We start from the raw sequence: 41,846 nt of genomic DNA, 5'->3' as shown, positions 1-41,846 counted from the left end.
CGCCGGCAAGGGAAAGAACACAACGGGGGCCCCCTCGACGGGGATCTTGCCGGCTCCGCGCCGTCCCGCCAGGGCGCCCCCCCCTTCTTCTGCGCGCGGCCGCCGGTTCCTCCCGGGAAACAACCGGGCCCGGGGGGATCCGCCCCCGGGCCCGCATCGTGCGCCCCCGCCTTGCCGCGGGGGGAAGGAAGCCGCTTGTCCCTCCCCCGGCCCGGAATCAAAGCAGCGGGTTCTTGTGCATCTCCTTGAGGCGCACCCAGCGCCGGTCGACCTCGGCCTGGAAGGAGTCGAGCACCGGCTTGCACTCCGTCCGGAGCAGGTGCTTGGTCTTCCCCATCGTCTTGAGCCATTCGCCGACCGGGACCTTCTTCCCCTTCTCCTCCGGGTCGTAGTTGATCGTGGTGATCCCCCGCTCGATCTCGTAGAGCGGGAAGAAGCAGCAGTCCACCGACGCCTGGAGGATCGGCCAGGCCAGCTGGTCTTCGCACCGCCATGCCAGCGGACAGAAGGAGATGAGCTTGCCGAACACCAGCCCCTCCTCGGCATACTTCTGCGCCTTGACCGCCTTCCGGATCAGGTCCCTCGGGTTGCTCTCCGACGCCGTGAAGACGTAGGGGATGTGGGCGGCGTTGAAGATCTGCGCCGTGTCCTTGTGGTGCGTGCTCTTCCCGTGCTGGAACGGCCCGAAGTGCGACGTGGAGGTCGAGTGCCCCAGCGGCACGGTGAAGGAGAGTTGAGAGCCGGTGTTCTGGTACCCCTGGTTGTCGTACTCGATCAGGATGAACCGGTTGCCCCGCGCCGCCGCCCCCAGCGAGGGCCCGATCCCGATGTCGTGGCCGCCGTCGCCGGTTACCATGATGAAGGTGATCTTCTCGTCCTTCGGGATCTCGCCGCGCTTTTTACGCTCCTCGAACATCTCGGTGATCCCGGACATCGTCGCCGCGCCGTTCTGGAAGAGGTTGTGGACGTAGGTGATCTTGTGGGCGGTGTAGGGGTAGCCGGTGGTCACCACCATCCCGCAGCCGGTGTGGAAGAGGACCGTCACATGCCCCTCGATCCCCTTCAGGAAGGTGTCGAGGTTCGTGAAGATCCCGCAGCCGGGGCAGGCGCCGTGCCCTGGGCCGATCCGCTTCTCCTTCCCGGTCAGCGCCCGGACGTTGATCCCCCGGGGTTTCATCTTGCCGTCCTCGCCCGTCTCCACGCGGGTGAACCCGGAAACCGCGGCTTCGGAGACCGGGGCGTAGGCCATCGGAGGCACATACTTGCTCTCCCCGGCGGTGACCCCCAGGTAGTCGTAGGAGACCTTCACCTTGCCGGTCTTGGCGATCTCGAGCGCCTCGAGGAGCAGCGTCTCGGCATCCTCGACGAAGAACTCCTTCCCTCCGACCCCGTAGATCCGGCTGGCGACCTGCGTCCTGTTCCCCTTCACCCCCTGGAGGGCCGCCTTCACCTCGAGCGTCATCGCCCCGCCGTAGGCGCCGTAGTTGTCCTGCCGGTCGGCCACCACGAGCCCCTTGACCTTCGCGAGCGCCTCGCGGATCTCCTCGACCGGGAAGGGACGGATGACGTTCGGGCGGATCAGCCCGACCTTCTTCCCCTGCTTCCGGAGCGCATCCACCGCCTCCTTCGCGGTCTCCGCCGCGGAGTTGACGAGGAACAGGGCCGCCTCGGCGTCCGCCATCCGGTAGAGGTCGAGGATGCCGTATTTCCTTCCGGAGAGGGCCGCATACTCGGCGAAGATCTTCTTGATGACCTTGTGGGACCGGATCATCGCCTCGGACTGCTGCTTCTTGTTGTTGATGAGATCGGGGTCGTTCATGTACGGCCCGATGGTGACCGGCTTCCGCGGGTCGACCGAGGAGATGGTGGGCACAAAGGGGCCCAGAAAGTCCAGGATCGCCTCCGGGCTCTCGAAGACCTCGATCCGGCGCTTCTGGTGGGAGGTGAAGAACCCGTCGAAGGCCACCATCACCGGAAGCCGGACCGACATCTCCTCGCCGATCCGGGGGGCCATGATGTTCATGTCGTAGACCGCCTGGGCCTCCGAGGCCATCAGGACGATCCACCCGGTGTTCAACACCAGCATGATGTCGCTGTGGTCGCCCCGGATGTCGAGCGGCCCCGACACGGAGCGGGTGACGATGTTGAACACCATCGGCAGGCGGGTCCCGGACTGGACGGGGAGCTGCTCGAAGGCGAACAACAGCCCGTTCGCCGAGGTGGCGTTGAAGACCCGCCCCCCCGCGGTCGTGGCGCCGAAGCAGATCCCCGCCGCCCCGTGCTCGCCGTCCCCCGGGATCATCCGGATGGAGTGCTCCCCTTCCGCCTTCATCGCGTCGAGCGTCTCCGCGATCTCGGTGGAGGGGGTGATCGGGTAGTACCCCATGATGTGGTAGTTCACATGCTTGGCCGCCGTCGCCGCGACCTCGTTTCCGGTCTGGACGACAACGGTCTGCACCGGCCTCGCAGCCGCCTTCTTCACCGCTTGTGGCATCGTGTTCTCCCCTTGTCCCGCCGTTATGTCTTCGCTTTCACCATGCCCGGAAGCGGCACGGTGATCTTCTCCACGTCGTGGTCGGCCTCCTTGGCCGCCACCAGGGCGCCGAACTTGCAGACCTCGACGCACCGCATGCACCCCTTGCAGTACTGGTAGTCGATCCCCAGGAGCATCATCCCCTCCTTCTTGGTCTTGGGATCGGTGCCCTTCTCCCAGACGAAGCAGTAGTCCGGGCAGGAGAGGTCGCACTCGCCGCAGCGGGTGCACTTGTCCACGACGAAGAGCGGGATGATTCCCGTGCGGCTGGTGGAGAGGTCCTTGAAGCGCATGTTCCCCACGGAGTAGATCGCTCCGCCGATCGGGGCGTTCGCGTACCCGAGCTTCGGCGCCTCCCGCCGGAACGGGGTGGCCGGGTACTTCCGGTCCACCGGGATCTCCTCGAACCGGACCTCGTCGTGTCCGCGGCGCAGCGCCTCCAGGTTTCCCTTCATCAGGGCGGCGTACTTCTTCCCGAACGCCTCCACGACGGCCGCCTCGATGACCTTCATGTCGAGGAACCCGCTCGCCCGGGCGACCGCCCCGATCATCACCATGTTCACCCGGGACTGGGTGGCCAGGGCGATCTCCATCGCGTCCACCACGCCCACCTTGCCCCCCTCGAGCTTCAGGAAGTCACGCGCCTCGGAGGGGGTCCTGCGGGTGTTCAGAATCACGGTGGTCTTGCCAGGCACCGCCCCCGACGTCACCGGCACCGACTTGGCCAGCGCCTCGTGGAAGATCGCCAGCACGTGCGGCTCCTCGACCGGGCTGTTCACCCGGACCTGGTCGTTCGCCTCGCAGAGGCGGATGAACGCCTTGACCGGCGTCCCCTTCTTCTCCGACCCGTAGGAGGCGAATCCGGCGCCGTTCAGTCCCATCCCCAGGATGGCCGCTTCCGTCAAAATCTTCCCCGCGACGTTCGCCCCCAGCCCGCCGATGCTCTCCATCCGGATCTCGAAGAACCCGAGAGCGTTCTTCACCGGCAGCTTCACCGCCGTTTTCACATTGGCCATGGATTCCTACCTCTCTCCCGTGGGGTTTCCAATAAAGAATCCCTGCATGAATACCCTTCAGGGAAAAATACCGGGGTTCGTACCATACCGCCTTGATGCCGGTCAAGTCGTACGCACGGGGTCCGGACGTCTCACAGCATGTCCCTACGCCCCTTGATCGCCCTGCCCACGGTGATCTCGTCGGAATATTCGAGGTCCGACCCGACGGGCATGCCGTATGCAATGCGGGAAACGCGAACGTTGCGCGGCTTGATGACCGAGGCGAGGTAGGACGCGGTCGCCTCCCCCTCCGCCGTCAGGTTCGTGGCGAGGATGACTTCCCCGATCCCCCCCGCGGAAATCCTCTCCAGAAGCTCCCGGACCCGGAGATCCTCCGGCATCACCCCGTCGATCGGGGAAATGGCCCCCCCCAGGACGTGGTACCTGCCCCTGTATTCCCCGCTCTTCTCGATCGGGACCAGGCCCGTGGGATTCTCGACCACGCACAGGACGTCCTTGCGGCGCTCCGGGTCGGAGCAGATCGCGCAGGGGTCCTGGTCCGCGATGTTATGACACGTGGTGCATCGTAGCACAGCGTCCGAGATCCCGGCAATAGTCTCCCCCATCTCCCGGACCGCCTCCTTGGGCATCCGGAGCATGTGCAGGGCGATGCGGGTCGCGCTCTTCTCCCCGATCCCTGGGAGCCGGGTGAGCTGGGCGATCAGCCTGCGCAGCGGCTTGGGATAGGACATGGCGGGTCAGAACAGCCCCGGCAGGTTCATCCCGCCGGTGATCTTCGACATCTCCTCCGCGACCATCCGCTTCGACCGGGAGAGCGCCTCGTTCATCGCCCCGCGCACCAGGTCCTGGAGCAGCTCCAGCTCCTCCGGGGAGGCCACCTCCTTCTCGATCCGCACCGACACGACCTCCTGCCGGCCGTTCACGACCACGGACACCATCCCGCCTCCCGCCGAGGCCTCGACGGTTCTTCCGGCCAGCTCCTCCTGGAGCTTCGCGAGCCGTTCCTGCACCTGCTGCGCCTGCCGGAGGATCTCCTCCATCCCCTTCATTCCTCTTCCGCCTCCGTCTCTTCCGCCGCCGGCTCCTCCTCCCGCTCCGGCTCCTCCTCCCGCTCCGGCTCCTCCTCCTCCCGGACGGCGGGGTGCGGCCGCCGTTTGGGCGCCGCCCTGACCTCGAGCACCGTCGCCCCCTCGAACTCCCGGAGGACCTCCGCCAGCATCGGGTCCGAAAAGGCCTTTTTCTGCGGGTGCGGCGCCTCCGCTACCGGGTCAGCTTCCGGGCTTTTTTTTTCCCCGGAAACAACCAGCCGTATCGGGAGCTTTTTCCCCGCCTCCTCCTCCACCGCCTGGAGAAGAACCGCCCACTTGTCCTCCTCCCGGAGCCGGTCGAGCTGCATCTGGTGGGGGCAGGCGATCACCAGATCCCCCCCTTCGACCGTCCCCTGCATCTGGTTCAGCAGGGCGACGACGAGCGGCTTCTTCTTCGCCTCGAGGTTCTTCCGGATCGCCTGCCAGAGGTCCCCTCCCGGCCCGGGAGCGTCCTCCTTCGCCCTTCGGGCTTCGGAGGACGGATCCGGCCGCACGGGCCGCTTCTCGAAGGTCGGGCGCGCCCCTACCGCCTGCGCAGGGAGCACCGGACGGGATGCGGGAGCGGCCTCCGGAGAGGAAGGGGCCGCCGCCTCCCCCCCTTCCAGCCCTTCCACGGCCAGCAGCCCGGGGGCATTTACCAGGCGCAGCAGCAGCAGCTCGAACCCCAGGCGGGGGAATTCGGACCCGAGCACATCCTTCTCGGACCGGAAGGCGATGTCGAGCAGGAACATCCACTCCTCCCGGGAGCGAAGGGCGACCAGCTCCCGCATTCGGGCCAGCGACGAGGGGGAATGGCGATAGAGCAGTTCCTCCTTCCCGGTGAAGGAGAGGACCGCGGCGTCCCGGAGCATGTCCACCAGCGACAGGAAGAGGAATTTCAGGTCCGCGCCGCGGGTGAACAGCTCCCGGAATTTCCGGATCGCCTCCCCGGCGCCGTCCCGGACGACTGCGGATGCGAGGTCGATCGCCGCTTCGGGCCCGACGAGTCCGAGCATCTCCTCCACGAGGGATGCCGAGACGGCTCCGTCCCCCAGCACCGCAGCCTGCTCGAGGATCGACTGGCCGTCCCGCATCGATCCGAAGGCGTACCGCGCCATCAGTTGAAGCGCCTCTTCCTCGCAGTCGAGCGTTTCGGCGGCCGCCATCTCCCGGAGCCGTTCGGAGATCTCCTCCTCGGAGAGCATCCGGAAGTCGAACCGCTGGACCCGCGACAGGATCGTCTCGGGAATCCGGTTGGGCTCGGTGGTGGCGAAGACGAAGACGACGTGGGGCGGCGGCTCCTCCAGGAGCTTGAGCAGCCCGTTGAAGGCGGCTTTGGAAAGCATGTGGACTTCGTCGATGATGTAGATCTTGTACCGCATTCGCGCCGGCGCGTAGGCCGCGCCTTCCCGGAGCCTGCGGACGTCGTCGATCCCCGTGTGGGAGGCCCCGTCGATCTCCTGCACGTCGACCGCCGAGCCGGCGAGGAGCTCGATGCAGGAGGGGCAGGAGAGGCAGGGCGATGGCGTAGGCCCCTTCTCGCAGTTCAGGGCGCGGGCGAGGATCCTGGCGAAGGTCGTCTTCCCCACCCCGCGGGTGCCGGTGAACAGGTAGGCGTGGTGGATCCGGTCGAGGGAAATGGCGTTCGCCAGGGCGCGGGTGACATGCCCCTGCCCGACGACTTCCTGAAAGCTCTTCGGGCGCCACTTCCTCGCGAGCGCCTGGTATGCCATGTCCGCTCGTTTCCTCCCCCGCGGGGCCTCTCCCGGGGGTGGGCCGGCAGCCAGGGGTGCCTCCGGCACACGGAGTGTTGCGGCTACCGCTGCTTCCTTCCGGACCTGACGGGGTTCGCCGCCTTCCGTTGCGGAGGGCCTGGCTGCCGGCGCACCCCCGACAGGGGGACCGGTACATTTCTGGCGGAGGGGGTGGGATTCGAACCCACGTGGCGGCTCGCACCGCCAAGTCGATTTCGAGTCGACCCCGTTACGGCCACTTCGGTACCCCTCCGCGCGTAAGGGAGGTATTATAACGAAAACCCCGCGGGGCAGGAAGAAGAAACCCCGGCCATTCCTCCCCGTGACGGGGCCCGGCGCATGCGGGACGCACCGCCGCAACAGCCTGGAGGAAGGTGGGCGTCGCCGGCGCCGATCACCTCTTCGGAAGGGACCCATGTACGACGGTTGGCGGATCGCCGCGCTCGTCCTCTCGTCCCTGGGGTACCTCTTCGCCTTCCTCCTGATCCCCCGGATCATCATGGAGCGGCGTCAGCCCGCCGCGACGGTCGCCTGGGTCCTTTCCATCGCGCTCCTCCCGGTCGTGGGGGTTCCCCTCTACTATCTGGTCGGGGGGCGCCGGATCCGGAGACATATCCGGGCAAAGATCGACGCGGTAGGCTCCGGGGAGAGCTCCGTGGAAAATCGTGTCCGCCCGGAGAACCTCCCCCGCCAAGTCGCGACGACCTGCGGGCGGGTCCTTCTCGCGACGGGGGCGCCGCCGCCGGTGGACGGAAACCGGGTCGTCTTCGTCACCGGCGGGGAACAGGCCTACAGAACCCTCCTCGAGCAGATCGAGGAGGCGCGCGACCATATTCACGCGCAGTTCTTCATCCTCGATGTGGACGCGATCGGAAAGCGGTTCCTCCACGCCCTCGCGGCCCGCGCGCGAGCAGGGGTTCATGTCCGTCTTCTCCTCGACGCCGTGGGATCCTGGCGGGCCCTTCGGCGCCTCGTCCGACCGCTGCGGGAGGCCGGGGGGGAGGTGGCGGAGTTCCTCCCCGCCCTCCCGCTGCACCGGAAATGGTCCGCCCACCTCCGTAACCACCGGAAGCTGCTGATCGTCGACGGAAGGAGCGCCTTCGCCGGCGGGATGAACATCGGGAAGCGGTACATGGGCCCCCGGCCCGACCCGAAGCGGTGGCGGGACAGCGCGGTCATGATCCGGGGGGCCGCCGTGCGGGACCTGCAGGCCCTCTTCCTGGACGACTGGGCCTTCGCCACGGAGGAGACCGGACCGGCGGGACACCTCTTCCCATCCCTTCCCACCACCCCGGGAAACGCCGGACGGTCGGCCCCGATGCAGGTGGTCGCCTCGGGACCGGACCGCACCCTGCGCCCCATCTACCAGGGGCTGTTCACCGCCTTCGCCTCCGCGCGGGAGCGGATCTGGGTGGAGACCCCCTACTTCGTTCCGGACGACGCGATCGGGACCTCCCTGGAAAACGCGGCCCTGCGGGGGGTAGACGTGCGGCTCATCGTCCCGGAGCGGTCCGACCTGAAGATGGTCTGGCTCGCCGGGAGGTCCTATTACGACGACCTGATGCGGTCCGGCGTGAAGATCTACCTCTACACCCCGACGACCCTCCATGCGAAAGTGCTGGTCGTCGACGACGCGGTCGGCATGGTGGGGTCGTCGAACGTGGACATCCGGAGTTTTTTCCTGAACTTCGAGCTGGGGATTTTTCTCTACGGCCGCGAGGAGGTCGCGGCGCTGGCCGGTCAGTTCGAGCAGGATCTCGCGCAGTCGAGGCGGATCAATCCGGCCCGGTTCGCCAGGAGAAGCCGCCCGATCCGCCTGCTGGAGGACAGCTGCCGGATCTTCTCGCCGCTACTTTGAGTCCAGCACGCGGCGGACCGCCTGCAGCAGCTCCTTCGCCCGGAACGGCTTCCCGAGGAACCCGTTTCCCCCCATCTGGAGGATCTCGGAGGCGGCCCCCTCGATCCCGTGGCCGGTCGCGACCAGGACGGGGAGCCCCGGCCGCATTCCCCGCATCGTCAGGAACGCCTGCTTCCCCCCCATCCCCGGCATCTCGATGTCGAGCAGGACCAGCCCCACCTTCTTCCCCAGGTCGCGGAGGATCTCGCAGGCCTCTTCTCCGTTCCGCGCCGCAAGCACCCGGTACCCCGCGGAGAAAAGGACCGCCTCGGCGAGATCCCGCAACGCCGGCTCGTCGTCGACCACCAGGACCGTTTCCTTCACCCCGCGGACCGGCTTCTCCGGCGCGGGGGAATCCCCCTGCCGGATCCGCCAGCTGACCGGCAGGTAGAGGTTCATGGTCGTCCCGCGCCCCGGCTCGCTGTGCACCTCGATAAACCCCCCGTGGTTCTTCACGGCACCGTACACCATCGCGAGCCCCATTCCGGCGCCGGTGCCGGATCCCGGCTTCTTCGTGGTGAAGAAGGGCTCGAACAGCCTCATCCGGGTCTCGGGGGTCATCCCGACCCCCGTGTCCGAAACGGTGAGCCGGACGAACTCTCCCGTTCTGGCCCAGGGGTGGAGCGCCACGAACCCCTCCCCGATCCTCGCCGGGGCCGTCTCGATGACCAGGCTCCCCCCCTCGGGCATCGCGTCGCGGGCGTTCAGGCACAGGTTCAGCAGGGAGTGCTCGAGCTGCCCCAAGTCCCCCTCGGTGGTGGGGAGAGACTCCGCGAGCCGGGTCTCGATCACGATCGCCCGGTCGAAGGTCCTCTGGATGATCGGGAGGACCCGGGTCACCACGTCGTTCAGGGAGACCGGCTCGGCCCGGTACTTGCCGCCGCGCGCGAACCCGAGCAGCTTGCGGGTCAGGTCGGCCGCCCGTTCTGCGGACCGCTCGATCGTGGCCACGTGCCCGTAGAAGGGATGGTTCTCCTTCATCATGTTCTTCAAAAGCGAGGTGTACCCGATGATCGCCCCGAGCGTGTTGTTGAAGTCGTGGGCGATCCCCCCCGCGAGCGTCCCGATCGCCTGCATCTTCTGCGCCTGGTGCAGCTGCTCCAGGAGGATGCGGTTGGACTCCTCCTGTTCGCGGAATTCCTGCGCTATCCGGGAGACCCTCTCCTCCGCCCGCGCCAGCTTCGCGAGCGCCTCCTTCAGTTCCGCCCGGAGATCTTCCGGCGGCTCCGCCTTTCTGCCCGTTCGGGTCGTTCGATTCAGGGAAATTTCCTCCGGGTACGTTCGCCGAAGGGAAAATTGTACTACGGACGGGACGAACTTCGGGAAGAAAACGGCAAGGAGCGAACGAAGCCGCTTCCGGCTATCTCCTGGAGCGGAAGAACTCGGTGAGAAGCGCCGCGCATTCCTTCGCGAGAACGCCCGGGATCACGACGGCCCGATGGTTCAGCCGCTCGTCCGTCGGGATCCGGAACAGGGTCAGGACGGCCCCCGCCTTCGGGTCCACGGCGCCGAAGAGGATCTCCTTCACCCTCGCGTGGACGGCCGCCCCCGCGCACATCGGGCAGGGCTCGAGCGTCACCACCAGCCGGCAGCCGGACAGGCGATGGTTCCCGATCTTCTTCCCCGCCTTCCGAAGGGCGAGGATCTCGGCGTGGGCGGTGGGGTCGTTGGCGGAAATCGTCCGGTTGTGGTCCTTCGCGAGGATCTCGCCGGAGGGGCCGATCACCACGGCTCCCACCGGAACCTCCCCCGCCGCGGCCGCCTTCTCCGCCTCGAGCAGCGCCACGCGCATCCACCGTTCCCGGTCATTCATGGGGGGCCTCCTGGGACCCGCCGGGGACGCCGGCGGGGGGCTCTGAATAGAGGAACCGGTTCACGACGTTGCGCTCCCCGGGCGACAGCCTCGCGTAGAACGGCCAGTCCATCAGACGCCCGTCCCGTTCGGAGGGGGTGAGGTCCCTCAGTTCGGCGATCTTCCGGCGCAGCAGATGGCGCCTGGCGGGAGGCATCTCCTTCCAGCGCCGGACGAACCTCTCGATGACCCGCTTCTCCTCCGGCCGGGCCTGCCGGTAGATCTCCCTGCGCTCGTGCAGGAAGCGGCGCTCCCGGTCCGGGAGCTGCCGCAGGAGACGGCGCCGCTCGAGGATCCGCTCCCTCCGCTCGGGGGGGAGGCGCTTCCACCGCTGGTACCGCTCCCGGATCTTCTCCCGGTCCTCCGGCGGCATCGACCGCCAGCGCTCCAGCTTCTCCGGGGTGATCTCGCCCGCCCGGGCGTAGAGGAGCCCGCCCTGCCGGGACCGCTCGGGACGATCCCGCACGGTTCCGGCCGGATCCGCGGCGGCCGGGACCGCCGCCGCCGGCAGCAGGAGCGCGGCCAGGAACGGCACGATCCATCGGAGGCGGGAACGGCTCATCCGCTCACCCCTGCTTTTTCCCGTCGGGGAGGAACATCTCCATCTCGTCGATCCCGCCGGGCTCCTCGAAGGAGGCGGGGTCCTCGAGGATCTCGAGGTATGCCACGATCTCCCGCTCCTCCGCGGCCAGTTCCTCCCGTCCGGCGACCGCGGTTCCCTCCGGGGCCCGCGTTTCCCGGGCTGCCCGGGCCGGCGATTCCGGCTGGATTACCGCGACCTGGGGGGCCGAGCCCGGGGCCGCAGGCCCCCGGGGCGCCTCCCGCGACATCAGGAAAAACAGCCCCAGCGCGGCGGCCGCCAGCGGAAGCGCGGCCCACCGGAAGGAAAAGGCGAACAGGCTCCGCCGTTTCGGGAGGAGCTCCTCGGCTTCCATCCGGGAAAAGAGACGTTCCCGGAAATCGGGAGAGACATCGGTCCCGGTCCTTGCGATCGCCACGTCGAGGGCCCGCATCCGGCGCTCGCCCGCCTTGCACCCCGCGCATCCGGCAAGGTGCTCCTCGACCCGCCGGGAATCCCCGGCGGAGGCCTCCCCGTCCAGGCAGGCGCTCAGGAGCTCCTTCGCATCCCCGCAATCCATCGCATCTTCTCCCTCCCCCGGTGAAACCCGATTTTTTCCGGATCGTTTCACCCAAGGAGCGCGGAAATCTCCCCCAGGAGCATCTCCTTGGCCCGGAAGATCCTGCTTTTCACCGCCTGCACCGTAATCCCAAGAACGGTCGCCACTTCCTCGTACGACAGGCCGTCCCCCCGGTTGAGGACAAAGGCGGTCCGGTAGGTCTCCGGCAGCCTCTGGAGCGCCTCGATGAATTTTTCCCCGAGCTGCGCGCTCCAGGCCATCCGCTCCGGGTCCAGCTCCGCTGGCCCCTCGACCTGCAGCGACCCGGGAGTATCCTCCCCCCCCGGGCCGTCCAGGAGCGGCACCTTCTCCCCCGTCTCCTTCTCGTCCCGCAGAAAATTCAGCGTCGTCCGGCGGGCGATCGTGAACATCCAGGTCGTGAACTTCGCCGTCGCCCGGTAGGTGAAGGCCGCGCGGGCGATCCGGAGAAAGACCTCCTGGGCCGCCTCCTCCGCCCTCGCCCGGTCCCCGGTCATCCGGTAGCAGAACTGGATCACCCTCCGGTGATGCCGGGAGAACAGCTCCTCGAAGGCGTCCCGGCTCCCCTCCCGGTAGAGCTCCATCAGCTCCTCGTCCGTCCTCATCCGGCGGCCGGGGCCAGGGCCTCCCTCCTCAGAACGGCCAGAACCGCGCCTCCTCCCAGTACATCTGCCGCAACTGGTCGAACTGGCGCGTCAGCAGCTCCAGATGCTCCCGCTCCCAGGCGATCAGCCCGTCGAAGAGCTTCTCCGCCGCGGGATCCCCCTTCACCTTCTTCCTCAGCGAGGCGAACTGCGCGATCGACCGCTTTTCCAGCGTCATCCCGATGGAAAGCGCCGCCCCTTCTCCCTCGGCCCGTTTCCCCCGCGCCACGAAATCGGGGGTGAAGAGGGGACTGGTGAATTTCCGGATCGCCTTCTTCCCTGCGGCGGGGCGGACAAGCCGGGGAGACTTCCCCTCGGCCATCCTCCCCGCCTGCTCGAGGATCAGCTCGTAGTGGCGCTCCTCCTCCTGCCTGAGGAACTCGAACATCTGGCGGACCCCGTCGGTCCCGGCGCTTTTCGCCGCCATCCGGTAGAACTCCCGTCCGTCCACCTCGTTCTGCAGCGCCTGCTTCAGCCCTTCCGCGACGGCCCTGGACGGACCGCCCACCCGACCCTTTTTCATTCCGGAGATCCCTCCTCGTGCGATATGATACGTCCATTATGCAGGATCTGATCCGGAACCTTCTCGGAAAGATCGGGGAAGATCCCGAACGGGAGGGGCTCCGCCGGACCCCCGAGCGGTTCGAGCAGGCGATGAAATTCCTTACCTCGGGCTACCGGCAGGACCCGCGGGAGGTCCTCCTGCGGGCCATCTTCGACGAGACGTACGACGAGATGGTCACCGTCAAGGACATCGACCTCTTCTCGCTCTGCGAGCACCATCTCCTCCCCTTCTTCGGGAAGTGCCACGTGGCCTACATTCCAAGGAAGAAGATCGTCGGCCTCTCGAAGATCGCCCGGGTGGTCGAGCTCTACTCCCGCCGCCTCCAGCTCCAGGAGCGGCTCACCCAGGAGATCGCGACGGCGATCATGGACACCCTCCAGCCTCACGGCGTGGCGGTCGTGGTCGAGGCGTTCCACCTCTGCATGATGATGCGGGGGGTGGAGAAGCAGAACTCCAAGGCGGTGACCTCCGCGATGCTCGGCGTCTTCCGGACCCGGCAGTCGACACGGATGGAATTCATGGAGCTGATCAAGCCCGGCCTGACCATCCTCCGCTGACCCCTGCATCGCGCCGCATCACCCGTGCGGCGTCTCCCGGGCCTTTTTCTCCACGACGCAGTAAATCCCTCCTTCCGTCAACCCGGGCAGGAAGCAGCCGTTGCAGGAAATGCAGGTCGCTCTGCCGGTGTCCCCGGACCCCCACCGGCCCACGAGCCCCGGCTCCCGGATGAACGGCCTCGACATGGAGAGGAAGTCGGCATCCCCGGAGCGGAGGATCTCCTCGAGAAGCTTCGGGGAGCGCAAGCCCCCCACCAGCCCGACCGGGACCCCGGCCCGCTTCCGGATGGCGCGGGCAAACTCCCGGTGGTAGGCCTCCTTTCCGACGGTATCGATTTGGGTCCGCGCGGCCGATCTCTCCCCGGATCCGGGAGTCCCGCCGGACACCTCGATCGCGTCGATCCCCGCATCCGCGAGAATCCCCGCCGCCTCCACCGCCTCCCGGAGGGTGATCCCCCCGTCGAGAAAGTCGTCGCCGTTCTGCTTGATCCAGACCGGGTATTCTTTCCCGGTTGCCTCCCTCACGTCCCGGGTGACCTCGACGGCGAACCGGGTCCGGTTCGCGAGCGTTCCTCCGTATTCGTCCCCCCTCCGGTTCGTGAGCGGCGACAGGAACTGCCCGACGAGATATCCGTGGGCCCCGTGGAGCTGGACCCCGTCGAACCCCGCCTCCTTCGCGCGGGCCGCCGCGCGGGCGAACCCCGTCACGACCCGTGCGATCCCCTCCTTCGACAGCGCCTGCGGCTCCTCCTGGTAGTGCGGAAGCGCCACCGCGGAAGGAGCCACCGGGGGATGTCCGGACCAGCGGCGGGACGCCTGCCCGCCGGCGTGAACCAGCTGGGCGGCGATCCTTCCACCCCTGGCGTGCACCCGGGCGGTCAGCGCCTTCAGGGACGGCAGGAGCGAGTCGTCGTGCATCCCCATCTTTCCGGGGTTCTGCTTCCCCTCGGGGAGGACGAAGGCGTACCCGGTGAGAATCAGGCCGACCCCTCCCTCCGCGAGCGTTTCGTACAGGGAGACCAGCCGCTCCGTCGGAGCGCCGGTCTCGTCGCACATCCCTTCCCATGTGGCCGAGCGGACGATCCGGTTCCGCACCGGGATCCTTCCGACCGTGGCCTGTTCGAGCAATGACGGCATCGAAAATCTCCCCTCTGGAACTTCGTACCATCGTGTGCCATTCCGTGTCCGACCGTCAACAGCAACGCCCCCGGGATCTCTCCCGGGGGCGCTCGATGCCACCCGATCGGCGACGAGGAACCGGCTACTTCGCCGCCTCGTTCATGATCTCCCCGATGACCGTCTCCACCTCTTTCGCGATCACATCGAGGGAAGGCTCGCGGAACATCTTGAGGAGCACCGTGGGACGGAGGGTCTCCAGGACGATCTCCCTCCCCTCCTCGTAGATCGACACCCGGCAGGGAAGGGCGGCGGAGATCCGGATGTTGGTGTCCAGCACCTTTTTCGCCGCGTCGGGATTGCACACCTCGTAGATGTAGAGCCGGCGGTCGAACGCGAGCCCCTTGGAGTTCAGCGTCGCCTTCACGTTATGGATCCCCTGCACGCCGAACTTCCGCTCGGCGGCCGCCTCCTCGAACCGCTGGCGGACATCCCCCATCGATTTGCGGCTGCGCACGGTCATGAACATGCGGCACCTCCTCCTCTATCGCTCCGGGACCCCGACTTTTTTCAGGATCGTTTCCATGAGGCACCAGTTCGTCCACCCGGACTGGAACAGGTTGAGCCCTACGAACGCGGTGAACAGAAACCAGTACCGGCTCACATAGAGCCCCAGGAGCAGGCTCGCCAGGACGAAGGTTCCCGCGATCACCCGGATCCATCGTTCCACATTCATCGATTACCTCCCGCATGCGTTTCCCGCGGGAACCCGGAAATCCATTGTAGCCGAAAACCGGGGACCGGGAAAACCTTGGTCTCTGGTGTCTGCTCAGCTCTTCCGCAGCGCCTGGTCCAGGTCCTCCAGGATGTCGTCGATATGCTCCAGCCCCACCGACAGCCGGACGAAGTCTTCGGTCACCCCCGTCTCCAGCCGCTCCGCGGAGGTCAGCTGCGAGTGGGTGGTCGAGGCCGGGTGGATCACCAGGCTCTTCGCGTCGCCGATGTTCGCCAGATGGGAGAAGAGCTTCACCTGTTCGATGAACTTCTTCCCGGCCTCCATCCCCCCCTTGATGCCGAATCCCAGGATCGCTCCGTAGAGGCCCCGGTGGTGGTACTTCTTCGCGAGCCCGTGCTGCGGGTGGGAGGGAAGCCCGGGGTAGTTCACCCAGGTCACGTTCGGGTGCTTCAACAGGAACACCGCGACCGCCTGCGCGTTGGCGCTGTGCCGCTCCATCCGCAGGTGCAGCGTCTCCAGCCCCTGGAGGAAGAGGAAGGCGTTGAAGGGGGACATGGCGGGGCCCAGGTCGCGCAGCAGCTGCACCCGCGCCTTGAGGATGAAGGCGACGTTGCCCAGCCCCGGGAAGTTCCCGAAGACCTCCCAGTACTTCAGCCCGTGGTAGGAGGGATCCGGCTCCGTGAAGTGCGGGAAGTTCCCGTTCCCCCAGTCGAACTTCCCGGAGTCGACGAGGACCCCGCCGATCGAGGTGCCGTGCCCCCCGATGAACTTCGTCGTGGAGTGGATGATGACATCGGCCCCGTGGTCGAAGGGCCGGAACAGGAAGGGGGAGGGCATCGTGTTGTCTATCACAAGCGGGATCCCGGCCCCGTGGGCGATATCGGCGACCGCCCGCATGTCGAGAGTGTCCAGCTTGGGGTTTCCGATCGACTCCGCGAAGATCGCCTTCGTCTTCTTCGTGATCGCCTTCCGGAAATTCTCCGGGTTGGAGGGGTCGACGAACTTCACCCCGATCCCGAGCTTCGGGAAGGTGTAGTGGAAGAGGTTATAGGTTCCCCCGTACAGGGAGGCCGAGGAGAGGATCTCGTCCCCGGAGTGGGCGATGTTCAACAGCGCCACCGTCTCCGCCGCCTGGCCGGAGGCGACCGCCAGGGCGCCGCTTCCCCCCTCCAGCTGCGCGACCCTCTGCTCGAGCACGTCGGAGGTCGGGTTCATGATCCGGGTGTAGATGTTCCCGAACTCCGCGAGCCCGAAGAGGCGCGCCGCATGCGCCGTGTCGTTGAAGACGTAGGACGTGGTCTGATAGATCGGGACCGCCCGCGCGTTCGTCGTCGGGTCCGGCCTCTGCCCCCCGTGCAGGGCGATCGTTTCCGGCCTGTAGTTTCCCCCCATCGCCTGACTCCTTTCCCCCCTGGATTGGATCATTTAGCCTGCCCCGGAAAGGTCCCCCCATGCAACCGGTAATTTCCGGATCTTCCCCAAAAAAATGACGATAGATCTTATGGAGATTATAGTCTATCGAAAAACCTGTCAACCGGTTTGTCCCCGAAAAAATATATTCCCATCCAAACTTTTGCTTGACAGGAAACCGGGCGGGCCGTATCATCGTGTATACAGTATGCAGGAGGGAGTCCCCCTCTCCCTTCTGCAACCATCTCCTTCCTTCCCCTTCGCCTCAAGGCTTCGCCGTCCGGCCCCCCCGGCGGCGAAGCCGCGTCCGGATGCGCCTCGACACGAGCGAACCCGGAGACGGCTCCGCATCCTCGGAGCGGGCGCGACGCGGGCGGGCGAAGCGAAGCCCCCCTCCGAGGCGGCGGAGCCTATCCGAGCGCGCCCCGAAGAGGGAAACGCTACGGCCGCCCGAAGAGGCCGGCGGCGCCCATCCCGCCGCCGATGCACATCGTGACCAGCCCAAGCGCAGCGTCGCGCCGCTTCATCTCATGCAGGAGGGTGGCGGTGAGCTTCGCGCCGGTGCACCCCAGAGGGTGCCCCAGGGCGATCGCCCCCCCGTTCACGTTCACCCGGTCGGGATCCAGCCCCAGCTCCCGGATGACCGGAAGGGACTGCGCGGCGAAGGCCTCGTTCAGCTCGACCAGGTCGATCCGCGAGAGCTTGATCCGCAGGCGCTTCAGCAGCTTCGGCACCGCCTCGACCGGACCGATCCCCATGATCTCGGGGGGAACCCCGGCCACGGCGAACCCGAGGAAGCGGGCCATCGGTTCGACCCCCAGCCGCTTCAGGGCCCTCTCCGACACGACCACCGCGGCGGCCGCCCCGTCGCTCATCTGGGAGGAGTTCCCGGCGGTGACGGTCCCCTTCGGGTCGAAGGCCGGCTTGAGCTTCGCAAGCGCCTCGATCGTGGTGTCGGCCCGCGGCCCATCGTCCACCTGGAAGACGATCTCCCTCGGGACCGGCTTCTCGCCGTCCCGCGCGGAAAACACGGTCGTGGGGACCGGGACGATCTCCTCCTGGAACTTCCCCGCCCGGATCGCCGCCAGCGCCTTCATGTGGCTGTTGAAGGCGAACAGGTCCTGGTCCTCCCGGGTCACCTGGTACTTGACGGCCACCTGCTCGGCGGTGAGCCCCATCGGCATGAATACCTCGGGGCGATTCTCGACGATCTCGGGATTCAGGGAGGGCTTGTTCCCCCCCATCGGGACCATCGTCATCGACTCGGTCCCCCCCGCCACGATGATGTCGGCGAATCCGGCCATGATCCGCTCGGCCGCCATCGCGATCGCCTGGAGGCCCGAGGAGCAGAACCGGTTGATGGTCAGGGCCGGGACCGAGTCGGGAAATCCGGCCTTCAGCGCGCAGATCCGGGCGACGTTCATCCCCTGCTCCCCCTCGGGCATCGCGCACCCGAGGATGACGTCGTCCACCTGCCCCGGATCGAGGTTCTTGACCCGCTCGACCGCCGCGCGGACAGCGATCGTCCCCAGGTCGTCGGGACGGGTGTCCTTCAGGCTCCCCCGGTACGCCCTGCCGACGGCAGTCCGGACCGCGGAGACAATGTACGCTTTCGCCATCGGATTCCTCCTCGAAGGGAATCTCCCCTCCGTTCGACCGGCGCTTCCTAGTTCCGGAGGGGCTTCCCCTTCATCAGCATATATTGGATGCGGGCCTGGGTCTTTTCCTCTCCGCAGAGCGAGAGAAAGGCCTCCCGCTCCAGGTCGAGCAGATCCTGCTCGGAGAGACGCGTCCCCCGGGGCACGTCCCCTCCCGTCATCACGAAGGCGATCTTCCGGCCGATCCGTTCGTCGTACTCGCTGATATGCCCCGCCACTCGCATCGTGTAGAGCCCGTAAGCGAAATTCGCGTACTCGGCCCGCCCCGGAAGGGCGATGTCGGTCCGCGGCCGGGGCTGCTCGTACCCCTCCCGGTTCATGGCGAGCACCATGTTCTTCGCCTCCTGGATCAGGAAGTCGCGCTGTAGCGTGATCCGGTCCCCAGGGCGCAGGAATCCAAACTCCCGCGCCTCCTTCGCGGAGGTGGCCACCTTGGCCATTCCGACCGTCTCGAAGGCTTTCCGCAGGAAGGGAAAGGGGTCGGCGGCGACGCCGTCCGGAATCCCCTCGAGATGCCGGATCACCATCTCCTTGGTCCCCCCCCCGGCGGGGAGAAGCCCGACCCCCACCTCGACGAGCCCGATGTAGGTTTCCGCGGCGGCGCGCACCCGGTCGGCCCCCAGGCAGATCTCGCACCCTCCTCCCAGCGTCATCCCCGCCGGGGCGGCCACGACCGGCTTCCCGGAGTACCGGAGCCGCATGCAGGCGTTCTGGAACTCCCGGACCATCGTCTCGATGTTGTCGAAATTCCTGTTCTGCGCCTCGAGGAAGACGAGCATCAGGTTCGCCCCGACGCAGAAGTTCTCGGCATGGTTCGCGATCACCATCCCGGCGAACTCCTTCTCCGCGAGCGCCACCCCCTCGTTCATCATCGACACGATGTCGCCGTCGATCGCGTTCATCTTCGTGTGGAACTCCAGGCCGAGCACTCCCTCGCCGAGGTCGTAGAGGGTGGCCCCCGCGTTCCGTTTCACCACCCGGTTCCGGTCCCGGAGGGCCGGCAGGAAAAGGAGATCGGGCGAGACCGGGGCCGGGACGTAGGCGCCCTTCGCGAAATCGTACAACTCGAGGACCCCCTTCCGGCGACGGTAGAAGGAGCGGTTCCCCCCGGCCAGCATCTTCTCGACGTTTCCGGGAATTTTCTTCCCCTCCTGCTTCATCCGGGCCACCGACTCGGGAACGCCGATCGCGTCCCAGGTCTCGAAGGGGCCCAGCGTCCAGTTGAACCCCCATTTCATGGCGTTGTCGATGTTCATCACATCGTCGGAAATCTCCGGAATCCGGCTCGCGGAGTAGAGCAGGGTCTCCGAGAGGACCTTCCAGGCGTAGGCGGCCGCCTTGTCGTCGCCGTCGATCACTTTCCGGATCCGCGGCCCGACCTCCTCCTCCCCCTTGGCGGCGTCGAGCGACGGGAAGGAGATCTTCGCGGCCGGCCGGTAGTCGAGGGCCTTGTAGTCGAGGACGAACTTCTTTTTCGTCTCCCCCTTCCCCTCCATCTTGAAGAAGCCGCTTTTCGCCTTCCGTCCCAGCCAGCCCTTCTTCACCATCTCGGTCACGAAGGGGGGAGGGAGAAACCGCTCCCGCTGCGGGTCGTCCGGGAGATTCCGGTGGACGTTGTCGGCGACATGGAGCAGCGTGTCGATCCCGACCAGGTCCCCCGTGCCGAATGCGGCGGACTTGGGGCGACCCATCGCGGGCCCCAGGATCCGGTCCACCTCCTCGATGGTCAGGCCGTCCTCCACCATCGCGTGCATCGCGTACATCAGCCCGAAGATGCCGATCCGGTTCCCGATGAAGTTCGGCGTATCCTTCGCGTGGACGATCCCCTTCCCGAGCCTGCGCTCCCCGAACTCCGCGACGGCCTGCAGGATCTCCGGGTCCGTCTCCTCGCCGGGAACGATTTCGAGCAGCTTCATGTACCGGACCGGATTGAAGAAATGGGTCACCAGGAAGTGCCGCCGGAAGTCGTCGGAGCGACCCTGCGTCATCCGGGAAATGGCGATCCCGGAGGTGTTCGAGGTCACGATCGTTCCGGGCTTCCGGACCGCCTCGAGCCGCGTGTACAGGTCTCGTTTGATCTTCAGGTTCTCCGTGACCGCCTCGACGATCCAGTCGCACTCGGCCACCCGGGGAAGGTCGTCCTCCAGGTTCCCGATCGAGACGAGCCGGATGTCCTTCTGCGAATACAGGAGCGCGGGACGGCTCTTCCGGATCCCCTCGAGTCCCCCCGCGGCGAACCGGTTCCGGAACGCGGGATCCTTTTCCGTCACCCCCTTCTTCCTCTCCTCGTCGGAAAGGGTCGGCGGAACGATATCCAGCATCAGGCAGGGAATCCCGGCGTTCGCGAAGTGCGCGGCGATTCCCGAGCCCATGATGCCTGCTCCGAGCACGGCAACCCGACGGATATTCAGGACCATGACCCCCACCTCCCGGAAGAAAATGCGGTCGGAGCGAAAAAACTGAATAGCGATTCAGTATAGTACGAATATCGCAAAGGCGCCCCGCGTGTCAAGGGGGGCGGCTCTCCGGACCCGACCGGTCCTTCCCCCCGACCGCTCCTTCCCTTGCAGGCCCGTTCCCTTCTGGTGGACAATGTATGGATGAGGGGAATCTACGTGCACATCCCGTTCTGCGTGCGGAAATGCTCCTACTGCGACTTCTACTCGGTCCCGGCCTCCCCCCCGTGGCGGAGGGAATACCCGGGTCTTCTCGCGAGGGAGATGGATCTGCTCCTGGCGCGGTTCCCCGAAGAGGCGGCCGCCGTGTCCGACACCGTCTATTTCGGGGGCGGGACCCCCACGGTGCTCGGTCCGGAGGTTCTGTGCGGACTCCTGTCGGCCGTGCGGGAGCGCTTTTCGATCGCGGCCGGTGCGGAGGTGACGACGGAAGCGAACCCGGGCAGCGTATTTTCGGGGGACCTGAAGGCGCTGCGGGAGGGGGGGTTCAATCGGATCAGCATCGGCGCCCAGTCGTTCGCCCCCGCCACGCTCCGGACGCTCGGGCGGATCCACGGGGAGGAGGATGTCCGCCGGACATTTAGGAACGCCCGTTCCGCCGGTTTTCCGGCGGTCGGGATCGACCTCATCTTCGGGATCCCCGGCCAGACGGCCGCCTCCTGGCGGGAGGACCTGGAGCGGACGATTACGCTCTCACCCTCCCACGTCTCCGCCTACGCCCTCGCCCCCGAGCCGGGGACGCCGATCCACACGGCGATCGGGAGAGGGGAGCTCCGGATGCCTTCCGACGACGAGGCGGCGGAACTCTACGAGGCGGCGGGGACGCTCCTTTCCTCGGAGGGCCTCACCCGGTACGAGATCTCGAACTTCGCCCTTCCCGGGCAGGAATGCCGGCACAATCTCAAGTACTGGCGCCGCGACGGGTATCTCGGGTTCGGTCCTTCCGCGCACGGGCTGCTCTTTCCGCAGGACGAGGCCCCGTATGGCCTGCGGACGGCGAACCCGTCTTCCCTGGCCGAGTATGAGCCCCCCGTCCGGGAAGGACGCCCGGCCTGGTCGGAAACCGGCACCTGCACCCCCGAGGACGCCTGGAAGGAATCGCTGATCTTCGGGCTCCGGATGGCGGACGGGATCGACATCCGGCAGATCGAAAAAAGACTCGGCGCCCTGCCGGAGGCTCTGGGGGGCGCCGTGGAAGTGCTGGTCGCCTCGGGGATGCTGGAATCGGAGGGGGATCGATTGCGCCTGCCGGAGCGCCTCTTCTTCGTGTCGAACGAGGTCTTCGCGCGGCTGGCCTGAGTCCGGAAACCTCGTCCGAGCGCTCGAGCCAGGGTCCCGTGGAGGGCTGCGCCGCGTCGCGAGGGCGCCCGGAGACGGCTGCGCCGCCTCGGAGGGGGGCTTCACTCCGCCCGCCCTTCGCCCCCGGTTCATTCTTTTGATCTCCGCTCATCCCCCCGTCCTTCGGCTGGCTCCGCTCCTGTTTGCGCCCCGACGCGAGAGCGCCTGTGACCGCAGCACCCGCCGGCCGGGAACCCGCAGCGATGCGGTGGGGGGGCGCCCTATTTGCGTCCCTTTCCTCCTCGTTCCCGGCGCTCCTCCTTCCTCTCCCGCTTCTCCTCCTTCCACTCCTTCCATTCGCCCCGGCGCTCCCGCCGCTCCAGCACCCGCATCTCCCGGTGCTTCTTCAGCTGCCCGTAGGGGATCCTCTTGTGGGAGACATACACCCGCCGGTAGTCCCGGGGAAGCCGCACGATCTCGACCGGGACATACCGCTGCTCGACGATCACCCACGGGCCCTTGTATCCCTTCGCCCGGAACCATCTCCCCTCCTTCGGGGTCCACCAGAACCCCGCATGGAAGAGAAGGTCGCCCTCGATGTCGGGAGCGAAGTAGACCATGGTGTGCGGAACCACGATCATCTCGGGAGGCACCGCGACGACCACCGCCGGAAGCCCGATCCGGATGTTCACGTTCACCTCGGCGACCGCCGGAGCCGCGCAACACAGCGCCGTCAGCAGCACCGACAGACCCACCGCCGCATGCATTCCTTTCCGTATCCCGTTCATCCCGTTCCTCCCTGGTTTTCCGCGGCCTTGCCGCAATCTCCTGCAATCGTTTCCCGCCCGCCCCCCTTGGACGACCTTCGGGGAACTCTATTCATGCTCCGGACCGGACCCCCGACGCGCGGGGAGCCCATGTAGGCCATATCGCTTGAAACGAGAGATTCCTTTAGCTGGAGATTTCCCCCCTCCCACGAGAGGAAACCGAAAGACTGCAGTATCCGCGGCAGGCGAAACCTACTATAATAAACAACTTATGATGAAATCGTCCGATCCATCCCGGGACCCGGCAACTCAGGGTCGCCTGAAAGCAGGAATCCGGCTCAAGCTGGTCGGGTTTCTCCTGCCGGCCGCCTTCCTGCTCGTCATCGCCATGGCATGGGCGGTGACCCGGGTCTCCGAGGAGACGATCCGGTCGGACATGCTTCAGCGGGGGGTGTCCGTCTCCCGGGTCGTCGCGCTCTCGGCCGGGTACTCGATCCTCTCGGGAGACCGGCTCGCCATGGACAGCCTGGCCGCGGAGACCAAGAACAGCGCGCAGGACATCGAGTACGTGGCTATCCGGGACATGTCCGACTCCATCCTGGCGCACAACATCATCGTGGAGCGGGGAAAGCCCTTCTCTCCTCCCCTCCATGTCCAACGGATGGGAACGCTGCTGGAAACGCAGGTCGACGACGTCATCCGGTGGGGGCGAGACATGATCGAGTTCACCACCCCCATCTTCTTCGCCGGAAAGCGCATTGGGACCGTGTCGATGGCGATCTCCAAGGCGAGCCTGGTCGCCGCGCAGCGGGACATCCGGAAATCGGTCGCCGTCACCGCGCTGGTCTTCCTGATCCTCGCCCTGTTCGGAACCCTGTTGCTCTCCTCCCTCATCACCACCCCCGTGGAGAAACTCTCCTTCGGGGTCAACGAACTCGCCGGCGGCGTGGAGTTCCACCCGATTCCGGTGCGGGGCCAGGACGAGTTGGGGGAGCTGACCCGGAACTTCAACCGGATGGCGGAGACGATCCTCCGGCAGAAGGACCGCCTGAGCCGGTACGCGACGGAACTGGAAGAGGCCTATGTCGCCACGGTCCATGTGCTGGGGGCCTCCATCGACGCCCGGGATCCCTACACGATGGGGCACTCCACGCGGGTCTCCCACCTCGCCTGCGGGCTCGGGAAACGTCTCGGGTTCTCTCCGGAGGAAATCTCCCACCTGGGAAAGGCCTGCCTCTTCCACGACGTCGGGAAGATCCGGACGCCTGACGAGATCCTCCTCAAGGAGCAGAGGCTTTCCTCCCGCGAAATGGGCGTGATGCGGAGGCACCCCGAGGACGGCGCGGAGATCCTCCAGGTGGCTCCCTCCCTGCACCGCTACATCCCGGTGGTGAGGTACCATCACGAGTGGTATAACGGAAAAGGATATCCGGAGGGGATCCGGGATTCGCAGATCCCCATCCACGCGCAGGTCATCGCGATCGCCGACGCCTACGACGCGATGACGTCCTCCCGCCCGTACCGGAAGGCGCGGACGGCGGACGAGGCGGTCGGGGAGATCCTCCTGTTCCGGGGGACCCAGTTTTCCCCGAACTTGACCGACGTCTTCGTGCGGATGGTGACAAGGCATCCTCCGAAGGAAGACCATGAATGGAGGCAGATCCGCCTGTGAAAAAACTGTTGGCGCCTTTGGCCCTGGCGCTGCTGATCGCCGCATGCGGATTGCTCCCCCGGAAGGCGGTTGTTCCTCCGAAGGCCCCTCCCCCCGCGGCGGCTCCCACCGCTCCACCCCCCTCCGCCGGATCGATCGCGGACAATGCCTATGCGAACGGCGCGGCCGCCCTGGAGGAAGGCCGCCCGGGTCGTGCCCTCGATCTCTTTGCGGAGGCATGGAAGGAGGTCCCGGGCCATCCCGGGGTCGGACAGAACTTCGCGGGGGCTCTCGAGCGGCTCAAGAAACAGGGAGACGAAGCCGAGCAGCAGGGAAAACCGGAGGAGGCGGGGAGGGCCTGGTCCGCATCCCTTTCCTATCTCTCCCATCCGGCGGCCAAGGGAAAAGTCCTCCCCTTCACCCGGGCCGACCTACAGGGAAGCATCGACCGGCTGTCCAAAACCCTGATGGACAAGGGGCTCATGGAGTACCGGGAAGGCCGGTTCGAATCCGCCATTTCCTGGTGGCAGAAGATACTCGCCTACGATCCCTCCAATGAAGAGGCAGTGAAGTCTGTCCGGACCGCGACTACCCAGCTCGAGAATCTCAAGAAGATCCCCCCCAAGAAGTAGCCCCCCTCCGACTTGTCCTCCGTAGCAGCGTGAGCAGCGAAGGAGGAGGCGGCGGAGCCTGCACCGTGCGACCCTGCTACAGGGGGATGACTTCTTAGGAACGTCCCGGTTCTTCGGGGGGCGGCGTGTGCGTGCGCATCCGGCGCCCGCTCAGGAAGTAGAGGACCGGCACGGTCATCCGCGACAGAAAGAGCGACGCCACCTCCCCCGCCATGAGCGATATGGCCAGCCCCTGGAAGATCGGATCGAAGAGGATCACCGACGCGCCGACGATCACGGCCGCCGCCGTGAGCATCATCGGGCGGAATCGGACCGCGCCGGCGTCGATCACCGCCTGGTCGAGCGGCATCCCCTGCGTCAACCGCAGCTCGATGAAGTCCACGAGGATGATCGAGTTGCGCACGACGATCCCCGCGCCCGCGATGAAGCCGATCATGGAGGTCGCGGTGAAGAAGGCCCCCATCAGCGCGTGGGCCGGCAGGATCCCCACCAGGGAGAAGGGGATCGCCGCCATGATCGTGATCGGAGTCCTGAAGGACTGGAACCAGCCCACCACCAGGATGTAGATCAGGACGAGCACCGCCGCGAAGGCCAGCCCCAGGTCGCGGAAAACCTCGTAGGTAATGTGCCACTCGCCGTCCCACTTCATCGAGATCCGCTGGTCGCTCCCGGGCTGGCTCGCCACGTAGCGATCCATCCGGTACCCTCCCGGCATCACCAGGTTGTCGAGCGCCTGGTTGATGTGCAGGATCGCGTAGACCGGGCTCTCCACCGCCCCCGCCACGTCGGCGGTCACGTAGACCACCGGCATCAGGTTCTTGTGGTAGATGCTCTTCTCGGCGGTCTCCGTCTCGACCCGCACCAGCTCGCCCAGCGGGACCAGGTTTCCCTGCCGCCCGATGACCCGGACCTGCCGCAGCGACTCGATCCGGGACCGGTCGGCCCGGGGCAGCCGCAGCACGATCGGGACATCCTCCTTTTCCCGGGGCTGGTGGAGGAGCCCCGCCTCGGTCCCCCCGACCGCCATCGCGAGAGTCGCCGCCACCTGCTCCGTGGAGACCCCGTTCTGCGCCGACTTCACCGGGTCCACGACGAAGCGGTACAGGGGCTGGTCGTCCTCCACGTACCAGTCCACGTCCACGACCCCCTCGGTCTTCTCGAAGATCTCCCGCACCTGTCCCGCCACCTCGATCTGCCGCCGGTAGTCGGGCCCGTAGATCTCGGCCACCAGCGTCTGGAGGACCGGCGGCCCGGGCGGAACCTCGGCGACCTTGACCCGGGCGCCGTGCCGGGCGGCCACCTCCCGGATCGCGGGCCGGACCCGCTTGGCGATGTCGTGGCTCTGGGCGTCGCGCTCGCCCTTGCCCACCAGGTTCACCTGGATGTCGGCCTCGTGCGGGGCACGCCGCAGGAAGGAGTGCCGCACCAGCCCGTTGAAGTTGTAGGGCGAGGCGGTGCCGACATACATCTGGTAGTTCACCACCTCCTGGACGTTCGCCAGCACCGCCCCGATCTCCCGGGTGACGGCGGCGGTCTCCTCCAGCGGCGTCCCCTCGGGCATGTCGATCACCACCTGGAACTCGCTCTTGTTGTCGAAGGGGAGCATCTTCACCTTCACCCACTTCACCGCGACAAGGGAGACCGATCCCAGCAGCAGCACGGCGACCATCGCCAGGAAGCCGTACCGCCAGGCCGGCCGGTGGAGCAGCCGGTCCATCGTCTTCCGGTAGAGGCGCGTGGTCCACCCCTCCCCGGCGTGGGCCTCCTCCGCCTCGCGGGAGAGGAGGCGGACGCTCGCCCAGGGGGTCACGATGAAGGCCACCAGCAGGGAGAACAGCATCGCCGCGGTCGCCCCCACCGGGATCGGCCGCATGTAGGGCCCCATCAGACCGCGGACGAAGGCCATCGGGAGGATTGCGGCGATCACCGCGAAGGTGGCCAGGATCGTCGGGTTGCCCACCTCGTCCACCGCCTCCACCGCGATCTCGGCCACGGAGCGGCCGCGGTTTTCCGGAAGCCGGTAGTGGCGGACGATGTTCTCCACCACGACGATCGCGTCGTCGACCAGGATCCCGATGGAGAAGATCAGGGCGAACAGGGTCACCCGGTTCAGCGTGTACCCGGTGAGGTAGAAGACCGCCAGAGTGAGTGCCAGCGTCACCGGGATCGCGATCGCCACGATCCCCGATTCCCGGAACCCCAGGGTGAACCCGATCAGGACCGCCACCGAGACGATGGCGATCAGCATGTGGAGGAGCAGTTCGTTCGATTTCTCGGCCGCCGTCTCTCCGTAGTTCCGGGTAACGGTCAGCCGGACCCCGTCCGGGATCATCTTCCCGCGGATCGCCTCGACCTTCCCGAGCACACCATCGGCGATCCGGATCGCGTTGGTCCCCTTCCGTTTGGCGATCGAGAGGGTCACCGCCGGGAGGGGAGCGGGCGATTTCTCGCGCGCAGAAGGTCCCGTCGCGTAGAAAACGTAGTCGGCCGGCTCCTGAGGGCCGTCGAGGATCGTGGCCACGTCCCGAAGAGAGACGGGGCGCCCACCGTGCACCCCCAGCACCACCCGCCCCACCTCGTCGGCGGTCCGCAGGAAGCCGCCGGTCTCCACCAGGAACTGCCGGTTCCCGGAAGAGAAGCTCCCCGCCTGGAGCTGCCGGTTCGCCTGGGAGAGCAAGGGGAGAAGGGCGGCGGGCGCGACCCCCCGGGCCGCCATCCGCGCCGGGTCCAGCTCCACCCGCAGCTGGCGGCGCAGGCCGCCGAGAATCCGGACCTCGGAGACGTCGGGAACCGTCTTGATCTGGTCGTGCAGCAGCAACGCGATCCGCCGCAGCGCGAAAGGGTCGTACCGGTCGCTGGAGAGCGTCAGCGCCAGGATGGGGACGTCGTCGATGGAGCGGGGCTTGACCAGGGGGGTGCTCGCCCCGGGGGGGATCAGGTCGAAGTTGGCGAACATCTTCTGGTTCAGGCGGACGATGCTCTTTTCCTCGTCCTCCCCCACCTGGAACCGCACGACCGCCATCGACATCCCGGGCGAGGAGGTGGAATAGATGTACTCGACCCCCGGGATCTCCCAGAGCAGCTTTTCCATCGGCCGGGTGACCCGCTCCTCCACCTCCTTCGCCGAGGCGCCGGGCATCTGCACGAACACGTCGATCATCGGGACGACGATCTGCGGCTCCTCCTCCCGCGGGAGGAGGAGCACCGCCCCCAGGCCCAGAAGCACCGAGGCGATGACGATCAGGGGGGTCAGCCGGGACCCGATGAAGGCGGCCGCGATCCGCCCGGCGATTCCCCGTCCGGCAGGGCTCACCGGCGAACCTCCACGAGGGCGCCGTCCACCAGCGCTTCCGGAGGGGAGACCGCCACCCGGGTTCCCGGGTCGATCCCGGAGAGGATCTCCACCCGGTCGCCGTATGCCTCTCCCGTCTTCACCATCACCAGCCTCGCCACGTTGTCCTCGCCGATCTCGAAGATCCCGTCACCCCCCCCGGCCCGCATGATCGCGGCGCGCGGGACGGCCACCACGCTCTCCTTCCCCGTCACGAAGCGGACCCGCCCGGACATCCCGGTGCGCAGCGCGGTCTTCCCGGAGAGGTCCACCTTGACGGTGAAGGTCCGGCTCTTCGGATCCACCAGCGGCACCGCCTCCGAGACCGATCCGGGAACCTCCCTCCCCGGGCGGGTGTCCAGGACGACCGTCACGCGGGATCCGACCCGGAGCAGGCCGAGGTAGCTCTCCGGGACGGAGGCCTCCATCCGGTACCGCCGCGTGTCCTCCAGGACCAGGATCGACATCCCCGGGGAGGCCATCGACCCCGGGTCCGCGTTCTTCTCCGTCACCACACCGGCGAAGGGAGCGGTGATCCTCGTGTAGGAGAGCATCGCCCGGGCGACGTCGGCCTGCGCCTTCGCCTGGTCAAGCCGGGCCGAGGCCTGCGCGCGCCGGTCCAGCGCCCGCTCGTGGTCCATTTCCGCCATCGTCCTCTTCGCATGGACCTCGTCGAACTCCTGCGTGGTGACGATCTTCTCCTCGTGGAGCTTCCGGAACCGCTCGTAGGTCCTCACCGCGAGCGTTTTCCCCGCCTCCGCCTGCGCGATCGCCCGCTCGGCCTCCTCCCGGCCCGCCTCCGCCTCCGCCACCGCCCCTTCCGCGGCGGCGAGCTGCGCCCGGACCGCGGCGTCGTCGATCGTCGCCAGAAGCGCCCCCTGCTCCACCCGGCTCCCTTCGGCGACCGGGATCGAGGTGATCCGCCCCATCGTCTGGGCGGCGACGACGGCGATGTTCTCGGCACGGACCGTCCCCGTCACCTCGGCCGTTCTCTCCCGCGGGGAGGAGTCGGTGCGGACGACCTCCACCCCGGAGACCCGGGGACGCTCAGCGGCGGCGTGTTTCTTTTGTTCGCCGCACCCGGCCGGCAGGGCCAGGAGCAGGGCCATGAGCAGGCTCCCGGCCCCCCGGGCGGCCGTGGCCGCGATCTTCTTCCGGGTACCGTCGGTACGGACCGATCCGGTGTTCCTCACGGGTTCCCCTTTCCATCGTTCTCCCGGGAGACGGACAGCGCCCAGGACAGCAGGGTCCCGGAGGCGGCCTCGAGCCGCCCCCGGGACTGCTGCAGGTCGTTTGCGGCCCGGATCCCGTCGGCCCGGGAGCCGTTCAGGGCGGTCTGCGCATCGAGCAGGTCGATCATCCGGGCCAGCTGGTTCTCGTACCTCGCCTTGACCAGCCGCGCCCCCTCTTCCGCCGCTTCCGCCGCGGCCCGGGCGATCGCGAGGCGGCGTTCCGCCTCCTCCACCGCCAGCCAGGCCTGCGTCACCTCGAATGCGGCCCGGTCGGAGGCACCCCGGAAAACTTCCTGCGCCCCCGCTCGTTCGGCGACCGACTTCGCGACCGCGGCCTCCCTTTGGAACCCGTCGAACAGGTTCCAGGAAAGCCCCACCCCGACCTTCCAGCTCCGGTTGTCCGGCGAGAACGGCCCGTCCTGCCCGTCGATCTGGTAGACGCCCGTGACCCCCACCGCCGGGAGGTAGCCCGACCGCTCGAAGGCCACCTGCTCCTTCGCATTCTCGACCCGAAGCGAAAAGGCCCGCAGGTCGGACCGAAGCGAAGGGAGGGCGGAGATCCTCCCCTCGAGCGACCCTCGCTCCGGAAGCTCCGGGACCGGCCCGACCGCATCCACCCGCGCTCCCCGCCTCTCGCCGATCGCCAGCCCGAGTGCCGTCATCGCGAGCAGGACCCGGTTTTCCGCCGTCACCTTCTCCGCCTCCGCGGTGGCCAGAAAGACCTTCGCCCGGAGCAGGTCGGAGAAAAGCCCCATCCCGTTCCTCTCCAACACCTCCGCGAGCCGGTGGTGCTCCCGGGCGTCGGAGAGCCCCTGCTCCGCCACCTTCCGGTACTCCTTCGCGGTCAGCAGATCGAGGTAGGCGAAGAGCAGCTGGTAGACCACCTCTTCCCTTCTGCGGGAGAAGTCGAGTCCCTTCGCATGAGCCTCGCGGGCGGCCATTCCCAGCCCAAACCATGCCTTCGGCGCGAAGACCGGCTGCTCCAGCGTGAAGGTGGCGATGAAATCGTGGATCGGGGGGGCTTCGTTGAAGTTGCGGACGTCGGCGAAATCGGAGGCGAGCAGTCTCTCTTCGTTCAGCTTCAGCGCGAACGCTTCGGCGGGCAGGTTCGTGCGGACGAACTTCTCCTCGAAGGACAGCCGGGGAAGGTAGAGCCCGCGCGCAGCCCTGGCGTCCTCCCGCGCGGCATCGGTCTCGAAACCCGCCGCCGCGAGGGTTGCGTTGCTTCGAAGAGCCTTTTCCATCGCGGCCGGAAAATCGACCCCTTCTCCGGCGGCCGCGGCGCGGAACATCCCGCCCGATGCGAGCAGCGCCGTGACCAGGACCGTTGCGTGGACCATGCGGCGGACGAAACGTTCGGGAACGGCCATCGAGACCTCCCTTCCCCCGCCGGCGACCGTTCTGATGCAACGCCGGCGGAATCACCCTGATCGGTAAGGCAAGGAAGATGCCATATTCCGAACGAACGAACTATCGAAAAAATAGCCTTATGTACAGCAAAATACAGGTTTCATCGTTCCGGTCTCGACCCGAGGCATCGCCCCATCGCAACAAAACGTTACCCTGCAAGAGAGACAGACGTGCAACCTGTGTTGCGGCAGATGGTGCGGCGGTTTCCCGGTCATTTTCCGCGAAGGATGGCGATGGTATAGCGCCCGGTTCCCAGCACCTTCCGGGCCGCCCGGTTGACCTCCTCGAGCGTCACCGCTTCGATCTTCTCCGGGATCCGGAACGTTTCCTCGTACCCGACGCCGTAGAGCTCATAGTACATCATCTTGTCCGCATAGGAGAGGTTGCTCTGGAGCCCGATCTCGTAGCGGCCGATCGTCCACCGCTTCGCCCGCTCGAACTCCTCCGGGGTGACCCCGTGTTTCTCCACCTCCTCGATCTCCTTCAGCGTGTCCCGGATGGCCCCTTCCAGTTTGTCGGCGCTGGTGCCCATGTAGAAGGCGAAGAACCCGGGATCGATCTGCTCCGAGGAGAAGGAGGTCACGGAGTAGGCCAGCGACTTCCTGTCCCGGAGATTGGTGAAGAGCCTTCCCCCCTGACCGGCGAGCGCAGCGCCGAGCAGGTCCAGGGCATGCCGGTCGGGGTCGGTGAAGCGCGCCCCGGTGTACCCGATCACGAAGTGGGCCTGCTCCTTCTCGCGCCGCTCCTCGGCGCGCAGGATCTCCCTCGCCTCCGGAACCGGCATCGGTCCGATCGGGACGAACCCTTCCTTCCGGGGGAGGTCGCCGAAGGCCTTCCGGACGATCGAAAGGGCCTCCTCCGTCCCGATATCCCCGGAGACGGCGATCACCAGGTTCCGCGGGTCCGAGATACGTCCGTAGAAGGCCGCGACATCCTCCCGCGAGATCGCCCGGACCGACTCTTCCGTCCCGAGCGGGTTCCGCGCGTACGGGTGCTCTCCGTAGTGCCTGGAGAGAAAGAGCAGGAAGACCGACTGGGTCATGTCGTCCTTCAGGAGCGAGAGCCTCCCGAGCACCTCGGTCCGTTTCTTCTCCAGCTCCTCCGCCGGGAAGATCGGCCAGCGCAGCGACTCGGTGAAGAGGCGGAACCCCTGTTCCAGGTCCTTCCGCAGGAACTTCCCCCGCAGGCCGAACGAGTTCCTCCCCGAAAATCCCAAGAGGTCGGCGGCGATGTTCTCCACCGCCTCGGAGATCTCCTTGGCGCTTCGCTCCCGTGTCCCTTTCGTCAGCATCTCCGCGGTGATCGCGGAAAGCCCCCCCTTGTCGGCCGGCTCCGCGCGCAGCCCCGCCAGAAACCCGGCCTCCACGGCCACCACCGGGACCGACCGGTCCTCCCGGACCACCACCCGGATCCCGTTCTCCAGGACTTCCCGCGCGACCGTTCCGTTGCGGGCGCGACCGGCCTTCGGCGTCTCCCGCATCGCTTCCCGGTAGGCCTCCTCCGCCAGTGCCTTTACCTCGGACTCGGAGAGGATCGATCCATCCCCGCGAGGCACCACCAGGGAAACGGACAGGTTCCCAGGCTTGAGGTGCCTGCGGGCGGCCGACCGGATGTCGGCGGCCGAAACCGACCGGATCCCCTCGAGATACTTCCTCTCGAACCCCCCGTCCCCCAGGGTCGTCTCGAAGAACCCGACATGACGCGCGAGCGACGCCTGGGACTCGAGCGAGTAGAGGAAGTCGCTTTCCGCCCCCGTCTTGGCGCGGGCCAGCTCCTCCCCCTCGGGCGGCTCCGCGGCCATCCGGAAGATCTGGCGCAAAGCCTCCCGAAGCGCCTCGCGGGCCTTGTCGGCGGACCCGGTCGCCCCGACCAGGAGGATCCCGGGGTCCCGGGGGGTGTACGAGTAGGCGCTGATGGAATCGACCAGCCCCCGATTGTCCTTCACCTCCCGGTAGAGGCGGGAGGTCTGTCCTCCACCCAGGATGGTGGAGAGAAGGTCCCAGGCGAACACCTCCCGGCTCCGCATCGAGGGGCCGTGGAACCCCAGGTCGATGTAGACCCGTTTCGCCTCCCGCTCCTGGATCTTCACCCGGATCCCCTTCTGGGGCGGTTCGGCCGGACGCTTCTCCGGGGGAGCGGCATGCCCCTTCAGGGAGCCGAAGGTCCTCTCGATCATCGGGCGCGCCTTCACGGGGTCGACGTCGCCGGTGATCACCAGCACCATGTTTCCGGGATAATAATACCGGGTGAAGTAGGAGACGAGATCCTTCCGGGTCGCCTTCCGGATGGTGTCCGCGTACCCGATCACCGGCCGGCCGTACGGATGGACCTGGAAGGCCTCCCGGAAGAGGGCCTTCGAGTTCACCCGGCCGGGGTTGTCCTCGTTCATCCGGAGTTCCTCGAGGACCACCTCCTTCTCCCGCGCCAATTCCTCCGCGTCGAAGACCGAGTTCCCGAGGGTGTCGGCCAGGATGTCCATGGCGTTTTCCAGGTACCTGCCGGAAATCGTGATGTGGTAGACCGTGTGGTCGAAGCTGGTGTAGGCGTTGATCTCCCCCCCCAGCCCTTCGACTTCGCGGGCGATCTCCCCCGGTCCCCGGCGCTTGGTCCCCTTGAACGCCATATGCTCGAGGATGTGGGACATCCCGGCGCGGGAGGCCGGCTCGGTCGTGCTGCCCGCCTTGACCCAGGCCTGCACCGCCACGACGGGAGAGGAATGGTGTTCCCGGACCACGACCGTCAGGCCGTTCCGCAGCCGAAATTTTTCGATCACCTTCGATTCCTCCCCGTCCGTTTTTTCCCGGGCCCCCACGGACGCGGGCGTTCCGAGCCACAGGGCCCCGAAGACGGCCGCGCCGAGCAGGACCTTGCACACCATGTTTTTCGGGCGGATTTTCACCGATCGTCCCCTCCCGGGCCGTTTCCCCATCCGGATGACCGCCGCCAGGGAATCGTTTCCTCCCGGCACGAAGGGTCATTATATCCCACGGAGGCACTGCGATCGCCGGTTGCCGGGGGGCGGATTTCCGAATATCCTGTCGGGGAAGGTTCCCTTCCAGGAACCGGGGAGGCCCGGATGGAGCGATCCAGGAGGAGCAAGGCCGGAAAGTCCCGCCCCTCCGGCGGGACGGGGGCAAGGAACTCCGGAGGAGGCGGGCGGCAGGACGCCGGATTTCGCCCGGACCGGTTGACCGCCCGGGCGAAGCAGGGAGACGAGGAGGCGTTCCTGGCACTGGTCCGCTTCCACTCCACCTTCAATCCGATCCCGCTGACGCCGGACCTGCTCCTGGCCTCCGGACTGGACGACATCACCCGGGCCCGACTGTCCGTGCGCCTCCAGCGGAAGGAGGACCGGCTGCTTCGCCCCTTCCCCGGCATCGACATGATCTTCTGGGGGGAAAAATGGGTCCAGGAGACGCTGGACCGGTTTCTCTGGAAAACAAGGGGCGGGAAGAAATCCCCGAACGGGGCGTTCCTCGAGAGGCTGTGGGAGGCTTCCCGCGAGGGGGCGATGCTCCAGCTGCGGATCTACCGGAAGGCGGACGTGACGCCGTCGGCCTGGGTCCGGGTGAAGGCCCCCCATTTCATGAACCTCGGGCTCACCGACGCCCAGATGCTCAGGATCGCGAGGGCCGAAGGATGCCGGTTCGAGGAGCAGGCCTTCCTGTCCGCGGTAAAGCGTTTCCGGAAGTAGACAATGCTACACGGCGGTGCGCTGTTCCGCTTCCCGGTCGAAGAGCTTGTCCACGCTGATCATGTAGGGCCGGGGCCCCGCCGTTCTGGGAGGCCCGATCCGGGTCGGCAGCCCCGGGCGGAGGGCCGACGGGAAGGGATGGTCCTCCACGACATCGAGGTGGCGGCGGATCAGCTTCTCGATGGCGGAAAGCAGTTGGCGTTCCGGGATGTCGCAGAGGGAGATCGCGATCCCCGTCGCGCCGGCGCGCCCCGTCCGGCCGATGCGGTGGATGTAGGAGCCGGGGTCTTCCGGAATGTCGTAGATCAGCACGTGGGACAGTTCCGCGATGTCGATCCCTCGCGCGGCGACGTCGGTCGCCACGAGGACCCGCGTTTTTCCCCGCTTGAACTCCTCGAGGGCGTTCTCCCGCGCCGCCTGGGACCGGTCCCCATGGATCGCCTCCGCGTGGATGCGCCCCCGGACCAGGTTCCGGGCCACCCGGTCGGCCCCTCGCCGGGTACGGGTGAACACCAATGCGCTGCGGACCGAAGGATCGGAGAGGATGTGCAGGAGAAGCGCCGGCTTGTTGTTCCGGTCCACATGGTAGACCCGATGCTCCACCCCGTCCGCCGCGGAGGAGGGAGGCTCCGCCTCGACGCGGATCGGGTTTCGCAGGATCGTGGAGGCCAGGCGCCGGATGTCTTCCGGCATCGTCGCGGAGAAGAAGAGGGTCTGCCGCTTCCCGGGAAGCAGGGCGGCAATCCGGCGGATGTCCTGGATGAACCCCATGTCGAGCATCCGGTCGGCTTCGTCCAGCACGAAGATCTCCACCGTGTCCAGCCGAAGCAGGCCCTGGGAGTGCAGGTCGAGCAGGCGGCCCGGCGTCGCCACGAGGATGTCCACCCCGCGACGCAACGCGTCGGCCTGCGGTCCCTGCTTCTTCCCCCCGTAAATCACCGTCGTGCGGAGACCGGTGCGGGACCCGTAGTCTCCGAAGCTTTCCGCCACCTGCAGCGCCAGTTCGCGGGCCGGTTCGAGCACGAGGGCCCGGATCGGCCTGCCGGCCCGCCCCTTGTTCCCGCGCGGTTCCCCCCCTCGGGGGGACGCTCCGTTGAGCCGCTGCAGGATCGGGAGCGCGAAGGCGGCCGTTTTTCCCGTGCCGGTCTGCGCGCACCCCAGCAGATCCTTTCCTTCCAGCACGAGGGGGATCGCCTTTACCTGAATCGGGGTGGGCGTTTCGTAGTTCTGGGTCCGCACCGCCTGGAGCAGTTCCGGCGCGAGCCCTAGCTGTTCAAACGTCATTCGATGTTCTCCTTGATCTGTTTTTCCCGGCGCGCAGTCCGGTTCCCTGGCGCCGCCTGGCGCGGGGCACACCCGCGCCGGTTCACTTCGTGTCAACCCCTACGCCGAATGGGAGGCGCGGCCGTTTGCCCCGGAGGCATCCGAATCGCGTTCGCGGAAGGATCGTTCCGTGGGGAATTCCAAAAGTATTCCCATAAAATACCTTACCCTATCACCGTTGGATGCGGAACGCAAGGAAAAGGGTGCAGGATCAGGAAGGGGCTCCGCCGGGCGCCCTACTTTTTGATTCCGAGCAGCTCGATCTCGAAGATCAGGGCCTGGTTCGGGCCGATCTCCCGTCCCGCTCCCCGTTCCCCGTAGGCGAGCTCCGCGGGGACGAAGAGCTGCCACTTGTCGCCGACCTTCATCTTCTGGAGCGCCTCCTTCCACCCCTCGATGATGCCGCTCACCGGGAAGGTGGCCGTCTCCCCCCGCTGGTAGGAGCTGTCGAACTCGGTCCCGTCGATCAGGGTCCCGCGGTAGTTCGTCTCCACCGTGTCGGTCAGCTTCGGGCTGCTCCCGCTTCCCGCCTTCAGCACCTTGTACTGCAGACCGCTGGGAAGCGTGACCACCCCCTTCTTCTTCTTGTTCGCGGCGAGGAACTCCTCCCCTTCCTTCCTGTTCTTCTCCATGATCCGCCGGACCTGCTCCTGCTGCTTCTCCATCAGCTCCTTCTGGAGATCCGCAAGCGTCTGCCGGGCCTCCTCCGGCGTGAGGAGGGTCTTCCCCCCGGCGAAGGCATCCCGCACCCCCTGCGCGAGCAGATCCGGATCCACCTCGAACGGCTGCTGCTTCAGGTTCCTTCCGATATCCATCCCGATGCTGTAGCTCACCCGCTCCTTCTTCTCCTGGAGTTCCTTCCCCTGCGGAGTCCCCTCCGCGCCCGCGGTTGCGGCCAGCAGGAGCGCGGCCAACGCTGCCATCCACCGAAGGTTCATCGCCTCTCCTTTCCGGTTCCATGAAACAAGGTACCCGGACCCCATTCGGGAAACCCGCGCTCCCGGAGCCGGGCCGGATCCGCGTCACAGTATACGGCTTCCGCACGCGGGGGACCACCCCTGTTCCCCGGGAAAAAACCGGTTGTGGAGCCCTTTCCATTCCCGGTACAATGGGGGCAAAGGCACGGATCCCGTCAACGGTTTTTCCTGGCAGTTCACCAGCCGATAGCGAAAGCAGGTTCTCCCGCGCGGGGCGGGAGAGGAGTCGGTTTCCCTCGACAGGGCCGGGCGTCCCGGTTGTCTCCGGGAGGCGCCGGCGGCGGAGGCACTGTCCATGTTCGCGAGTGCCTGCAGGCGGGCCAGCCGCTACACCCGTCCGGTGATCATCCGCCGGAGGTTTTTCGACAAGAGGGTGCGGTGTACCTGCGGGGCCTTCGTGATCCTGAACCCGGAGGGATGGATCGTCACCGCGGCCCACCTGTGGAACTCCTATTTCCTGTACCAGGAGCATGTCGCGAAGATCGCCGACTACGACCGGCAGGTCCGGGAGATCCGGGATGACCTCTCGCTGAACTACGAGGAAAAGCACGACCGGATCGGACGGCTTTCCACCGACCCCGGGTGGATCACCCACATCTCCTACTGGTGGGGGAAGGAAGGGGTCCTGTTGAAGGATCCCAAGTTCCTCCCCGACGGAGACCTGGTCCTCGGGAGGCTCGAGCCGTTCGAGCCCCCGGAGCAGGCCGTCTACCCCGTCATCAAGGACCCCTCCCGGCTGGACATCGGGACGAGCCTGTGCAAACTCGGCTACCCCTTTTCCCGGATCGAGGCGACCTTCAACGAGTCGACCCAGTCGTTCGAGTTCTCGCCGGGAACGGCGCATCCGACCCGGTTCCCCGTGGAGGGGATCTATACGAGGGACCTGCGGGCCGGAAGATCCCGGGACGGGAAGTACGAGATCAAGTTCCTCGAGACCTCCTCCCCGGGGATCCTGGGGCAGAGCGGCGGTCCGATTTTCGACGTGAAGAGCTCCCTCTGGGGGGTCCAGAGCCGGACCGACATGTACCCGCTGGGGCCGGCGACCGAGGACGGTCCCGGAAAGGAACGCCGGGAGGAACCTGCCTACTTCAGCGTCGGGGTGGGAATCCACCCCGAACTGCTGATCGGCTTCCTGCTGGACAACGACATCCCGTTCACCCTGTCCGACTACTGACCCCCGGCGGCCGCCGCATCCCCCGCGGCACCTGTCCGAACAGTTTCCCGGTCCGCAGGACCGGCCTTCCGTCCAGGTAGAGCTCCCCGTCCTTCCGCAGGTCCTTGATCATGTCCCAGTGGACGGCGGAGACGTTTTTCCCCCCCGACTCGGGGTAGGACCTCCCCACCGCGAGGTGGATCGTACCCCCCATCTTCTCGTCGAGCAGGATGTCGCGCGTGAACTCGGTCACCCCCGCGTTCGCCCCGATCCCGAACTCCCCCAGGCGGCAGGCGCCCGGGTCGGCGGCCAGCATCTCCCGCAGGTAGGACTGGTTCTTCTCCGCGGCGGCCTCGACCACCTTCCCCTTCCGGAAGGCCAGACGGATCCCCGACACCTCGCGCCCCCCGACGATCGAGGGGAACTCGAAGAAGATCCTCCCCTCCGCGGAGCTCTCCACGGGGCCGGTGAAGATCTCCCCGTCCGGCATATTGAACTCCCCCGCGCAGGGGATCGCCTTGCGCCCCCGGATCGAGAAGGAGAGGTCGGTTTCCCTTCCCGTGATCCGGACCCGTTCGCCCTTTTCCAAAATCCTCTTCGCCCTCCGGAACATCCTCGCCATCGCCGCCCAGTCCTGGTCCACGGCCCGGTAGTAGAGCTTCTCGTATTCCGGCAGCGACCGGTCGGTCTCCTGGGCGAGCGCCTCGGTGGGGAAATTCGTCACCACCCAGCGGACCCGCCGGAGAAGGATTTCGGAGACCGGCTTGAGCGCCTTTCTCCGCTCGGCCATCTTCCTCGGGGGGATGTGGCTCAGGTGGCGGGTGTTCCCCGGCGCGAGGATGACGATGTCGGCGTCGATCCGCTTCGCCTCGTAGACCCTGGTCGGCGGAAGGTGGGCGACCTGGGCGGCAGAGGCCTCCTCGAAGAAGATCCGCTGGGCCTCCTCGAACCCGGCCGAAAGGAGCGGGTGTGCTCCCGCGCGGAGCACCTCCCGGTACACGGCCAGGGCGAGCGGGCGGGCGGGATCGCCGCAGGAGATCCGGACGATCTCCCCCCGTTTCGCCTTCACCGAGTGCCTGACGAGGATCCGCGCGAGGCGGGCGACCTGTTTCCCGGTGTCCATCGTTCTCCCGTCCGATCGTCTATTTTCCGCCCTTGAGCGCCTCGATCGCCTCCATCTTCCGCTCGGCCTCCCCGACCTTCCGGAGGGCCCGCTGCAGCACCTCCCCGTCGGCCGACTCCCGGTTGAAGGCGTGGCAGGTGTCCGCGAGGATCGGGGAACGAAGCCCGAGCTGCCGGTTCTCCTCGAGGTCGAGATCGAGGACCCCCTCCCACTTCCGGCCGACGATGCTGTAGGAACCGACGAAGATCGCGCGGAAGGTGGACTCGATCATCTCGTAGACATGGGTGCACCCCATGTTCCGGGGGATCCGCTCCTTGACCTTCTTCAGCCCTCCCCGTTCCAGAACGCCGATCCCGGCGAGGGAGGAAAGCAGCTCCAGCGGCCTCTTTTCGCAGCAGGGATAGGGGATCCGGTCCATCTTCCCGGCGATCTTCTCGATCCGGTAGGCGTCGTCCAGCAGGACCGCGAGGTTCATGTCGTGGTAGTCGTCGTGCATCCTCGTGAGGGCCAGGATCTTCCCCTCCTCCAGCTTGTACATCTCGCACTTGACGATCCGGCCGAACACCTGCTTGTGGTGCTTGGCCAGATCCATGATCGACTCGAACTCCATCATCTCTTCCCTTTCCCTTCCTTTCCCCGGAACGCCTTCCGGAGAGCCTCGAGATTCCGGATGTCCATCTCGAACTCGTCCTCCCCGTCCTTGGGCGTTTCCAGGATCATCGGCAGCTCCCGGAACACCGGGTGGGCCATGATCCTGCGAAACGCCGGGAGCCCGATCTCCCCTTTTCCGATGTGCTGGTGGCGGTCCACCCGGCTCCCGAGGGGGGTCTTCGAATCGTTGAGGTGCCACATCCGTACGATCGGAAGAATCCCTTGCAGGGCAAGCTCCTCCAGGAGCCCCTCCCACCCACGGTCCACGGTGATATCATACCCCGCCTGGAACAGGTGCGCGCTGTCCAGGCAGACGGCCACGTCCCCCGGGGCCCCCGCCGCGTCGATCAGCCTGCGGATCTGCTCCATGGAGCGCCCGATCGAGTTCCCCTGGCCGGCCGTGTTCTCCAGCAGCAGCGTCACCCCCGATGGGAGCCTGCCGAACTCCCGGAGGGCGCCCGCGATCCGGGCGATCCCCGTTTCCTCGGGGTCCTCGCCGCAGGATCCGGGATGCATGACGAGATGGGGGACGCCCAGCATGGCGGCCCGGGAGGCCTCGTCCTCGAGGGCATACAGCGACCGGGTCCGGACCGACTCCTTCGCGGACCCGAGGTTGATCAGGTAGGCGCAATGGATGGCTTCGCTGCGGACGCCCGTTCGGGCGCATTCCCGCCGGAAATTCTCCGCCTCGTCCTCCTCGAGCGCTTTCCCCATCCAGCGAGTTCCCGGCTTCGAGAAGATCTGGATCACCTCCGCCCCGATCCGGACCCCCCGTTCCGGCGCGCCGGAAAGCCCCCCGGCCACCGAGACGTGAGCGCCCAGCGGAGGAAGGCCGGAGCGGGACACCTCTTTTTTCAGTTTGCCTTGAGACGGTGGCACTGGCGGCAGTTCTTCTTCCGGAGAGGGTGATCCTTCGTCATCGGGAACTCCTTCCCGTCGTCGTGGCAGGCAAAGCATGCCTCGTCGGAGGCGGCCTGGAGGTGCGGCGGCGTCTGGGTCAGGTACCGCTGGCGCCCCGTCAGGGAAAGGACGACCAGGAACCCGACGACCACCATCACCATCAGGAGGAAATGGAGGTCCCTGTATTTCATCGGTTGCTCCTTCGAAGATGTGCGGCGCAGTGAATGATTCTATGGCGAAACCCGGGCTTTTTCACCTGTTTTATCGCTTGCATCGATCGGGAATTTCCTGCAGGATAGTAGATACAGTACGGCGGCAACGGAGCGTCCCGTGGGAAACGTCACTGTGTACCGGGTGGATTACGTCAAGAAGACGAAAGTCCCCATCGGTTGGGTGGTGGAGCGCCGGGGCAAGGAGCGGGGCAACAACCTGATCGGCCTGCTGCGCCTGGCAAGAAGGATGTTTGCGGCCGGCCCGCAGGAAGCGCTCCAGATCGCGGTGGAACAACCGAGGGCAAGGTTCGCCTGATTCCGCCGGGGGCGGGGCAAGGACCGGAGGCGGACCGTGGTGTGCGGGAGTTTCTTCCGCCCTGGAACCGCCTCCGCGCCGCCTGCTCCCCGAAAACCCGCGAACCGGGCTACCCTGTTCTTCTGCTCCCTCTTGCCTGCTCTTCCGGAAGTTCGGCGATCTTTCGGTATTCCTCCCGGAGATACTGCTTCAGGTTCCGGATGGCGAGCTTTCCCCCCGGATCGTTCGGACCGCTCCCCTCCTCCGAGGGCCGGATCAGATCGTAATACCGGATCCCCCCCGCGGTGGCGTACGACCGGGACGGGACCAGGACCGACGGCTCCTCCCCCTTCCGGGAGCGCCAGACCGAACATCCTACCAGCTTCAGTCCGGACAGCAGACCCTCCTCGAAGTGGAATTCGACGTCGGCGAGCTTGGATTCCGGCGTACCACCGTGATTCAGAACGTAATGCACCCGCATGGCCCGACCTCCTTGTTGGAGTATTTCCCCCGCAAGGAGCAACGCCCGTGCCACGATCGGCGGACCCCGCCGGCAACAGGGGACCCTAGCTCGCGGGGGGTCCCCGGCCGGCGCGTGAAGCAGTTGCAGGCGCACTCGGGACGGGGCACAACACTGCGGAGCCAGCCGAAGGAGGGGGGATGAGCGGAGATAAAAAGAATGAGCCGGGGGCGGAGGGCGGGCGAAGCGAAGCCCCCCTTGCCAGCCGAAGGAGGGGGGATGAGCGGAGATAAAAAGAATGAGCCGGGGGCGGAGGGCGGGCGAAGCGAAGCCCCCCTT

Annotated in this window: 38 protein-coding genes, 1 tRNA gene and 1 other RNA gene; 9 read left to right on the top strand and 31 right to left on the bottom strand. The window is 66.9% G+C overall.

Going from position 1 to position 41,846, the window contains the following annotated elements; translation table 11 throughout:
• Nucleotides 1-217 precede the first annotated feature (217 nt).
• The 7 genes from A2X88_09610 to A2X88_09580 all read right to left on the bottom strand — a co-directional run bounded on the left by A2X88_09610 (nucleotide 218) and on the right by A2X88_09580 (nucleotide 6,623).
• Nucleotides 218-2,494, bottom strand: coding sequence for a pyruvate synthase (locus tag A2X88_09610; protein ID OGP33094.1), 2,277 nt, complete (start codon nucleotides 2,492-2,494; stop codon nucleotides 218-220).
• A gap of 23 nt (nucleotides 2,495-2,517) precedes the next feature.
• The gene (locus tag A2X88_09605; protein OGP33093.1) at nucleotides 2,518-3,549 is read right to left on the bottom strand and encodes a hypothetical protein; all 1,032 of its coding nucleotides are present in this window, start codon (nucleotides 3,547-3,549) and stop codon (nucleotides 2,518-2,520) included.
• Between the two features lie 131 nt (nucleotides 3,550-3,680).
• On the bottom strand, nucleotides 3,681-4,280 hold the full coding sequence (locus A2X88_09600) for a recombination protein RecR (GenBank protein OGP33092.1): 600 nt from the start codon (nucleotides 4,278-4,280) through the stop codon (nucleotides 3,681-3,683).
• Between the two features lie 6 nt (nucleotides 4,281-4,286).
• Nucleotides 4,287-4,598 (bottom strand): nucleoid-associated protein, YbaB/EbfC family, encoded by a 312-nt coding sequence (locus A2X88_09595; protein ID OGP33091.1) that lies wholly within the window; start codon nucleotides 4,596-4,598, stop codon nucleotides 4,287-4,289.
• Nucleotides 4,595-6,349 (bottom strand): DNA polymerase III, subunit gamma and tau, encoded by a 1,755-nt coding sequence (locus tag A2X88_09590; GenBank protein OGP33090.1) that lies wholly within the window; start codon nucleotides 6,347-6,349, stop codon nucleotides 4,595-4,597. The genes A2X88_09595 and A2X88_09590 overlap by 4 nt, the downstream gene beginning before the upstream one ends.
• 45 nt (nucleotides 6,350-6,394) lie before the next feature.
• An RNA gene (gene ffs, locus A2X88_09585) (signal recognition particle sRNA small type) lies at nucleotides 6,395-6,494 on the bottom strand.
• A 36-nt stretch (nucleotides 6,495-6,530) separates the two neighbouring features.
• Nucleotides 6,531-6,623, bottom strand: a tRNA-Ser gene (locus A2X88_09580).
• A 162-nt stretch (nucleotides 6,624-6,785) separates the two neighbouring features.
• On the opposite strand from A2X88_09580, the gene A2X88_09575 reads away from it, so the two are divergent.
• Nucleotides 6,786-8,228: a cardiolipin synthase gene (locus A2X88_09575; GenBank protein OGP33089.1), complete on the top strand. Its 1,443-nt coding sequence runs from the start codon at nucleotides 6,786-6,788 to the stop codon at nucleotides 8,226-8,228.
• Here the strand turns inward: A2X88_09575 and A2X88_09570 are convergent.
• Nucleotides 8,220-9,344 carry a hypothetical protein gene (locus tag A2X88_09570; GenBank protein ID OGP33088.1) on the bottom strand — a complete coding sequence of 375 codons (1,125 nt, stop codon included), beginning with the start codon at nucleotides 9,342-9,344 and terminating at the stop codon, nucleotides 8,220-8,222. The two genes, A2X88_09575 and A2X88_09570, sit on opposite strands and share 9 nt — an antisense overlap.
• Between A2X88_09570 and A2X88_09565 the strand changes: the two genes are divergently transcribed.
• Nucleotides 9,306-9,656, top strand: a complete 351-nt coding sequence (locus tag A2X88_09565; protein OGP33087.1) for a hypothetical protein — start codon at nucleotides 9,306-9,308, stop codon at nucleotides 9,654-9,656. The two genes, A2X88_09570 and A2X88_09565, sit on opposite strands and share 39 nt — an antisense overlap.
• On the opposite strand, the gene A2X88_09560 is transcribed toward A2X88_09565, so the two are convergent.
• From A2X88_09560 to A2X88_09540, 5 genes are read right to left on the bottom strand one after another with little or no spacing between them, the layout of a single operon-like run.
• Nucleotides 9,628-10,059 (bottom strand): tRNA-specific adenosine deaminase, encoded by a 432-nt coding sequence (locus tag A2X88_09560; protein ID OGP33122.1) that lies wholly within the window; start codon nucleotides 10,057-10,059, stop codon nucleotides 9,628-9,630. The genes A2X88_09565 and A2X88_09560 overlap by 29 nt on opposite strands.
• Before the next feature lie 13 nt (nucleotides 10,060-10,072).
• Complete coding sequence (locus tag A2X88_09555; protein OGP33086.1) at nucleotides 10,073-10,681, bottom strand: hypothetical protein; 609 nt, start codon at nucleotides 10,679-10,681, stop codon at nucleotides 10,073-10,075.
• A gap of 4 nt (nucleotides 10,682-10,685) precedes the next feature.
• Nucleotides 10,686-11,258 carry a hypothetical protein gene (locus tag A2X88_09550; protein OGP33085.1) on the bottom strand — a complete coding sequence of 191 codons (573 nt, stop codon included), beginning with the start codon at nucleotides 11,256-11,258 and terminating at the stop codon, nucleotides 10,686-10,688.
• A gap of 47 nt (nucleotides 11,259-11,305) precedes the next feature.
• A complete protein-coding gene (locus A2X88_09545) occupies nucleotides 11,306-11,881 on the bottom strand; it encodes a hypothetical protein (protein OGP33084.1) in 576 nt (191 codons plus the stop codon).
• 28 nt (nucleotides 11,882-11,909) lie between these two features.
• Nucleotides 11,910-12,443 carry a hypothetical protein gene (locus A2X88_09540; protein ID OGP33083.1) on the bottom strand — a complete coding sequence of 178 codons (534 nt, stop codon included), beginning with the start codon at nucleotides 12,441-12,443 and terminating at the stop codon, nucleotides 11,910-11,912.
• Between the two features lie 35 nt (nucleotides 12,444-12,478).
• On the opposite strand from A2X88_09540, the gene A2X88_09535 reads away from it, so the two are divergent.
• Complete coding sequence (locus A2X88_09535; protein ID OGP33121.1) at nucleotides 12,479-13,042, top strand: GTP cyclohydrolase I FolE; 564 nt, start codon at nucleotides 12,479-12,481, stop codon at nucleotides 13,040-13,042.
• Between the two features lie 18 nt (nucleotides 13,043-13,060).
• Here A2X88_09535 and A2X88_09530 read toward each other — a convergent pair whose 3' ends face one another.
• From A2X88_09530 to A2X88_09505, 6 genes are all read right to left on the bottom strand, one after another.
• The gene (locus A2X88_09530) at nucleotides 13,061-14,179 is read right to left on the bottom strand and encodes an NADH-dependent flavin oxidoreductase (protein ID OGP33082.1); all 1,119 of its coding nucleotides are present in this window, start codon (nucleotides 14,177-14,179) and stop codon (nucleotides 13,061-13,063) included.
• Between the two features lie 124 nt (nucleotides 14,180-14,303).
• Complete coding sequence (locus A2X88_09525) at nucleotides 14,304-14,687, bottom strand: hypothetical protein (protein OGP33081.1); 384 nt, start codon at nucleotides 14,685-14,687, stop codon at nucleotides 14,304-14,306.
• A gap of 15 nt (nucleotides 14,688-14,702) precedes the next feature.
• Nucleotides 14,703-14,894, bottom strand: a complete 192-nt coding sequence (locus tag A2X88_09520; protein OGP33080.1) for a sulfurtransferase — start codon at nucleotides 14,892-14,894, stop codon at nucleotides 14,703-14,705.
• A 93-nt stretch (nucleotides 14,895-14,987) separates the two neighbouring features.
• Complete coding sequence (locus A2X88_09515) at nucleotides 14,988-16,286, bottom strand: O-acetylhomoserine aminocarboxypropyltransferase (protein OGP33079.1); 1,299 nt, start codon at nucleotides 16,284-16,286, stop codon at nucleotides 14,988-14,990.
• Between the two features lie 458 nt (nucleotides 16,287-16,744).
• Nucleotides 16,745-17,923 carry an acetyl-CoA acetyltransferase gene (locus A2X88_09510; GenBank protein ID OGP33078.1) on the bottom strand — a complete coding sequence of 393 codons (1,179 nt, stop codon included), beginning with the start codon at nucleotides 17,921-17,923 and terminating at the stop codon, nucleotides 16,745-16,747.
• A gap of 47 nt (nucleotides 17,924-17,970) precedes the next feature.
• Nucleotides 17,971-20,379, bottom strand: coding sequence for a 3-hydroxyacyl-CoA dehydrogenase (locus tag A2X88_09505; GenBank protein OGP33077.1), 2,409 nt, complete (start codon nucleotides 20,377-20,379; stop codon nucleotides 17,971-17,973).
• 183 nt (nucleotides 20,380-20,562) lie between these two features.
• On the opposite strand from A2X88_09505, the gene A2X88_09500 reads away from it, so the two are divergent.
• Complete coding sequence (locus tag A2X88_09500) at nucleotides 20,563-21,717, top strand: hypothetical protein (GenBank protein OGP33120.1); 1,155 nt, start codon at nucleotides 20,563-20,565, stop codon at nucleotides 21,715-21,717.
• 260 nt (nucleotides 21,718-21,977) lie between these two features.
• On the opposite strand, the gene A2X88_09495 is transcribed toward A2X88_09500, so the two are convergent.
• On the bottom strand, nucleotides 21,978-22,484 hold the full coding sequence (locus A2X88_09495) for a hypothetical protein (GenBank protein ID OGP33076.1): 507 nt from the start codon (nucleotides 22,482-22,484) through the stop codon (nucleotides 21,978-21,980).
• A gap of 253 nt (nucleotides 22,485-22,737) precedes the next feature.
• Here A2X88_09495 and A2X88_09490 point away from each other — a divergent pair, with 253 nt between their 5' ends.
• The gene (locus A2X88_09490; protein OGP33119.1) at nucleotides 22,738-24,135 is read left to right on the top strand and encodes a hypothetical protein; all 1,398 of its coding nucleotides are present in this window, start codon (nucleotides 22,738-22,740) and stop codon (nucleotides 24,133-24,135) included.
• Nucleotides 24,132-24,746 carry a hypothetical protein gene (locus tag A2X88_09485; GenBank protein ID OGP33075.1) on the top strand — a complete coding sequence of 205 codons (615 nt, stop codon included), beginning with the start codon at nucleotides 24,132-24,134 and terminating at the stop codon, nucleotides 24,744-24,746. Before A2X88_09490 ends, A2X88_09485 begins: the two co-directional genes overlap by 4 nt.
• A gap of 94 nt (nucleotides 24,747-24,840) precedes the next feature.
• On the opposite strand, the gene A2X88_09480 is transcribed toward A2X88_09485, so the two are convergent.
• The 4 genes from A2X88_09480 to A2X88_09465 form a co-directional block, all read right to left on the bottom strand.
• On the bottom strand, nucleotides 24,841-28,059 hold the full coding sequence (locus A2X88_09480; protein OGP33074.1) for a multidrug transporter AcrB: 3,219 nt from the start codon (nucleotides 28,057-28,059) through the stop codon (nucleotides 24,841-24,843).
• Nucleotides 28,056-29,186 carry a hypothetical protein gene (locus A2X88_09475; GenBank protein ID OGP33118.1) on the bottom strand — a complete coding sequence of 377 codons (1,131 nt, stop codon included), beginning with the start codon at nucleotides 29,184-29,186 and terminating at the stop codon, nucleotides 28,056-28,058. The genes A2X88_09480 and A2X88_09475 overlap by 4 nt, the downstream gene beginning before the upstream one ends.
• A gap of 80 nt (nucleotides 29,187-29,266) precedes the next feature.
• On the bottom strand, nucleotides 29,267-30,679 hold the full coding sequence (locus A2X88_09470; GenBank protein ID OGP33073.1) for a hypothetical protein: 1,413 nt from the start codon (nucleotides 30,677-30,679) through the stop codon (nucleotides 29,267-29,269).
• 251 nt (nucleotides 30,680-30,930) lie between these two features.
• Nucleotides 30,931-33,687: a hypothetical protein gene (locus A2X88_09465; protein ID OGP33072.1), complete on the bottom strand. Its 2,757-nt coding sequence runs from the start codon at nucleotides 33,685-33,687 to the stop codon at nucleotides 30,931-30,933.
• Nucleotides 33,688-33,795: 108 nt separating this feature from the next.
• On the opposite strand from A2X88_09465, the gene A2X88_09460 reads away from it, so the two are divergent.
• The gene (locus A2X88_09460; GenBank protein OGP33071.1) at nucleotides 33,796-34,413 is read left to right on the top strand and encodes a hypothetical protein; all 618 of its coding nucleotides are present in this window, start codon (nucleotides 33,796-33,798) and stop codon (nucleotides 34,411-34,413) included.
• A gap of 6 nt (nucleotides 34,414-34,419) precedes the next feature.
• Here A2X88_09460 and A2X88_09455 read toward each other — a convergent pair whose 3' ends face one another.
• The gene (locus A2X88_09455) at nucleotides 34,420-35,697 is read right to left on the bottom strand and encodes a DEAD/DEAH box helicase (GenBank protein ID OGP33070.1); all 1,278 of its coding nucleotides are present in this window, start codon (nucleotides 35,695-35,697) and stop codon (nucleotides 34,420-34,422) included.
• A 275-nt stretch (nucleotides 35,698-35,972) separates the two neighbouring features.
• Entirely contained in the window at nucleotides 35,973-36,674 is a 702-nt protein-coding gene (locus tag A2X88_09450) for a hypothetical protein (GenBank protein OGP33117.1), read from the bottom strand.
• A gap of 334 nt (nucleotides 36,675-37,008) precedes the next feature.
• Between A2X88_09450 and A2X88_09445 the strand changes: the two genes are divergently transcribed.
• Complete coding sequence (locus tag A2X88_09445) at nucleotides 37,009-37,887, top strand: hypothetical protein (GenBank protein OGP33069.1); 879 nt, start codon at nucleotides 37,009-37,011, stop codon at nucleotides 37,885-37,887.
• Here A2X88_09445 and A2X88_09440 read toward each other — a convergent pair.
• Genes A2X88_09440 through A2X88_09425 form a run of 4 tightly spaced genes read right to left on the bottom strand, consistent with a single transcriptional unit; the run spans nucleotide 37,868 to nucleotide 40,731 of the window.
• Nucleotides 37,868-38,989, bottom strand: coding sequence for a hypothetical protein (locus A2X88_09440; protein ID OGP33068.1), 1,122 nt, complete (start codon nucleotides 38,987-38,989; stop codon nucleotides 37,868-37,870). The genes A2X88_09445 and A2X88_09440 overlap by 20 nt on opposite strands.
• 19 nt (nucleotides 38,990-39,008) lie before the next feature.
• Nucleotides 39,009-39,602 (bottom strand): hypothetical protein, encoded by a 594-nt coding sequence (locus A2X88_09435; protein OGP33067.1) that lies wholly within the window; start codon nucleotides 39,600-39,602, stop codon nucleotides 39,009-39,011.
• A complete protein-coding gene (locus tag A2X88_09430; GenBank protein ID OGP33066.1) occupies nucleotides 39,599-40,486 on the bottom strand; it encodes a hypothetical protein in 888 nt (295 codons plus the stop codon). Before A2X88_09430 ends, A2X88_09435 begins: the two co-directional genes overlap by 4 nt.
• 8 nt (nucleotides 40,487-40,494) lie before the next feature.
• Nucleotides 40,495-40,731, bottom strand: coding sequence for a hypothetical protein (locus A2X88_09425; GenBank protein ID OGP33065.1), 237 nt, complete (start codon nucleotides 40,729-40,731; stop codon nucleotides 40,495-40,497).
• Nucleotides 40,732-40,870: 139 nt separating this feature from the next.
• On the opposite strand from A2X88_09425, the gene A2X88_09420 reads away from it, so the two are divergent.
• Nucleotides 40,871-41,068: a hypothetical protein gene (locus tag A2X88_09420; GenBank protein OGP33064.1), complete on the top strand. Its 198-nt coding sequence runs from the start codon at nucleotides 40,871-40,873 to the stop codon at nucleotides 41,066-41,068.
• Between the two features lie 109 nt (nucleotides 41,069-41,177).
• Here the strand turns inward: A2X88_09420 and A2X88_09415 are convergent, their stop codons facing one another.
• Nucleotides 41,178-41,528 carry a hypothetical protein gene (locus tag A2X88_09415; GenBank protein OGP33063.1) on the bottom strand — a complete coding sequence of 117 codons (351 nt, stop codon included), beginning with the start codon at nucleotides 41,526-41,528 and terminating at the stop codon, nucleotides 41,178-41,180.
• Between the last annotated feature and the right edge of the window lie 318 nt (nucleotides 41,529-41,846).

The sequence above is a fragment of the Deltaproteobacteria bacterium GWC2_65_14 genome, assembly GCA_001797615.1.
In the GTDB taxonomy this organism is placed as follows: Bacteria; Desulfobacterota; Deferrimicrobia; order Deferrimicrobiales; family Deferrimicrobiaceae; genus GWC2-65-14.
The sequence above is the reverse complement of the archived record's forward strand: the minus strand, read 5'-3'. Positions and strand labels throughout refer to the sequence as shown.

What these genes read in the sequence shown, in the direction of transcription:
- A2X88_09610 (OGP33094.1), bottom strand. Translation starts at nt 2,494, where the DNA reads ATGCCACAAGCGGTGAAGAAGGCGGCTGCGAGGCCGGTGCAGACCGTT.
- A2X88_09605 (OGP33093.1), bottom strand. Translation starts at nt 3,549, where the DNA reads ATGGCCAATGTGAAAACGGCGGTGAAGCTGCCGGTGAAGAACGCTCTC.
- A2X88_09600 (OGP33092.1), bottom strand. Translation starts at nt 4,280, where the DNA reads ATGTCCTATCCCAAGCCGCTGCGCAGGCTGATCGCCCAGCTCACCCGG.
- A2X88_09595 (OGP33091.1), bottom strand. Translation starts at nt 4,598, where the DNA reads ATGAAGGGGATGGAGGAGATCCTCCGGCAGGCGCAGCAGGTGCAGGAA.
- A2X88_09590 (OGP33090.1), bottom strand. Translation starts at nt 6,349, where the DNA reads ATGGCATACCAGGCGCTCGCGAGGAAGTGGCGCCCGAAGAGCTTTCAG.
- A2X88_09575 (OGP33089.1), top strand. Translation starts at nt 6,786, where the DNA reads ATGTACGACGGTTGGCGGATCGCCGCGCTCGTCCTCTCGTCCCTGGGG.
- A2X88_09570 (OGP33088.1), bottom strand. Translation starts at nt 9,344, where the DNA reads ATGCAGGCGATCGGGACGCTCGCGGGGGGGATCGCCCACGACTTCAAC.
- A2X88_09560 (OGP33122.1), bottom strand. Translation starts at nt 10,059, where the DNA reads ATGCGCGTGGCGCTGCTCGAGGCGGAGAAGGCGGCCGCGGCGGGGGAG.
- A2X88_09555 (OGP33086.1), bottom strand. Translation starts at nt 10,681, where the DNA reads ATGAGCCGTTCCCGCCTCCGATGGATCGTGCCGTTCCTGGCCGCGCTC.
- A2X88_09550 (OGP33085.1), bottom strand. Translation starts at nt 11,258, where the DNA reads ATGGATTGCGGGGATGCGAAGGAGCTCCTGAGCGCCTGCCTGGACGGG.
- A2X88_09545 (OGP33084.1), bottom strand. Translation starts at nt 11,881, where the DNA reads ATGAGGACGGACGAGGAGCTGATGGAGCTCTACCGGGAGGGGAGCCGG.
- A2X88_09540 (OGP33083.1), bottom strand. Translation starts at nt 12,443, where the DNA reads ATGAAAAAGGGTCGGGTGGGCGGTCCGTCCAGGGCCGTCGCGGAAGGG.
- A2X88_09530 (OGP33082.1), bottom strand. Translation starts at nt 14,179, where the DNA reads ATGCCGTCATTGCTCGAACAGGCCACGGTCGGAAGGATCCCGGTGCGG.
- A2X88_09525 (OGP33081.1), bottom strand. Translation starts at nt 14,687, where the DNA reads ATGTTCATGACCGTGCGCAGCCGCAAATCGATGGGGGATGTCCGCCAG.
- A2X88_09520 (OGP33080.1), bottom strand. Translation starts at nt 14,894, where the DNA reads ATGAATGTGGAACGATGGATCCGGGTGATCGCGGGAACCTTCGTCCTG.
- A2X88_09515 (OGP33079.1), bottom strand. Translation starts at nt 16,286, where the DNA reads ATGGGGGGAAACTACAGGCCGGAAACGATCGCCCTGCACGGGGGGCAG.
- A2X88_09510 (OGP33078.1), bottom strand. Translation starts at nt 17,923, where the DNA reads ATGGCGAAAGCGTACATTGTCTCCGCGGTCCGGACTGCCGTCGGCAGG.
- A2X88_09505 (OGP33077.1), bottom strand. Translation starts at nt 20,379, where the DNA reads ATGGTCCTGAATATCCGTCGGGTTGCCGTGCTCGGAGCAGGCATCATG.
- A2X88_09500 (OGP33120.1), top strand. Translation starts at nt 20,563, where the DNA reads ATGAGGGGAATCTACGTGCACATCCCGTTCTGCGTGCGGAAATGCTCC.
- A2X88_09495 (OGP33076.1), bottom strand. Translation starts at nt 22,484, where the DNA reads ATGAACGGGATACGGAAAGGAATGCATGCGGCGGTGGGTCTGTCGGTG.
- A2X88_09490 (OGP33119.1), top strand. Translation starts at nt 22,738, where the DNA reads ATGAAATCGTCCGATCCATCCCGGGACCCGGCAACTCAGGGTCGCCTG.
- A2X88_09475 (OGP33118.1), bottom strand. Translation starts at nt 29,186, where the DNA reads ATGGCCCTGCTCCTGGCCCTGCCGGCCGGGTGCGGCGAACAAAAGAAA.
- A2X88_09470 (OGP33073.1), bottom strand. Translation starts at nt 30,679, where the DNA reads ATGGCCGTTCCCGAACGTTTCGTCCGCCGCATGGTCCACGCAACGGTC.
- A2X88_09460 (OGP33071.1), top strand. Translation starts at nt 33,796, where the DNA reads ATGGAGCGATCCAGGAGGAGCAAGGCCGGAAAGTCCCGCCCCTCCGGC.
- A2X88_09455 (OGP33070.1), bottom strand. Translation starts at nt 35,697, where the DNA reads ATGACGTTTGAACAGCTAGGGCTCGCGCCGGAACTGCTCCAGGCGGTG.
- A2X88_09450 (OGP33117.1), bottom strand. Translation starts at nt 36,674, where the DNA reads ATGAACCTTCGGTGGATGGCAGCGTTGGCCGCGCTCCTGCTGGCCGCA.
- A2X88_09445 (OGP33069.1), top strand. Translation starts at nt 37,009, where the DNA reads ATGTTCGCGAGTGCCTGCAGGCGGGCCAGCCGCTACACCCGTCCGGTG.
- A2X88_09440 (OGP33068.1), bottom strand. Translation starts at nt 38,989, where the DNA reads ATGGACACCGGGAAACAGGTCGCCCGCCTCGCGCGGATCCTCGTCAGG.
- A2X88_09435 (OGP33067.1), bottom strand. Translation starts at nt 39,602, where the DNA reads ATGATGGAGTTCGAGTCGATCATGGATCTGGCCAAGCACCACAAGCAG.
- A2X88_09425 (OGP33065.1), bottom strand. Translation starts at nt 40,731, where the DNA reads ATGAAATACAGGGACCTCCATTTCCTCCTGATGGTGATGGTGGTCGTC.
- A2X88_09415 (OGP33063.1), bottom strand. Translation starts at nt 41,528, where the DNA reads ATGCGGGTGCATTACGTTCTGAATCACGGTGGTACGCCGGAATCCAAG.